The 57,671-nt window shown below is 52.6% G+C and carries 47 protein-coding genes (1 of these 47 running past the window's edge); 21 read left to right on the top strand and 26 right to left on the bottom strand.

Going from position 1 to position 57,671, the window contains the following annotated elements:
* The 4 genes from NDI52_RS20495 to NDI52_RS20480 all read right to left on the bottom strand — a co-directional run.
* Nucleotides 1-134, bottom strand: partial view of a winged helix-turn-helix domain-containing protein gene (locus NDI52_RS20495; RefSeq protein WP_190770169.1) — the 5' portion only. It extends 106 nt beyond the left edge of the window; 134 of the gene's 240 nt are visible here — the first part of the coding sequence; it begins with the start codon at nucleotides 132-134; its stop codon lies off the left edge, out of view.
* Between the two features lie 506 nt (nucleotides 135-640).
* Entirely contained in the window at nucleotides 641-3,124 is a 2,484-nt protein-coding gene (locus NDI52_RS20490) for a CPBP family intramembrane metalloprotease domain-containing protein (RefSeq protein WP_190770170.1), read from the bottom strand.
* Nucleotides 3,125-3,530: 406 nt separating this feature from the next.
* Nucleotides 3,531-4,049, bottom strand: coding sequence for a photosystem I reaction center subunit XI (locus NDI52_RS20485; protein ID WP_190770171.1), 519 nt, complete (start codon nucleotides 4,047-4,049; stop codon nucleotides 3,531-3,533).
* A gap of 367 nt (nucleotides 4,050-4,416) precedes the next feature.
* Complete coding sequence (locus tag NDI52_RS20480) at nucleotides 4,417-5,610, bottom strand: MFS transporter (RefSeq protein WP_190770172.1); 1,194 nt, start codon at nucleotides 5,608-5,610, stop codon at nucleotides 4,417-4,419.
* Between the two features lie 240 nt (nucleotides 5,611-5,850).
* On the opposite strand from NDI52_RS20480, the gene NDI52_RS20475 reads away from it, so the two are divergent.
* Together NDI52_RS20475 and obgE are read left to right on the top strand one after the other, a co-directional pair.
* Nucleotides 5,851-6,576, top strand: a complete 726-nt coding sequence (locus NDI52_RS20475) for a hypothetical protein (RefSeq protein WP_190770173.1) — start codon at nucleotides 5,851-5,853, stop codon at nucleotides 6,574-6,576.
* 145 nt (nucleotides 6,577-6,721) lie between these two features.
* Nucleotides 6,722-7,789: a GTPase ObgE gene (gene obgE / locus NDI52_RS20470; RefSeq protein WP_190770174.1), complete on the top strand. Its 1,068-nt coding sequence runs from the start codon at nucleotides 6,722-6,724 to the stop codon at nucleotides 7,787-7,789.
* A gap of 442 nt (nucleotides 7,790-8,231) precedes the next feature.
* Here the strand turns inward: obgE and NDI52_RS20465 are convergent, their stop codons facing one another.
* On the bottom strand, nucleotides 8,232-8,879 hold the full coding sequence (locus tag NDI52_RS20465; protein WP_190770175.1) for a hypothetical protein: 648 nt from the start codon (nucleotides 8,877-8,879) through the stop codon (nucleotides 8,232-8,234).
* Nucleotides 8,880-9,241: 362 nt separating this feature from the next.
* Here NDI52_RS20465 and NDI52_RS20460 point away from each other — a divergent pair, with 362 nt between their 5' ends.
* From NDI52_RS20460 to NDI52_RS20435, 6 genes are all read left to right on the top strand, one after another.
* A complete protein-coding gene (locus NDI52_RS20460) occupies nucleotides 9,242-9,604 on the top strand; it encodes a hypothetical protein (RefSeq protein ID WP_190770176.1) in 363 nt (120 codons plus the stop codon).
* A gap of 784 nt (nucleotides 9,605-10,388) precedes the next feature.
* The gene (locus tag NDI52_RS20455; protein ID WP_190770177.1) at nucleotides 10,389-11,177 is read left to right on the top strand and encodes an HpsJ family protein; all 789 of its coding nucleotides are present in this window, start codon (nucleotides 10,389-10,391) and stop codon (nucleotides 11,175-11,177) included.
* Nucleotides 11,178-11,851: 674 nt separating this feature from the next.
* Nucleotides 11,852-12,595: a DUF502 domain-containing protein gene (locus NDI52_RS20450; protein WP_190770178.1), complete on the top strand. Its 744-nt coding sequence runs from the start codon at nucleotides 11,852-11,854 to the stop codon at nucleotides 12,593-12,595.
* 159 nt (nucleotides 12,596-12,754) lie between these two features.
* Complete coding sequence (gene nusB / locus NDI52_RS20445) at nucleotides 12,755-13,384, top strand: transcription antitermination factor NusB (protein ID WP_190770179.1); 630 nt, start codon at nucleotides 12,755-12,757, stop codon at nucleotides 13,382-13,384.
* Nucleotides 13,385-13,483: 99 nt separating this feature from the next.
* Nucleotides 13,484-15,013: a signal recognition particle-docking protein FtsY gene (gene ftsY / locus NDI52_RS20440; protein ID WP_190770180.1), complete on the top strand. Its 1,530-nt coding sequence runs from the start codon at nucleotides 13,484-13,486 to the stop codon at nucleotides 15,011-15,013.
* Nucleotides 15,006-15,812 carry a 16S rRNA (uracil(1498)-N(3))-methyltransferase gene (locus NDI52_RS20435; RefSeq protein WP_347280040.1) on the top strand — a complete coding sequence of 269 codons (807 nt, stop codon included), beginning with the start codon at nucleotides 15,006-15,008 and terminating at the stop codon, nucleotides 15,810-15,812. Before ftsY ends, NDI52_RS20435 begins: the two co-directional genes overlap by 8 nt.
* Here the strand turns inward: NDI52_RS20435 and NDI52_RS20430 are convergent.
* Nucleotides 15,802-17,124 carry a Rieske 2Fe-2S domain-containing protein gene (locus NDI52_RS20430; protein ID WP_190770181.1) on the bottom strand — a complete coding sequence of 441 codons (1,323 nt, stop codon included), beginning with the start codon at nucleotides 17,122-17,124 and terminating at the stop codon, nucleotides 15,802-15,804. The genes NDI52_RS20435 and NDI52_RS20430 overlap by 11 nt on opposite strands.
* Before the next feature lie 85 nt (nucleotides 17,125-17,209).
* Nucleotides 17,210-17,587, bottom strand: coding sequence for a hypothetical protein (locus NDI52_RS20425; RefSeq protein WP_190770182.1), 378 nt, complete (start codon nucleotides 17,585-17,587; stop codon nucleotides 17,210-17,212).
* Nucleotides 17,588-18,039: 452 nt separating this feature from the next.
* Between NDI52_RS20425 and uvrB the strand changes: the two genes are divergently transcribed.
* On the top strand, nucleotides 18,040-20,094 hold the full coding sequence (gene uvrB / locus NDI52_RS20420) for an excinuclease ABC subunit UvrB (protein WP_190770183.1): 2,055 nt from the start codon (nucleotides 18,040-18,042) through the stop codon (nucleotides 20,092-20,094).
* A gap of 112 nt (nucleotides 20,095-20,206) precedes the next feature.
* Here uvrB and NDI52_RS20415 read toward each other — a convergent pair whose 3' ends face one another.
* Both NDI52_RS20415 and NDI52_RS20410 read right to left on the bottom strand, forming a co-directional pair.
* On the bottom strand, nucleotides 20,207-20,803 hold the full coding sequence (locus NDI52_RS20415; RefSeq protein WP_190770184.1) for a DUF3177 family protein: 597 nt from the start codon (nucleotides 20,801-20,803) through the stop codon (nucleotides 20,207-20,209).
* A 318-nt stretch (nucleotides 20,804-21,121) separates the two neighbouring features.
* On the bottom strand, nucleotides 21,122-22,489 hold the full coding sequence (locus NDI52_RS20410) for a gluconeogenesis factor YvcK family protein (RefSeq protein WP_199307835.1): 1,368 nt from the start codon (nucleotides 22,487-22,489) through the stop codon (nucleotides 21,122-21,124).
* 265 nt (nucleotides 22,490-22,754) lie between these two features.
* Between NDI52_RS20410 and NDI52_RS20405 the strand changes: the two genes are divergently transcribed.
* Nucleotides 22,755-23,594, top strand: coding sequence for an ABC transporter ATP-binding protein (locus NDI52_RS20405; protein WP_190770185.1), 840 nt, complete (start codon nucleotides 22,755-22,757; stop codon nucleotides 23,592-23,594).
* Between the two features lie 194 nt (nucleotides 23,595-23,788).
* Nucleotides 23,789-25,111 carry an MlaD family protein gene (locus tag NDI52_RS20400; RefSeq protein WP_190770186.1) on the top strand — a complete coding sequence of 441 codons (1,323 nt, stop codon included), beginning with the start codon at nucleotides 23,789-23,791 and terminating at the stop codon, nucleotides 25,109-25,111.
* A gap of 71 nt (nucleotides 25,112-25,182) precedes the next feature.
* Here NDI52_RS20400 and purQ read toward each other — a convergent pair whose 3' ends face one another.
* Together purQ and purS are read right to left on the bottom strand one after the other, a co-directional pair.
* Nucleotides 25,183-25,884 carry a phosphoribosylformylglycinamidine synthase subunit PurQ gene (gene purQ, locus NDI52_RS20395; RefSeq protein ID WP_190770187.1) on the bottom strand — a complete coding sequence of 234 codons (702 nt, stop codon included), beginning with the start codon at nucleotides 25,882-25,884 and terminating at the stop codon, nucleotides 25,183-25,185.
* Nucleotides 25,885-25,887: 3 nt separating this feature from the next.
* Nucleotides 25,888-26,145 (bottom strand): phosphoribosylformylglycinamidine synthase subunit PurS, encoded by a 258-nt coding sequence (gene purS / locus NDI52_RS20390; RefSeq protein ID WP_190770188.1) that lies wholly within the window; start codon nucleotides 26,143-26,145, stop codon nucleotides 25,888-25,890.
* Nucleotides 26,146-26,706: 561 nt separating this feature from the next.
* Between purS and NDI52_RS20385 the strand changes: the two genes are divergently transcribed.
* Nucleotides 26,707-27,099 carry a transcriptional repressor gene (locus NDI52_RS20385; RefSeq protein ID WP_190770189.1) on the top strand — a complete coding sequence of 131 codons (393 nt, stop codon included), beginning with the start codon at nucleotides 26,707-26,709 and terminating at the stop codon, nucleotides 27,097-27,099.
* A 298-nt stretch (nucleotides 27,100-27,397) separates the two neighbouring features.
* Nucleotides 27,398-28,069: a hypothetical protein gene (locus NDI52_RS20380; protein ID WP_190770190.1), complete on the top strand. Its 672-nt coding sequence runs from the start codon at nucleotides 27,398-27,400 to the stop codon at nucleotides 28,067-28,069.
* 389 nt (nucleotides 28,070-28,458) lie between these two features.
* Here the strand turns inward: NDI52_RS20380 and NDI52_RS20375 are convergent, their stop codons facing one another.
* Nucleotides 28,459-28,941, bottom strand: coding sequence for a MarR family transcriptional regulator (locus tag NDI52_RS20375; RefSeq protein WP_242035801.1), 483 nt, complete (start codon nucleotides 28,939-28,941; stop codon nucleotides 28,459-28,461).
* A 258-nt stretch (nucleotides 28,942-29,199) separates the two neighbouring features.
* Here NDI52_RS20375 and NDI52_RS20370 point away from each other — a divergent pair, with 258 nt between their 5' ends.
* Together NDI52_RS20370 and NDI52_RS20365 are read left to right on the top strand one after the other, a co-directional pair.
* Entirely contained in the window at nucleotides 29,200-29,598 is a 399-nt protein-coding gene (locus tag NDI52_RS20370) for a VOC family protein (RefSeq protein ID WP_348256510.1), read from the top strand.
* A 206-nt stretch (nucleotides 29,599-29,804) separates the two neighbouring features.
* The gene (locus tag NDI52_RS20365) at nucleotides 29,805-31,490 is read left to right on the top strand and encodes an NAD-binding protein (protein ID WP_190770192.1); all 1,686 of its coding nucleotides are present in this window, start codon (nucleotides 29,805-29,807) and stop codon (nucleotides 31,488-31,490) included.
* Between the two features lie 77 nt (nucleotides 31,491-31,567).
* On the opposite strand, the gene NDI52_RS20360 is transcribed toward NDI52_RS20365, so the two are convergent.
* Entirely contained in the window at nucleotides 31,568-33,514 is a 1,947-nt protein-coding gene (locus tag NDI52_RS20360) for a S9 family peptidase (protein WP_190770193.1), read from the bottom strand.
* Between the two features lie 531 nt (nucleotides 33,515-34,045).
* On the opposite strand from NDI52_RS20360, the gene NDI52_RS20355 reads away from it, so the two are divergent.
* Nucleotides 34,046-36,073 carry an AarF/ABC1/UbiB kinase family protein gene (locus NDI52_RS20355; protein WP_190770194.1) on the top strand — a complete coding sequence of 676 codons (2,028 nt, stop codon included), beginning with the start codon at nucleotides 34,046-34,048 and terminating at the stop codon, nucleotides 36,071-36,073.
* Between the two features lie 210 nt (nucleotides 36,074-36,283).
* On the opposite strand, the gene NDI52_RS20350 is transcribed toward NDI52_RS20355, so the two are convergent.
* From NDI52_RS20350 to NDI52_RS20300, 11 genes are all read right to left on the bottom strand, one after another.
* The gene (locus NDI52_RS20350) at nucleotides 36,284-37,456 is read right to left on the bottom strand and encodes an MFS transporter (RefSeq protein ID WP_190770195.1); all 1,173 of its coding nucleotides are present in this window, start codon (nucleotides 37,454-37,456) and stop codon (nucleotides 36,284-36,286) included.
* A 314-nt stretch (nucleotides 37,457-37,770) separates the two neighbouring features.
* The gene (locus NDI52_RS20345) at nucleotides 37,771-39,927 is read right to left on the bottom strand and encodes a chromosome segregation ATPase (protein WP_190770196.1); all 2,157 of its coding nucleotides are present in this window, start codon (nucleotides 39,925-39,927) and stop codon (nucleotides 37,771-37,773) included.
* 570 nt (nucleotides 39,928-40,497) lie between these two features.
* A complete protein-coding gene (locus tag NDI52_RS20340) occupies nucleotides 40,498-41,667 on the bottom strand; it encodes an NDP-sugar synthase (protein ID WP_190770197.1) in 1,170 nt (389 codons plus the stop codon).
* A 459-nt stretch (nucleotides 41,668-42,126) separates the two neighbouring features.
* The gene (locus NDI52_RS20335) at nucleotides 42,127-42,984 is read right to left on the bottom strand and encodes a segregation/condensation protein A (RefSeq protein ID WP_190770198.1); all 858 of its coding nucleotides are present in this window, start codon (nucleotides 42,982-42,984) and stop codon (nucleotides 42,127-42,129) included.
* A gap of 412 nt (nucleotides 42,985-43,396) precedes the next feature.
* Entirely contained in the window at nucleotides 43,397-43,750 is a 354-nt protein-coding gene (locus NDI52_RS20330) for a LapA family protein (RefSeq protein WP_190770199.1), read from the bottom strand.
* Between the two features lie 56 nt (nucleotides 43,751-43,806).
* Nucleotides 43,807-45,006 carry a hypothetical protein gene (locus NDI52_RS20325; protein WP_190770200.1) on the bottom strand — a complete coding sequence of 400 codons (1,200 nt, stop codon included), beginning with the start codon at nucleotides 45,004-45,006 and terminating at the stop codon, nucleotides 43,807-43,809.
* Between the two features lie 341 nt (nucleotides 45,007-45,347).
* Nucleotides 45,348-45,518, bottom strand: a complete 171-nt coding sequence (locus NDI52_RS20320; protein ID WP_190770201.1) for a DUF5989 family protein — start codon at nucleotides 45,516-45,518, stop codon at nucleotides 45,348-45,350.
* 2 nt (nucleotides 45,519-45,520) lie between these two features.
* Nucleotides 45,521-45,931, bottom strand: a complete 411-nt coding sequence (locus NDI52_RS20315) for an SxtJ family membrane protein (RefSeq protein WP_190770202.1) — start codon at nucleotides 45,929-45,931, stop codon at nucleotides 45,521-45,523.
* Between the two features lie 4 nt (nucleotides 45,932-45,935).
* Entirely contained in the window at nucleotides 45,936-47,801 is a 1,866-nt protein-coding gene (locus NDI52_RS20310) for a carbamoyltransferase (RefSeq protein WP_190770203.1), read from the bottom strand.
* 387 nt (nucleotides 47,802-48,188) lie between these two features.
* Nucleotides 48,189-51,086, bottom strand: a complete 2,898-nt coding sequence (gene ileS / locus NDI52_RS20305) for an isoleucine--tRNA ligase (protein WP_190770204.1) — start codon at nucleotides 51,084-51,086, stop codon at nucleotides 48,189-48,191.
* A gap of 130 nt (nucleotides 51,087-51,216) precedes the next feature.
* A complete protein-coding gene (locus NDI52_RS20300; protein ID WP_242035800.1) occupies nucleotides 51,217-51,522 on the bottom strand; it encodes a hypothetical protein in 306 nt (101 codons plus the stop codon).
* Between the two features lie 114 nt (nucleotides 51,523-51,636).
* Here NDI52_RS20300 and NDI52_RS20295 point away from each other — a divergent pair, with 114 nt between their 5' ends.
* A complete protein-coding gene (locus tag NDI52_RS20295) occupies nucleotides 51,637-51,969 on the top strand; it encodes a Mo-dependent nitrogenase C-terminal domain-containing protein (RefSeq protein WP_190770205.1) in 333 nt (110 codons plus the stop codon).
* 78 nt (nucleotides 51,970-52,047) lie between these two features.
* Nucleotides 52,048-52,584, top strand: a complete 537-nt coding sequence (locus NDI52_RS20290; protein WP_190770206.1) for a phosphate-starvation-inducible PsiE family protein — start codon at nucleotides 52,048-52,050, stop codon at nucleotides 52,582-52,584.
* 76 nt (nucleotides 52,585-52,660) lie between these two features.
* Here the strand turns inward: NDI52_RS20290 and NDI52_RS20285 are convergent, their stop codons facing one another.
* Nucleotides 52,661-53,473 (bottom strand): DUF1838 domain-containing protein, encoded by an 813-nt coding sequence (locus tag NDI52_RS20285; protein WP_190770207.1) that lies wholly within the window; start codon nucleotides 53,471-53,473, stop codon nucleotides 52,661-52,663.
* 227 nt (nucleotides 53,474-53,700) lie between these two features.
* Nucleotides 53,701-54,783 carry a bifunctional diaminohydroxyphosphoribosylaminopyrimidine deaminase/5-amino-6-(5-phosphoribosylamino)uracil reductase RibD gene (ribD, locus tag NDI52_RS20280; RefSeq protein WP_190770208.1) on the bottom strand — a complete coding sequence of 361 codons (1,083 nt, stop codon included), beginning with the start codon at nucleotides 54,781-54,783 and terminating at the stop codon, nucleotides 53,701-53,703.
* A gap of 262 nt (nucleotides 54,784-55,045) precedes the next feature.
* Between ribD and NDI52_RS20275 the strand changes: the two genes are divergently transcribed.
* The 3 genes from NDI52_RS20275 to NDI52_RS20265 all read left to right on the top strand — a co-directional run bounded on the left by NDI52_RS20275 (nucleotide 55,046) and on the right by NDI52_RS20265 (nucleotide 57,396).
* Entirely contained in the window at nucleotides 55,046-56,140 is a 1,095-nt protein-coding gene (locus NDI52_RS20275; RefSeq protein WP_190770209.1) for a hypothetical protein, read from the top strand.
* Between the two features lie 631 nt (nucleotides 56,141-56,771).
* The gene (locus NDI52_RS20270) at nucleotides 56,772-56,948 is read left to right on the top strand and encodes a hypothetical protein (protein ID WP_190770210.1); all 177 of its coding nucleotides are present in this window, start codon (nucleotides 56,772-56,774) and stop codon (nucleotides 56,946-56,948) included.
* A 265-nt stretch (nucleotides 56,949-57,213) separates the two neighbouring features.
* The gene (locus NDI52_RS20265) at nucleotides 57,214-57,396 is read left to right on the top strand and encodes a hypothetical protein (RefSeq protein ID WP_190770211.1); all 183 of its coding nucleotides are present in this window, start codon (nucleotides 57,214-57,216) and stop codon (nucleotides 57,394-57,396) included.
* Nucleotides 57,397-57,671 lie beyond the last annotated feature (275 nt).

Raw genomic sequence — 57,671 nt, 5'->3', positions numbered from 1 at the left:
CTAAGTTGCGTGTGTTGGGCGATCGCCTCTACGGTCATTGGGTGCTCTGTATTACAACAATCCAACACCTTGAGTGCCGACTGATAGGGCTGTGCTAAGTAAGGACGGATTTGATATTGCACGTCGCGCGACAAACTAGAGTGAAACCAGAGTAAAAACGAGCTCGCAGACCCTATCTTGCTCAAACTTGAGTGGTGCATAAGGAGCTAAAACAATAGAGGCTTCTTAAAAACTGCTTCATTGTTACCCAAGGTGGGCCAATTAGACCCAAGGTATTACACGGAGGGACTCAATATATCTATCCAAAGGCGGACAGAGGCATGAGCAAAGCACCTATACCCAAAAGAGAGCGGGACGAAATCCACCACTCTCTTTAGAGGACAAGCTACCTCAGATCTTGATTAACCTGAGTTCGGGTTAAGGGCGTTTTCGAGTGCCGCGCGTTGCGCGGCACTCGAAAATGCTCATTTTGGCGTGCGCTTTGCGCACGCCAAAATGAGCACTGCAGCTTATCCCGAACTGAGGTTTGATTACGGCTATGCAGCCAGTTGGCGCAGGACCTACGTATTCTTAGTGTGTAGTTTGCGTCGTACACCACACACAACAAAATATAGCGAGCTTGCGTAAGCTCTATAGTCCATCAGTGCGCCGTTTTTTTAGGCTGAAGTTGCTGGTAGCCACCCAATAGTAGAATCCACACAGCCACTACCGCCCAGTGAAATAGAACCAGCCCCATCAGCGAACCTGTAAACCCATAAAGTGCTGTACAAGCAATTCCTAGCAGTGTACACAGCAGTAGAAATGGTTTGCTGAAAAATAAGGGATACCCGGCATGGTAAAACATACGGGCATTCAAAGGATGGTAAATCACATAGACAAACAAAGCCAGGTTTGCCCATAACCACCAGGCCAGGTAAGACATCCCTTCCGTTGGGTGAGGCAGGATGAGAATTCGTCCAAACTCTTCAACCAGAGCGGGAAGAAAGAAAATGCGCACCAGTAATATCGCTGTTTGGGGAGGGGTGAGCCCAGCATAGGTAGGCGTCAGGAACCCGGTGTGAATGCCGATCGGAATGGCGATCGCCGCATACACTCCCAATATCAGCAAGAACACCGCCCATTCATGGAACCGGAAGGGCGCCAGTACTGCCCCTAGCAGACGATTCAGCAATTTTGAGAAGACGGGCAATTGCCCCAATGCCATCGTTGGAGCCACCGGTTCAATACTGGGGTCAAGCCCACCTACCTGATCGGTGCGGAGGAACCAGAGTTGTGCCCCTGCATTTAACAGAATTCGACTGACTTCATCATGGGCCTGGCGAGGGAGAATGGAGCGCCAGCTTAGCAGCGCGTTTCTGAGCGTTGACTGACGGCCCAAATCGCCAGATCCACTAATCCCGGCTAAAAACTCCGCATTCTTCTCCCAGTCTGGGCGCACGACCCCTCGAGGCACCAACAAATCATTCAGCACCTTTCCTAGCTCCACGACGCGTTGAAACCGACGTGTTTCCGGATCCTGAGGATGATTCTTAATCCAGTTGAGAACATCGGGCCGCTTGAGGATCTCTTGCTGAAGCCGAGATAACGCGATATAAAGCGCCTGGCTAGAATCCTGCACACAGGATGTGGCTGGGGTTACAGCAGCCAGCCCAGTGCCGTCTCCGGTTCGGTAACGGGCTGCTATAACCTGGGTTTGCAGCATCAGTTCCCGCAAAATTGACACAGGTACTTCCTGATCGCCAAACTTAAACGGACGAGCCAGAGCATCCAACTTAATCACGATGTCAGACACCGGGCGGCTCCCCATCCAACCTCGCTGCAAGTCGCCCATATAGGCTGTCCAATCCAAACTGCCAGATACAATGCCATTTGTGTTATTGGCATAGATCTGCTGGTAGGTCATATCAAATTGCAATTCTTGGGTCAGCGGCTCCCGCACAACCTGGGCGATGCCATAGGAATAGTGCCCAGTAACGGTCCATCCCATCACAGGATCGCCATTTTCGCCACCGATGCCACCAAACAAGTGAATGAGGAGAGCCTGGTCTCCTTCCTTCCAGTCAGCGATCGCCTTCTCTGCTTCCCGATGCACCGGGTCCAGCAATACAGTATGCAGGGAGCCCTTGCGCTCAGCCATATCCCCCCAGTTGTGCTGGCTGATGTAGGTACGGCCCCGCCGCTTGCCCAGCAGCACTTCACCAGGGGCCAATTGGACGAGCGATCGCGGTTTAATTGCCTGTACGGTAAACATTCCTCCCGCATCAAAAGCCCCATAGATGTACCAACCGGCCCGGCCTGCCGAAGAACTGGCTAATTGATGGGGGGTTGAGAAAAATCGCCCACCTGCATCAGGGGGTTGCTGTGGAATCCGAATCACATCCTCAGGCCCATCGAACTGTTGCGTTTGAGGATTGTAGTGTCGTACTCGGTAGAGCTCACTCTCACACAACCGTTGCTTGACCGGACACGTTGCCGGGCGCACATTAGGCTGCTCCGTTTCGGGAGCTACAATACTGACCAATCCATACATCCGTCCCGTCACCTGTACGGGTTCGCGTTCCGTCCGAAGGACGGGTTCTCCCGCAGTGTTGGTCGTCAGCTTGACGGTGCCCAGGCTGGCTTCGAGATCATTATTGGGGCGAGCACCTGCCAGCGATTCCAACGGCCCAACCCGCCTCCATCCATCCAGACGAGTAGGAATTAGATTTCCCATTCCTTCAAATTGGCGAGCGCGATCGCTGAGGCGGACGTTGGTGGTGACGATGGGAGGGTAGTTCTGGGCAAAGGAAGAATCCCCCCATTCCAGTTTCACGGTCTTCCCAATCAGATCTTGTGAGTCTGGCGGAGCCTGATGCACTTCAAACCAAACCCAATCTGTAGCCCCTCTGGCCCGAAGTTCGGGCAAAATGAGGCGACCCACCCAGGGTTTTATTGGACGGTAGAATTCTGTTTTTGCTCCAGTGGGAGGGCGAAGCGGATAGTGATCGGGGCGGTTGAAACCTGCTTCCTGGCTCAAGGCATAGCTGGATCTCTCTGTAGCGTTGATCGGGTGGGCAAATAGCAGGATGGCGATCGCCACCCCCAGTCCCAACCCTACCCATCCCCAGACTGAGCGACGTTTCATCACCAAGAGCTTCCAGTAAATACAGGCTGGACTTCATGCTATCCCACCCACTTACCATCCACCCTCTAAAGTCCGTTAAATGTAACCATTGACGGTTGCCTTTATAGACGAAGTATACTGATCTCCCAGGTTCATAGAGGCTTGCACAAGTCTACCCTGTTGAGTGCATTTTTACTGTATGTGATGTGCACCGCAAACCACACACGATAAAAATTGTGTAAGTTAGGAGGTTTCTGCATAAGAATTTACCCAGAATGTTGGTGCTTTGCCCGCGAAGCGGGCAAAGCACCAACATTCTGGGGGTAATTTCATTACTGGAAATCTCCTTATGCTTCAGCGCAAGATATCTAAAAAAGTGCAGGAACCCAATAGGGCTCCTGCATCAAGGAGATTGATATCTTTAGATTTAGAAGGAGAGCAAGCCCCGAATGGCTTCAAAGTTCGACAGGATCAGGTAAGCAAAAACGGCACTTCCTGCGGCCCCAATAAAGAAGCCTCCTGCATACTCATTCCAGCCTTCCCCTGTATTCAATGATTCAGGAGGACGAGGGGTGGTAATCGTGCGGGTTGGATGGGGAGGATTGCTGGCCCCATACAGAGAAATGGCGAGAGTAGAAATAACAATTAAGCCGATCGCCGATAGCAAACCCGCTAAATCTGCACTGTCAGTATCCCGCAGAGGGCCAAGCCAAGCGAAGGGACCAACGAGCCAGAAACCATGCGCTAAGCCAACTTCTAAACCTCTTCGCAAGGCAGATATTCCCTCACGATAGGCTGGCAAGTTATTAATATAAACTCGTGTGAAATGAGAAAAGTTAATCGGTGTTGCTAAATTACCGACCTCAGGTGTAGCGGCAGAGTGAACGACCTCACGATTTCGGATGTCATTCGGATTGTCATTGTTACGAGTAACAGCTTGTACCATACTAACCTTACCCAACATTATTGAGGTTGTGAGCATGATACGGGAGCCGTACTACAGCAAGCCTCACCCCAAAGGCACATCAGAAAAGCCAAACAGCTCATGCATTAGTATTGGATGAGGCATTTCTCCAACAGTGCGAATGCTTATCTAGAAGTGAGTTTGCACAAAGTCTGAAGCTACCAGAAAACTTTTTAAAGAGTTTCTTTTTCTACTTATATCAAACCGGGGGCATCCCACTTTTGTAAGTGAAGCGGGCTTCGCCCGCTTCACTTACAAAAGTGGGTTTCCAAATGCCTACTGGCCACAGAAATTACTTTGACAATTCTCATGGAAGTGTAGAGCACTGCACACTTCCATGAGAATTCTTTTAACGCAAGTGAACGCCTTGCAACCCTCGTTGGCGTTGCCGCATCAGCCATAGCACGGACGCCATCGCCACCACCAGCGCTGGAATAGCAGCATAGTTCAACGTTACCCAACCAAAGCGATCTAGCAGTTCACCTGAAAGGTACGTGCAAAACGCCACAAAGGTGTACATCAAGAAGTCATGAGTGGCCTGAGTTTTAGCCTTCTCTGCGGGGGTGTAGGTTTCCGTAAGCAACGTCGTTGCACTGACATACATAAAGTTCCAACCGACGCCAAGCAAGGTCAGCGCTAAATGGAAATGGCTAGTGCTATCACCCATCAAATTGGTGCCAACACAAAGCAGATTCAATACGGCCCCCAGCAACAGCATCGTTAAGACGCCAAAGCGAGTAATCAAAAACCCTGTGAAAAACGACGGCGCAAACATTCCCAAAACATGCCATTGAATCACAGAGGCAGCAGAAGGAAAGGGATGCTGCATCGCCACCATGGCTAATGGGGTAGCGGTCATTAAAAACGCCATTACACCGTAACCTGCCATGCTTCCCACTACGGCCACACCAAAAGCGGGTTGTTGCATAATTTCTGTCAGCGATCGCCCCCGCTTCTGCCGCTCCGCTACCGGCAACGGCGGAATCTTCACCCCCAGCAACACCAGCACTGTGGGAATTTGCAACGCTACAACTACCAGCAACGTACCCGCAAACATGGCGTTCGAAAACCATTCGCTGGAGGCGATCGCCATCCCAGGCCCCAATAGGGCTGCCAGTACACCCCCGGCAACCACAAATGAGATCGCCTGAGGGCGGAAAGACTCATCGGCGGCATCGGCAGCCGCAAAACGGTAATACCCGGAAAAGCCGCTAAAAATACCAATGGAAAACAGCCCCAGGCTGAAGAGGGGAAAACTATTGATGAGAATGGCGTAGGCGGCGATCGCCCCTCCCACCATGGCAAACCCCGAGCCAACCATGAAGCCCAAACGACGACCCACCTGCCGCATCAGCATGGAAGCCGGAATGGTCGCTAGCATCACGGCCACTTGCATTAAGGCAATGGGCAAGGTTACCAGCACCTTATTATCAGTCATCTCATTGGCGGCCAGTGCTGCAACCGTAATCAGGACGGTCATCGTGGTCATGGCTAATGCCTGACAGAGCACTAGTAGGGCAACATTTCGCTTTGCCGGGTTCACAGTTCTCCTCCAAACGGAATCTCTGCACTGTATCGACCTGGGCTGTGCCTGGCTTCCCCCGCCTGGGTGACAGCCTATCACTTTGATAACGGGCCATGGGGCTATTTCCCAAATTCTGGCCCTTATGGCTGTATTTCGACGTTAATCGACATTTTTAAGATTCGTAGCATCCACCGGGCCCAACCGGGGACTCGTGATAAGGTGCTCCGATAACATTGTCATTCCAGGAATGAGCCTCCCATGCCTGATTTTCGCAATCAATCAATCCTTGGAACGCTAATTGCTGTGGGGATCGCGATCGCCCATCCCCTCACCGTCATTCAATCTGCCCAGGCTCAAGCCCCGGCACCTGCACCCAACCCATCTGCATCACCTTCTCCCGCAGCGGCTCCTCCCGCAGCGGCTCCTCCCGCAGCGGCTCCGGCCCAAGCCCCGGCACCCACGCCAACTCCCGCCCCAGCAGCGACTCCTGCTCCCCGAGCCGACCTTCCCCTTGTAGAACGTACAACCTACGTGGGCACCTGCCGCAGCAGTGGGAGCACGGCACTACCCGTTTATTCCAGCTCCACGCTGGGTCAGACCGTCGCGACGCTTCAACCCTACACCCGAATTGTGCTGACGGGAGTTCTGGGAAATGGCACCGCCCAAATTTCAAACCCTTCCTTGGGATGGGTGCGATCGGCAACTCTATTAACCGACTGCGACGCTGGTGAGGAAACAGGTGGACGAGGTGCTTGTTATCAAGTGGCTCCTGCTGTATTAGCAGTACGGACTGCCCCCTACGGTAATCTCATTGCTTCGCTGGCCCAAAATCAACGGGTCTATGCCACGGCTCCCCCAAACCGTCAAACCACGTCTGATGGCCGTATCTGGTTGCAAGTCTTTTATAACCAAACCTCCAATCTAGGTTGGATGGCTCAGACCGGAACCGGGGGATTGGGAGCTAATTTGGTGAGCTGCCCCTAACAGTGCTTGAAAAGCTGGTTTTCGTGGATTTTACCCACGAAAATCAGCTCTATCATTCTGTCTTCTGCCTTCCGCCTTTCCCCACACCTTCTGCCCAATAATCGCCTACCATCAGATCAGGAAGTTTGTTGGATGGCGATCGCCCATGCAGTTTATTGATCAGGCAGAAATTCAAGTTCAGGCTGGGGATGGCGGCGATGGAATGGTGGCCTTCCGGCGTGAAAAATATGTACCTGCTGGAGGGCCAGCGGGAGGAAACGGTGGGCATGGTGGCTCGGTGTATCTGGTCGCCGTTGAGAATTTGCAGACCCTATTAGATTTCCGTTACGCCCGCCTCTTCAAGGCTGATAATGGCAAACGGGGCGGCCCCAAAAATATGACGGGGCATTCGGGGGGCGATCGCATCATTGAAGTACCGGTAGGCACCGTCGTTTACGATGCTGAAACAGACGAAGTGATCGGTGATCTGGTAGCTAACGGCCAGGTTCTGGAAGTGGCTAAGGGCGGAAAAGGTGGACTGGGTAACCGTCACTTCCTCAGCAACCATAACCGCGCTCCAGAGAAAGCGTTACCGGGTCTACCGGGCGAAATGCGCATGCTTCGTCTGGAACTGAAACTATTAGCGGAAGTGGGCATCATTGGTCTGCCCAATGCTGGAAAATCGACGCTAATTTCATCCCTTTCGGCGGCCCGTCCTAAAATTGCTGACTACCCCTTCACCACCCTGGTGCCTAACCTGGGAGTGGTTCGTAAACCCACCGGAGATGGCACGGTTTTTGCCGATATTCCTGGTCTCATCGAAGGAGCCCATGAAGGTCTTGGCTTGGGCCACGATTTCCTACGGCATATCGAGCGGACGCGCGTGCTGTTGCACCTGATCGATGCCACCCAGGAAGACCCCATCGCCGCCTATGAAACAATTCAGAATGAACTGGAGGCTTACGGTCGAGGGTTAAGCGATCGCCCCCAAATTCTTGCCCTGAATAAAATCGACGCCCTGGCATCCGAGCCCGAGCAGGTAGAGGCGATCGCGGCTGAACTCCGCCAGCGCACCGATGTTCCCATCTTCACCATCTCTGCTGTTGCTCGTATCAACCTGGATACCCTCATGCAGGAAATCTGGGACACCCTGGACCGGATCGCACCTCCGCCAGTGCCTGCTGAGGAACCCGACGCCCTCACACCTGCCGCCGACCTGGAGCTTTCCTTGTAAAAAAGCTGTGGATCTGGATTGATGAAGTACATCAGATAGTGTGTAGTGACACTACCCGATGTACTTCATAAATTTGAATACCGATACAACAGTGGTCACAGAGCTTGCATAACCTTACGCCATTTGGTTAAGACAGTTTTTTGAAAAGCCTCCGGGTTCTGAACGCCCAGCGCTATCGCAATTCGCAAGTGCGTTAAGTACACCACCGTTCTTAATCAACGTGCACAGCGCTATATACCAAAGCAAGCCCGTTGCTGGGAGCTATGAAGATGGGATGTGGAACTGCGGTTCCACATCCCATCTTCATAGCTCCCAGCAATACCCAAGAAAGAAGGGCAGCGTATTACGCCACCCCCTTCGATTGGTCTGAATGTCCTAATATTGGCTAGAACTGCCAGGTGAACAGCGATCAACTATCAGTGCAACGATCCGGCAGATTGAGCTATTGCCCCATAAAAGGCTGAGAGGGCTGATCAGAAGACGGAGAAGGTTGCACAGAAGGTTGTCCCAACGGATCTCCAATGGAGGGCTGCCTAGAAGGTTGCTCGGTTAGAGGGCGGAAGCTGGGTAAAACGTTGCGGGGGCGATCGCCTGCCGCAATACAGCTCTCCATAGCCACATCTGTGGAGAAATCAATCTCTTCCCGAAGCCCCACAACACAGTTCGCAAAGCGTCTGGGCAACAAGCTCCGACGGCAATTATCGAGCACATTAACTGCGGCACTCGTGCCATCAATACCGCGAATGTCATTGAAGCACCGAGCCATTTCATCAGGACGGCGCACACGGCGGCACGCATCCAGCACCGCCGTTGCGGTTAAGGATTCGTTGTCGATACCTGCCACACAATCGGCAAGGTTCTCAGGGTTGAGGGCAACACCACAGGCCTGGGCCGCTTCTTCGGGTGTAATGCCTTCGCCAATCAGCCCTGCCGCGCACTCACGGTAGTCCCGTCGGGGAGGATCCAGGTCATAGCCAAAATCATAAAAAATTGCACGCGCTGGAGGTACCACTAGAACCGTCAAAGTGGCAGCAGCGAGGGCATAGGACGCATATTTGCTGAGGGGCGATCGCCCACCCACTGGTTTCATAGACAATCTCCAAAGGGGACTGAACAAAAACTACGGCAAAAATGAGGGCACCGCATCACCCAACCTGCCATTTACTTCAGCATCTTATCGCAACACCCTGAATAGTTTTTTGAACTATTTCTCACGTTCACCGTTATAGCTGTACTCACATCTTGGACCTTCTCTAAAACCAAAACCCAGAACTGCTGTTTTTTCGTCGCTTTGCAACGAAAAAACAGCAGTTCTGGGTTAGAGTTTGTGTGAACAAAACCGATGGCTACGCTACTATGGCTGGAGGACAGTCATATTAAGAGGGCGACACCTGACCATTGACCAGGGCTTTTCCCTCAAACCTATGTCATCGTTGACTGAGAGCCGATGAGATGAACATTCGCGCAGAACTCAATCGCCAGCGCGTCAAGCATATTGTCAGTAGCTATCAACTAGATGGCGACGAATCCGTTTCTTTTGGATCTGCTTTAGACGAGTTGCTTAGCCGCTATCCTCACGGTCTCATTGAATTGGCTCTAGTGGAAACCCTACTGGATGTTTGGATTACGGTGCCCCTGGTGCGAGGAATGTCATTCCTCAAGCAGGTACAGCAAAAGCTCCGGGTTTGGGAAGAGCAGCCCATTTGCAGTACTTTAACTCCCGCCCAGTTCAGCCAGATTACAGGTTTAGACCCTTCGCCTATTTTCGGTTCTGGTGAACTCCCTCCTTCCTGCCCAATTCAAGCACCCTCTTAACCATAAATTTGAGATAAACCCAAGGGCCCATTTTGGCATGCGTAGAACGCATGCCAAAATGTTTTTTTTCAAGAGGTGCAATCAGTTTGGGTTAGAAGCTATTTTGGCAGCAGTACAGAGTACCACTCTCAAAAACAACTATTGGTGTGAAACGCCTCCTAAGCTGGTGGTCTGTCAATGTTCAAGCGTGGGGTAACCCCCAATTGAACATGAAATTTGAGGAGTTTTTGAGGGGTCTGCGCCCCCTCAAAAACTCCTTGACAGAGTACTAGGCACTCTAACTTGTACCGAACTAACATAACTGGACTTACACACAATAGGAATGCACTGAATATAAGGAGATTGCGTAAGTCCTAACCTCAGTTCGGGATAAGCTGCAGTGCTTATTTTGGCGTGCGCTTTGCGCACGCCAAAATAAGCGTTTTCGAGTGCCGCGCGTTGCGCGGCACTCGAAAACGCCCTTAACCCGAACTCAGCTGTCCTAATCAAATCTGAGTCGGTCTATTTCATAGAAGATTAATTCTAGAAGCTCTAATATGCAGGGCTTCTAGAACTAACCTTGATTTACCTTTGGCAGCAGGGCACTAGCAAGAGTGCACCCCACGTTTGCAAATCTGAAAACTAAAAAAGTGGGATGCACCCATCACCAAATCCGGTTATTTAACCGGATGTCCTATAACGCTGAGTGAATGCGTTATGCAAACTTCCATGCCGAAGACAGCTTCCATGGTGTTTAATGGCCTTTGGGTTTTCTTATAGCCCCTTATCGCTAACGGATACTTTCATGACATTGACCAACTCTCCTGGCAATCGCCCCATCGCCGCTTTAGCCGCCCTGGCCATGCGAGTAGCAGGGATCATCATCATTCTTTCGGTTCTGCTAGATTTCCTCATCTCACCCTGGCCCTACCAGTTGGGCGAGCGAGCGTGGCAACTAGCATTCGCGACCCAACTCGTGGATCGGGGATTGGTGCCGCTCGTAGGTTTGGCCTTAGTATTTGCCGGCTATTGGCTGGAGACGTCATTAAAAGACACAAAATCGGGCCGTTCACTCTGGCAAACTGTGCGGTTTTGGGCCGCTGCTTTGGCCTGTGTGCTGGGGGCCATATATCTCGTCATGTTTCCCCTGCACCTGAATAATGTGCGGTTGAACAACATTGATTTACAACAGCGCCTGACCCAAGAAGCACAACAAGCCGACACGCAACTTCAGCAACGTATTTCCCTGGCGGTACAGCAGCAGCGGGCGCAAATTGGCCAGCTGGTCAGTGCCAGTGATGAGCAATTACAGCAGGCCGTTCAGCAAAAATTGATTAGTGAGCAGGATGCCTCTCTGATTCGAGGTTTCAAAGAGAAGCCTGAAACTCTAGACCCTTACCTTCAGGAACAAGCTCAGAAGCAGCTTACCCAGGAGCAAGCGCGGATTAAAGAGCAACAAACAAAGGCAGCAGATACAGCCCGTTCAGAATCCTTAAAGTCTGGCTTACGGGTTGGTCTCAACAGTTTGCTCCTTGCCATTGGTTACATCATCATTGGGTGGGTAGGTTTACGCCTGCTGCGACAGGAATTTTAGTGTCTACTCAGCAGAGTTTTGGTTCCAGAAAGGAGGGGCGCAAAACGCCCCTCTTTGCTTTTTCCAGGAGGAGCACACAAGGCAATGCTGTGCAGCCTAGAGCCCATTTTCAAAAACAGGTCCATATTTCAATTACGTGATTGCCAGGGGTGAGAGGGGTGCTTAGCGTCCCCACCCCTGGCAATCACACGCCCAAAACAGCAGCAATTCTCATTTTGAAAGCCAGCCCAAAAACTGCCCACCTTTAGTGAGCAGTTTTTGGGCTTCAAAGCCAAGAGTGCGTGCCCGACGGGCACGCACTCTTAGCTTTGAAGCCCATACTGAGAATTGCTGCCAGAACAGCTTCAAAGGAGGAGAGGACCCCAAATGTTAGTTATGATACAGGTAATGTCTTTCGTGGTCTTGAAGGAAGACGGTTGAGAGCGTATGGGGCTCTACCCTTAAATCCCTTGCAACATTTCTTTACACGCTTTAAAACTATATACAGCTTCTCTTTTTAAGGAATCACACTTTCCTCCTTTGAGAGAATAGCTCCCCCTTTCGTGAAATCAGATCCCGTCTTTGTGAGATCACAGCCTCATCAATATCCTTTGCGATCCCCTTCACGGTTTTCGCTCGTCCCTATACTCTATCCATAAGGCAAACACCCATCATCTAGAGGGAGATCTGTTAGCTTGTCCGTACTGCAACGCCTAAAGCAAGATTTGAAGAACGACCTGATTGCTGGGCTTCTGGTCGTGATTCCTCTCGCCACTACCATTTGGCTAACCATCACTATTGCCACCTGGGTTTTTAACTTTTTGACCCGGATCCCCAAACAAATTAACCCATTCAACGAAATGCCTCCATTTATGGGGGATTTTTTGAACTTGGTGGTTGGGCTGACGGTTCCCCTCGGCTTTATTCTGCTGATTGGCTTAATGGCTCGCAACATCGTAGGGCAGTGGTTCCTGGATGTCGGTGAAAAGGTACTGCAAGCCATCCCCCTGGCGGGAGCCGTATATAAAACTCTGAAGCAACTACTAGAAACCCTACTGCGGGATTCCAGTGGTCGGTTCCGTCGAGTGGTATTGGTTGAGTACCCTCGCAAAGGCTTATGGGCTTTGGGCTTTGTCACTGGGAGCACCGCACCTGGGATTCTGCCTCACTCCTCCGGCTCGATGCTGAATCTCTTTATCCCAACAACACCCAACCCAACGACAGGTTGGTACGCCATTGTGCCCGAGGACGAAGTGTTGAATCTCTCAATGTCGGTGGAAGATGCCTTCAAAGTCATTGTGTCGGGTGGCATTGTAGGGCCCAACCTCTCGGCGGCATTACCCCCCGGTTTACCAGAAGGCCGTCGGCTAGAATCAGTATTGGAGCCATCGGTGGTTGATTTACGGCAAAATTATGCCCGTCTGCCTGAGGAAGGCTAGGGATTCTGGTTCAATAAAGATTGCTGTCTTCTCAACCAGTGAAGCCAGGATACCCATTCGTCGGTATTTTGTAGAAAGCTTAGGAGCATAGAGCTTCTAAGCTTTAAGTGTCTACTGGTTACCGAACTATCACCCTATTGTTGTTTCTAAATTTAGACTATGCAAGCTCGTCGTATTGCCCGTGAATTGGCTCTTTTGAGCTTGAGCCAGTTGCCCACCAATCCCGATAAGTTACAGGCTCAGGAGTTGCCCCATATTCTTCTAGCCGCTATCCGTACCCTGACAAGTGAAGTGCAGGATGCCCTCGAAACTGCTGGAGGCGAATTGGAACGGGCAAGCGATCGCCTCCTCAGCAGTGAAATTAACGCCGCTGACTTACAAAGTGCGCGTGAAATGGTTAAAGAGGCCGTCGAACAAGCCAAAAATTCTGTCAATCGTCTGGGTATCGCCGTTGATCTGCCCGAGTTCATTCAACTGGCTAACCAGCAGGAAGTCCGAGACTATGCGCTCGATCTCCTCACGACAGTTCGGCAAGAGCGGGAGACGATCGACACCATCCTCGCCAACGATATGGTGAACTGGCAGATGCACCGCCTGCCTCGCATTGACCAGGACATTCTCCGTATCTCTGTAGCAGAGCAGAAATTCATGGGCGTTCCCGACCGTGTGGCGATTAATGAAGCTATTGAACTGGCGAAACGCTATAGCGGCGAAGAAGGCCATCGTTTTATTAACGGGGTCCTACGGCGAGTCAGCGACAGCAGCAGCAGTCGGCCATCCGTCACTTAAGCTTGCTACTACCCTGCTACCATGAAGGTTGATTTTGCATCATGTCCAATAAGTGCAAAATCAACCCTAACGCTATGTCCGTGGCTGTATTGAGGTGCTATGTCGTCGTTTAATTGGTTTAATCGGCAATTTACCGACTCCACTCCCGCCCCTGAGGAGGCAGCCTCTCAGCCATCCGAGGCTCCCCAGACCGATGCCCCAGCGGAAGTATCGCCGGAAGACTATTTGAAGTGGGCCAAAGCGGCTTACAAGAATATCCAGAAACGGCAACAGGAGGAAGTAGCCCCCGAAGCTACGACGTCCACAGAAGCAGAAGCTCCGGCTGCTGAGCCAGTCGCGGCAGAGGTGGCTACTGATGTCGCTTCTGAAACCGAGCCAGTAGAGGCACCCAGTACTGCTGAAGTTACTCCGGTGGTCGAGCCTGTAGCTGCGGTTGAAGCAACTCCCGTAGAGGCAATAGCTCCAGAACCGGCTCCTGTTCCTGTAGAACCTGTCCTTCCCCTGTGGGCTAGAGCTGAGGCCGAGCGTCAGGAACGCCTGGAGCGTCTGAAAGCTGAAGCCATTGAGGAACCCATTGCTGAACCCGTCGCGGCTCAAGCCACTACCGACGTTGCCGAAGCCGAACTCGACGAGAACTTCTTGTGGTCGGCACGGGTGCTAGCAGCCCAGGGACGCCGCGCCGATGAAGTAGACCTGGAAGAAATTACCTGGCTGAAGCGCCTGCGTCAGGGGTTGGACAAGACCCGTCGTAACTTGCTCAACCAGCTACGGGCTATTGTGGGTCAGGGGCCGCTGAATCAAGATGCGGTGATGGAGATCGAGGCGCTGCTATTGCAGGCCGATGTGGGCGTTGAAGCCACCGACTACATCATTGAAGCATTGCAGGCGCGTTTGCGTGAGGATGCGCTGCCTCCGGAGGATGCGATCGCCTACCTCAAACAAATCCTGCGGGATATGCTCGACAATCCCGGTGGCAAACCGGCCAACCCCACCTTCGCTCCCGAGAAAGAAACTCTCAACATCTGGCTGATGACCGGGGTAAATGGTGCGGGCAAAACCACTACCATTGGCAAAATTGCCCACATTGCGCAGAAGTCCGGCTACAAAACCCTGATTGGGGCAGCCGACACCTTCCGAGCTGCGGCTGTAGAACAGGTGAAGATTTGGGGCCAGCGCAGCAACGTGGAAGTCATTGCTAACCCCGGCAAGAACACCGACCCGGCAGCGGTGGTGTTTGATGCCATCAGTGCCGCCCAATCTCGCGATGTCGAGCTGTTGCTAATTGACACCGCAGGCCGGCTGCAAAACAAGAAAAACCTGATGGATGAACTATCCAAGGTACGCCGCATCATCGACAAGAAAGCCCCCGGTGCCCATGTGGAATCCCTGTTGGTACTGGATGCGACCCTTGGCCAGAACGGTTTGCGGCAGGCAGAAGTCTTTTCAGAAGCAGCCAATCTAAGCGGCGTCATTCTGACCAAGCTAGATGGCACAGCCAAGGGTGGCGTAGCCCTGGCAGTTGTGAAGCAACTGGGCTTACCTATTCGCTTCATCGGAGCCGGGGAAGGCATTGAGGACTTGCGCCCCTTCTCCAGCTATGAGTTTGTGGAAGCGCTGTTGAGTGGCTAAAGGTAACAACGCAGGGGCTAATCCTCAGGATTGGAGCCGCTTGCAACGGGTGGCGATCGCTCCCTCTCAAATCCACTCGACTGAACTTCACCTGAACGACAAGCAGATCCACTACCTGCAACGGGTTCTGCGATTACAGGTAGGCGATCGCTTTGTTGCCATGGATGGCCTTGGCCACTGGTGGGTAGCTCAACTGGAGACAGTGAGCGATCGCGCAACCCTTCTAGAATCCTTACCCGTTGCGAATGAGTTACCGATTCCCATAACCCTGCTCGTGGCGATGCCCAAAGGCAGCGGGATGGATGATATTGTTCGGCAATGCACTGAGTTGGGTGTGCATACCATTGTGCCGGTGGTGAGCGATCGCACTCTTCTCCAACCTAGCCCCCAGAAGCTAGACCGCTGGCGACGCATTGCCTGCGAAGCCGCCGAACAATCCGAGCGGCAAATCATCCCGGCTATTGACAAACCTCTTGCTTGGGCCGAAGCCCTGTCCCTGGGCAATCCTGAGCAAGACGCTCGCTATCTCTGTGCGGCCCGGGGAAATTCTCCCTTGTTATTGAACGCATTGACTCAACAACTTGCCGACAGTCCCAAGCCCACTTCGATTGTGCTGGCCACTGGGCCAGAGGGTGGGTTTACAGCAGGTGAAGAGGAGTTGGCGATCGCTCACCAATTCCAGCTCATTTCTTTAGGACGGCGTATTTTGAGGGCGGTGACGGCACCGGGGTGTGCGATCGCTGTTGCGGCAAGTGTTCTGGAATCGACTATGGGTTCAAAACAAGGCTTCAGCGTTTAGCGTGGACATAGTCTACATAGTGGAATTTGGGTTCCAGCCAGTACTTTAGAGCTGCATAAACGCCCAATCCAAAGAGAGCCGTTAAAACTAAAGGCACACTAATTCTCAGGCGCAATTCATCAGGCATCACAGCCGCTACTGACAAGACAATAAAGAAATAAGCCAGTAATCCTGCCTGTAAACGATGCACGTTTTTCAAGGCCTGACGACAACTTCCGCAAATCATCGTGTGTTGATGGTAGCGATCAAGGAGATGTTGGCGATCGCGAGTTTCTAACGAAATCGCCACATCTGCTCCTTCCCAGGGCAATTGCCCCTGACCATATTGATCGAGCCACCGACGAAATTCAATCACCATTCGATCGGCACTGGTGGGCAGCTTGTAAGCCGTTTTCCAGCTTTCCGTGTGAGATCGTTGTTGCAAATCTCGTTCTTGATAGTGCAGCAAAACCATATCCCCATCCAGCACCAAGTTGCGCACAGAGACATGGTTCCACCAGCGGGGCACCCAATCGTGTAGGCGCTTGGCGAAGTTACGGGGAAACTGGGCTACAATTCTGGACTTGCCCGGAGAAACGGGGATGCAGTAAGTAACTAATCCAACCTGGCGATCGCCACCCAGGTTAATGGCATATTCCAGATGGCAGGGCGGTGTGAAGGTGATGTGAGTTTCAAAACGACCCTCGGTTTTTGCTTCTATGCAATCCTGGGCGGATTTGACAATCTTGATAGGGACTGGACTGGCCTTATCCCGGTTGCCCTGTACGCCATGATGGGCGAATGGGACATGGGAGGGATCAGAAACGTTTTCAACTAACGTTTGCCAGTCATATTCCAGGTCACGCACCATGGATGACCAGACAAAGCCGCGATCGGCATCCACCTGGGGCGAAAGGGGCAAAGGGTGGGAGGGGGCGATCGCCGCCGATTCGGCATCGGGCCAAACCCATAGCAAACCATTAGCCTCCTGCGTAGGCAGAGTCGTTGCACAATAATGTTCGCGGTTCTTCGCAATCAAATCAGGGTCGTCTGCCTGAGGAATATGGGTGCAAACGCCTTCAGCATCGAAGAGCCAGCCATGATAGCTACACATGAGCTGCCCCGTCTTCTCATCCACGCGTCCTTCACTCAGGGGCGCTAAACGATGCGGGCACTGGTCGAGAAAAACACAGTAGTTTTTTGAGAAGTGGGGTTTCCATACAACCAGCCTGCGCCCCAGCAAAACGACCGATGTTGGACAGTCAGGGTCGAAGTCTTCAATCGGTGAAATGGGGTACCAGTGTTGAAAAAAATTGAATGTTGAATCTGTCATTTAAACCTCTTGCGTACTTATCTACCGCAAGCGCAAGAACTGAATGGATCGATTATTGACGATCTCTGTAAAACTCTGAGTAGACTTACCCTTGAATCAGCTGATCGAACAGGCGGGCGAATAGTTCGTAGCTCAGTACGAGGAGTGGAAAAGCCAGACCAGCCAAACCAAACCAGGCTACGAGCCGCCATCCCAAAACGAGTAGGTTACGTATTGTTTTATTGGGGCGTTGGCGATCGCGCGCTATCCACATCGGCGACAGTGCCAGTAGAAATGCCCCCATCACCCCAAAAATAATGCTCAGAAGAAACCATCCCTGATACCGAGTGCCGGGCTGAATGATACCCGCTCCCGGGAAAAGGGCAAATGTGAAAAACTCCAGTCCGAGCCAGACACCCAGGCCCATGAGGAAATCACGCCGAAAGGTTTCGCTAAGTGCAAACAGGCTAGGAGACTTAGTCATAGGATTCTTCCTGATGCAAAGAGTGGCGTGTTGGGGATTGGAGCCCTGCTCCAGGGTAACCGTGATTAGAATACCACTTGTCTAAAATAATTCCTTCAGGACTTACGTCAGCCCAGCAATTCTCAGTATGGGCATCAAAGCCAAGAGTTCACGCCCGTAGGGCGTGAACTCTTGGCTTTGATGCCCGAGAACCGCGCGCCAAAGGCGCGCGGTTCTCGGGCCTGATTTCAAAATGAGAATTGCTGACGTCAGCCCGCTAGAGGCTGTTTTTTTGATCCTTCCCGGACAAAAAGCACCCCTTTGAGTAACCGTTCAATTCAAGAATTCTGTCGGACATACAGCGGCCTAAAACCGCTCTAAAGACTGGAAAACCGCCATTCCCCAATTCTCGTAAGATCCGTCATTATAGATAGACAGTCTGCGTTTCCCCTATCTCTAACGCTTCACAATTTATGGACTTCAATATTCAGGCACCTTTTGCCCCGACTGGAGACCAACCGAAGGCGATCGCGCAACTTGTTCAAAGCCTGAAAAGCGGCAACTGCTACCAAACCCTACTGGGGGCAACGGGCACAGGTAAGACACACACCATGGCCAGGGTGATTGAGCAGATCGGGAAGCCGACCCTGGTGCTGGCCCACAACAAAACCTTGGCCGCACAATTGTGTAACGAGCTACGCGAGTTCTTCCCCGATAATGCCGTTGAGTATTTCATCAGTTATTACGACTATTACCAGCCGGAAGCTTATATTCCGGTAACCGATACCTATATTGCAAAGACCGCATCGATTAATGAAGAGATCGATATGTTGCGGCACTCGGCTACGCGATCGCTCTTTGAACGAAAAGATGTGATTGTGGTGGCCTCCATCAGTTGCATCTACGGTTTGGGGATTCCGTCAGAATACCTGAAGGCGTCGATTCCCCTACGGGTGGGCGAAGAGATGAACCAGCGGCAGGTGCTGAGGGATCTGGCTTCCATTCAATACGAGCGCAACGACTTGGAGTCAGGGCGTGGGCGCTTCCGGGTCAAGGGGGATGTCCTGGAAATTGGTCCGGCTTACGAGGACCGCATTATTCGAGTGGAGTTCTTTGGCGATGAGATCGACGCCATCCGCTACATCGACCCTATCACAGGGGCAACGCTGCAAAGTATGGATGCGGTGAACATCTATCCGGCCAAGCACTTTGTCACCCCCGAGGAGCGATTGGAATCCGCGCTCATCGCCATCGAAGCGGAGTTGAAAGAACGCCTCGCAGAACTCGAAAGCGAGAATAAACTGCTGGAAGCCCAGCGCCTGGAGCAGCGCACCCGCTACGACCTGGAAATGATCCGGGAGATCGGCTACTGCAATGGCGTTGAAAACTATGCACGCCATCTGGCTGGACGGGTTGCTGGGACGCCGCCCGAGTGTTTGATCGATTACTTTCCGAAGGATTGGTTGTTGGTAATTGACGAGTCCCACGTCACTATCCCGCAATTGCGGGGGATGTATAACGGCGATCGCGCCCGCAAAATGACGCTGATTGACCACGGTTTCCGCCTGCCCAGTGCGGCTGACAACCGTCCCCTGAAATCCGAGGAATTCTGGGAGAAGGTCAGCCAGTGTGTCTTCGTCTCCGCAACGCCTGGAGAATGGGAACTGGAAACCTGTGGCGGGGAGTTTGAAGAAACCGAAGCAGGCCATCGGGTCTACAAAACCGGTACGGGCAATGTGGTGGAACAAGTCATCCGGCCTACTGGAGTACTCGACCCCGAGATTTTTGTGCGGCCTACAGAGGGGCAGATCGATGATCTGCTGGGTGAAATTCAGGAGCGCGTGCAGCGCCAGGAACGGACTCTGGTCACTACCCTGACCAAACGCATGGCCGAAGACCTGACAGAGTATTTGCAGGAACGGGCCATTCGAGTTCGCTACTTGCACTCTGAAATTAACTCCATTGAGCGAATCGAGATTCTGCAAGACCTGCGAAATGGTGAGTTTGATGCGCTGATTGGGGTCAACCTGCTACGGGAAGGATTAGACTTGCCGGAGGTTTCCCTGGTGGCCATCCTGGATGCCGACAAGGAAGGGTACTTACGGGCGGAGCGATCGCTCATCCAGACCATCGGGCGGGCTGCACGACATATCAATGGCCAGGCTGTTCTCTATGCCGACACTCTGACTAAGAGCATGGAGCGGGCCATCTTCGAAACGGAGCGCCGCCGCGCGATCCAGCAAGCTTACAACGAGGAACACGGCATCACGCCCCAACCCATCATCAAAAAGCCCAAGAGCAACGCCATTCTGCAATTCCTGGAGGTTTCCCGCCGGGTCAACGCCCATCAGTTGGAGGAAATCCTCGAACAATCTGATGAGCTATCCCTGGAGGACATTCCCAATCTCATCAGCCGTCTGGAAGGTGAGATGAAGCAGGCGGCGAAAAATCTGGAGTTTGAGGAAGCGGCTAAATTGCGCGATCGCATTAAGCAATTGCGCGATCGCCTGGTTGGTCGCCACTCCTAAACAAATCAAAAAGGACGGGTGCTTTGCACCCGTCCTTTTTGATTTAGGACTTACGCATTTGTATTGCGCGAGGCAGAACACAAATGCGTGAGTCCTAGGATGATTGGCTTGATTATTGGTCAGCCATAGCCGATCGCCCCTGGCGGCCCAACCGCACGACCACAAAATAGGCCAGATATAGCGTGTAAATGATCAACCCCAGGATAGCAAAGAACGCCAGGAAACCAGGCGTATAGCCATTGTGAAACGTATCTTTGAAAACCAGTGGAGCCTCCCGCCATACCTGGCAGAATGGTGACTGGTAAGCCGTGGTGGAAAACCCACACTGTAAAAACGGAATGAGCGCCAGAGTTCCCAAACCACAATAAATCGTCGTGGCCCAACGCCAGGAGGTAAACGTCAGGTTGAGAGGCGAAGGCGGCTGATCTGCAATTTCCTCGTTGATGTCATTCCAAAACCAGAGGCTGATAGGAATCAGAAGCCGTGCCAGGAAGCTCGTCAGAAACGCAATGGGAATGTTGCCAATCAATAAGTACAATGTAATCGCCAGCAAGCTGGAAACTCGCCAGTAAATGATTAGCAAACGCTGCATCGCATCCATGTGCTTGACTGTTGCCCATATCAATAGCACCAGCGGCAGAATTACGGTAAACAGCACCGCCAAGCGAAAATCCATCCAGACGAGCGATCGCAACAGTTCTTGAGACATAACCCTTCCAACGGCACGGTGAAATAGCAAAGCCAACCAACCATGGTAACAACACTCTGGTCAAATAGGCAGCGCTCAGGATTTTTTCAGCAATTCTCATTTTGAAATCAGGCCCGAAAACCGCGCCCCTTTGGCGCGCGGTTTTCGGGCATCAAAGCCAAGAGTTCACGCCCGTAGGGCGTGAACTCTTGGCTTTAAGGATTTATCAGGACTTACGCATTTGTGTTGTGGGTAAGGTGCTTCGTACCCTACCCACAACACAAATGCGTAAGTCCTGCTTATTTCTTGTGTCCCTGGGGCACGAAAAATAAATTGGCCTTAGAGTCCCTGAATACGGCTATACCAACGCAGCAACACCCGCGCCAGCCGTTCACTATCATGTCGCACCGCCCCCTTGGCATCGTCGTCGTGCATCACATTGGCAAGAATTGCCCGCCGGCCCAAACGCATTACCTCTTCCCGATCAAAATACACCGGGTGAGAAGCTTCCTGAGCATATTTAATCAACGAGGTAGCCGAGGGCATGTGTCGTTGCACTAACACCACGTCAAACAGCTTGCACCCCGCTACGGTATCCAGGGCACGAATATGGTCAGAGACCGTATACCCCTGGGTTTCTCCGGGTTGGGTCATGATATTGCAGACATAGACGCAGGGCACTTCAGCGCGGGCAATCGCCGCTACAATTTCCGGCACCAGCAAATTCGGAATGATACTCGTATACAAACTGCCAGGGCCAATGATGATCAGGTCGGCCCTCTCAATCGCAGCAATCACCCGAGGCAATGCAGGGGGAGCCGCGGGAGTACAACCAATGCGGGCAATCTGGCCCATAGCCTCGGTGATGTTCGATTCCCCCTCAATGCGGCGACCATCGGTCAGTTCCGCCCAAAGGCGCATGTCGCTCAGGGTGGAAGGCAGCACCTGACCACGGACAGCCAAAACTTTCGAGATGGCAGCGATCGCCTGCTCTAAATCCCCGGTCAACTCTGTCATGACGGTCAAGAACAGGTTGCCAAAGCTGTGGCCACTCAGCCCGTTGCCGGCCTTAAAGCGATATTGAAATAACTCCGTCAGCAGCTTTTCTTCATCGGCCAGGGCCGCCAGGCAATTGCGAATATCGCCTGGGGGCAGCACTCCAATTTCTCGACGTAAACGACCGGAGGAGCCGCCATCATCAGCCACAGTGACAATGGCTGTAATGTTTGCACTAAAAGGCTTTAATCCCCGCAGCAAGGTGGAGAGCCCGGTGCCTCCCCCAAGGGTCACAATCCGTGGCCCCCGGTTCAACCGTCGATGGTTCATCAGGCGATCGATCAGTTCCTCGTCCCCTTCGGGCATCAGCACATCTGTCAGAGTGCTGAGGCTCCGGGTATAGCCCCATAGCACGAGCAATAGGCCAATAATCGCCACCAGCGGCCCACTGACATAGTTAGGAATTAGCTGGGTGACCAGGCTCAGGGTATCGCTGATGAACTGGCCCAAACGAAAAATAGGAGCCTGTCTCGCCCATATGGCCATTCCCAAACCAAACATCAGTGCACCTGCCGCACTAATGAACAGCCAGCGCTTTAAGGACAGCCCTGGCGATAACCACTTAAACCAGTTAAAGCGGCGGTTAGGGGAACTTCGCATGGGTTTCGGTCGGCGTGTCCGAAAAGCCTGTTTGAGAAATCCGTTCGACATGGTGAAGCCGCAGGGCGAAAGGGTAAAGAGCAAGGGGACAATAGGAACTGGATAACCCGAATCCTGAAAGACACATTAGAGTGGTAGCTAGCCCTGATGCAGGGTTTCTCAAATCTATGCACCTGTTGCAAAGGATACCAGGCCACTTAGGAGGACAGCGGGAGAACCTGTCCTAAAACTGTCTCCAAAGTTAACACTTGACCGTTACTTTGAAGCCAGAATGGCTGTTTATAGACAACGCTTAAAGGGCTGATGAAGAGGACACATGGGGCTCAATCCAGACACAACCGCTCATACAGAACCCAGGGGAAAGGCAACGACCGACACTGAGCCCCTGATCCGGCTCAAAGGAATTCGCAAATCTTTTGGCGAGAGCGTAGTGTTAGATGGCGTCGATCTCACCATTGGCCGGGGAGAAGCGCTGGCCATCATTGGCCCTTCTGGTACTGGAAAATCGACCATTTTGCGCATTATTGCAGGGTTGCTCGCCCCAGACGACGGGGAGATCTACGTTCAGGGCCAAAAACGTGAGGGTCTGGTTGAAGATGCAAAAGACCCTGTTGGCATCGGTATGGTGTTTCAACAGGCCGCTCTCTTTGATTCACTAAATGTGTATGAAAATGTAGGGTTTTCTCTGTTTCAACACTCCCGTCTATCCGCTGAAGAGATTCGGAAGATGGTAGACCAAAAGCTGGAGATGGTGGGGTTGCCAGGGATTGGCGATCGCTTCCCCGCCCAGCTCTCCGGTGGGATGCGGAAGCGGGTCAGTTTTGCCCGCGCCATTATGGAAGATCCCAATGACCCGGCCAGTCACCCGGAAGTTTTGCTCTATGACGAACCCACGGCAGGTCTCGATCCCATTGCCTCCACTGTGATCGAAGACCTGATTCGTAATCTACAATGCAACGCCGGGGGTTGCAGCACCTATGTCATGGTGACCCATCAGGACAGCACGATTCGTCGCACGGCCGATCGCATCATCTTCTTATACAGAGGAAGGGTGCATTGGGAGGGAACTGTTGACGACATTGATACGACAGATCACCCCATGGTGCGGCAGTTTTTCAGTGGTCTAGTGGAAGGGCCGATTCAAGTAGCCCATTAATGGGCAGTTATAGAAAAACATTTGGTTTTGATTTGCCCCCCTAAAATAAGCTGAGTGTAGGGCCATCATCCTGCACCATAAATTCGTCAGTCGCGCATCTATCCTGAGATATTTGCGGAATCGGGTGAGGCGATCGGTAGAACAAGCTGGTTTAATGGGGGCGGACGGTGCCTGCAATGCTAAGAGGATAAGGGATGCGATCGCGCACACTTCGGGAAGGGTCAGTTGGATTATTGGTACTGGTAGGACTGGCAGTCTTTGGGTTGCTGGTCGTCTGGCTACGGGGCTTACGTTTGGGCGCTCGTAGCTATGTCTTTAGCGTCGAATTTCGGGACGCTGGCGGCATGCAGGTTGGATCTGCCGTGCGTTATCGCGGTGTCGTCGTCGGCCGAGTTCGTGCCGTAGGGGCCGACTCCCAGGCGGCCGTTGTGGAGGTAGAAATTCGTCCAGCCACTCTACAAATTCCTGACGACTCGATTATTTTGACGAATCAGACGGGATTAATTGGTGAGGCCACCATCGATATCCTGCCTCCACCCACCGCCCCTGTGGAGGTTGCCACCAATCCCCTGGCTCGCGACTGTCCGGGAAGCAGCATTATCTGTAATGGCGATCGCATTGAGGGCCAGGTAGGCGCCACCTTCAATGAATTGATTGCCGCCACCATTAAACTGGCCGATCTGTTTGCGGATGAAGAACTCTTTACCAACCTCAAAGATTTAACCCGCAATAGCTCCAATGCGGCGGCAGAGGTGGCTCAACTAGCGGATCAGGTCACAGTTATTGCCTCCTCCGTTCAGCAGGAAGTCGGCCCTCTGCTACGGACGGTAGGCGATACCACGAACCGCATTGGTTTAGCGGCTGACCAGGCCGGTACTTCGGCTGCAGAGTTGAACCGTCTGCTTGTCTCCAATCGAACGGCCATTGTGGGCAGCCTGGATAACCTCAATCGCACGACCGTCGATATTGGGTACATCGTCAATCGCCTGACCCCCCTGGTGGAAGATGATACCGGAGTCGTACAAAACCTCCAGATACTTTCGGCTAATGCTGCCCAGGCCTCGGCCAATGCCGCTGAAGCCTCTGCCAGCCTGCGTAATCTGACGGGTGCCCTGGCTACGGGTGAGAATATGCTGCTCCTCCAGGAAACCCTGGACTCAGCCCGCGCCACCTTCCAGAATGTGCAGAAAATTACCGCCGACCTCGACGAGCTAACCGGCGACCCTGAAGTGCGGGACAGCCTTCGCGAACTCATTCAAGGCTTAGGCAATCTAGTGTCCTCAGCAGAAGAGCTACAACACCAGGCCGTGATCGCCCAGACCCTTGCCCCTGCTGAGCAAGCTCTTCTCACAGCCCAGGCTACAACCTCTGCTGCGTCTACGGCTCCTGAGGCTTCTGCGCCAACTCCCGTTCCCGCTGCCAGTCCATCATCTCCATCCCCAGCCCTCCCGGCTCCGCAGCTCCAGGAAAAGGAAGCAGCAAAACGGTCAATTGTTCTTGGGCGTTTGTCGCGATAAATCACGCTGCCATTTCAATCAAAAAGAGCAGGAGTGTAACTCCTGCTCTTTTTGATTGAAATCGGCTCAAGCTATGAAACCAAAACCTTTGCGGCGTTCAACAATCCTTCAAACAGGGCCAACCCATCGGTGTTGCCCAGCATCGCATCGGAAGCACGTTCGGGGTGAGGCATAAGGCCCAACACATTGCCCTGACGGTTGCAAATGCCCGCAATGTTGTTAACGGAGCCGTTGGGGTTCACATCCGGGGTTGTGTCACCCGTGGGCGTGCTGTAACGGAAAACAACCTGACCATTATCTTCCAGTTCCGCCAGAGTATCAGTGTCGGCATAGTAGCAGCCTTCCCCATGAGCAATGGGGATCGTAACCACCTGTTTAGGTTGATAGGACTGCGTCCAGGGCAGATCAGTACGCTCAATACGGAGGGAGGGGCGATCGCAAATAAAGTGCAAATCCCGATTACGCACCAGGGCACCCGGCAGCAACCCCGCCTCAGTCAATACCTGGAAACCATTACAAATCCCCAGCACCAGGCCGCCTCGCTGGGCATGCTCTACCGTAGCCTGGAGGGCGGGGGAGAAGCGGGCGATCGCCCCACACCGCAAATAATCGCCGTAACTAAAGCCTCCGGGCAGGATAATCACATCCAGATCTCCTAGGTCGCGCTCTTCGTGCCAGATCATGCGAGTGGGTTGCCCCAACACATCGCGGGTGACCATAGCTACGTCGCGATCGCAATTCGACCCCGGAAATACCACAACGCCAAATTTCATTGCTTACCCTGCACTTAGTTCAAAGCGGTAATTTTCGATCACGGGATTGGCCAACAACTGATCGCAAATTTGATCAAGTTGGGTTTTGGCAGCTGCTTCATCCGCTGCCGTCAGCTTCACCTCAACGTACTTACCAATGCGCACTTGCTCGACATTGTCGTAGCCCATGTGCTGCAACCCGGACTGCACCGCCGTTCCCGCCGGGTCTAACACGGAGGGACGCAGGGTGACATAAATTTTCGCCTGATAGGTCTGACTCACAATTCCAAAAACTCGCTGCAACGGATCCCATTCTACTAGGGTCTGTTTTATAAGTTGTTTTTTATGCGCGAAGCACACGAAGAAACAACCCTTTCAGCGATTGAAACATACCTACTGCTACATACCAGGCTATCGCATGGATATTAGATATGCCGAGTTTTACCCGGCATATCTAATATCCATGCGGTGCATTTAGCAAGCTTGCGTTAGTCCTATCGCCTGCGAAGGGTGGTTCGGACAGGTGTTGATCCTGTTAGCCACCCGGGCCGGAATCAACAATTCTCAGTATGAGGCATCAAAGCTGAGAGTTGGCGCCCTACGGGCGCGAACTCTCAGCTTTGATGCCCGAAAACCGCGTGCCAAGGGCGCGCGGTTTTCGGGCCTGATTCCAAAATGAGAATTGCTGGGCCAGAATACACCTGCCCTAAGCAGCTAAGGGCTTGCTATATGATGGAGGCAGGCCACCCAATGCTATTTTTGTTCGGTCGAGTAGGGGCGTTCTAGAATCAACCATGCATCAATTGAGACCTGCCCCCACTGACGACCTCGTGAATGGACCCCATGAGCGATCGCCGCACCCGTAGCCAAAAACTTATCCTCGACCTCCTCAAGTCACTGGACAGATCGGTATCTGCCCAGGACATTTATATGGAGCTACGGCAACAGGGCCACAGCATTGGGCTGGCAACAGTTTATCGGGCTCTGGAACTGTTGAAGCGAGACGGCTCCTTGCAGGTACGAACCCTCGCCACCGGAGAATCTCTTTACAGTACGCTGAAGGAAGATCGCCACCACCTCACCTGCGTACAGTGCGGCAGCTCTATTCCTATCAGTGAATGCCCAGTCCATGATTTGGAGGAGAAGCTGCACGACTCCTATCACTTCAAGATTTACTATCACATGCTGGAATTCTTCGGCCTGTGCACCCAGTGTCAGTTAGCCAATGATGTCTGAATTCCGCCACCTAGAGGGTATGGCAGTTCAACCCTGTCCGACGAGATGCGGCACCAGAAATTCTCAGTATGGGCATCAAAGCCAAGAGTTCACGCCCGTAGGGCGTGAACTCTTGGCTTTGATGCCCGAAAACCGCGCGCCTTTAGCGCGCGGTTTTCGGGCCTGATTTCAAAATGAGAATTGCTGATGCGGCACAGGCTTCAGGCCAATTGAAAATTAACCCTGTAGAATTGAACGCTTGGAGCCTCTTTGGAGCTGACCTTCTAGAGGAAACCGTTTCAACTCGCCTTCCATTCCTATGACGCTGGATTCCCCACCTCCCGACAACACTCCGTCTACCCCTGAAAGTCGCCCTTCCTGGCGACAGTGGTGGACACCGTGGTTAATGCCCGTGGCGATCGCTGGGGCCTTAGGGGCTGGCTGGGTCATAGCCGAATTTGCCTCTGGCCCAGAACAACCGACTCAACCGACATCTGGGGATGTGTCGTTACCCGTGACGACAGAATTACCCCCAACGCAACCGGCTAATTTGTTGGAAGCTCCTGACAAATCTAGCCAGGTGGTACTGCCCAAGGGTTGGGAGCCTGCTTCGAATCTGAATCCTCAAGCTCAAATTCAGGCAGAAAACTCAGCACAGCAAATCTACTTGATTGTGCGGGCACAGCCTAAAGCGGAGCTGGGTGCCCTGACAAAAGAGCAATTTTCAGAGCGATCGCGCCAACTCCTCACGGAGCAGCTCACCCAGGTGGAGCAGAAGGGGCCAAGCGATCGCATCACAAAAGTGGGTAGCTATCCGGCCCTTCAATACGAAATTCGCGGTTCTCTCAACAGCATTGGTGTGGTCTACTTACATACCATTGTGGAAACGCCCGAGTACTTCACTCAAATTCTCACCTGGACAGCTCCGGCCAACTTTCAGAAGAACGAAGCCGAGATGCAAAATCTAATTCAAGGGGTCGAGCTCAAATAGCAATGCCTTCGCCATTTTTCTCACGCGTTGCGTACGCAAAATCAAGGGCTTGAGAAAAATGGCAGCAATTCTCAGGATCGGCATCAAAGTCAAGAGTTCACGCCCTACGGGCGTGAACTCTTGACTTTGATGCCCGACAACCGCGCGCTAAAGACGCGCGGTTGTCGGGCCTGATTTCAAAATCAGAATTGATGGAAAAATGGCGAGCATGTTGGAATAAGCCGCCTCATATTTTGCACCCAAACTCGAGGGCATACCACATACCTAACATGGGCGGATTTGAGCTACCGCGTACTAGTGCGCTGAGGCGTAAATGTATCACCTATTTTTTGTGTGGGGTGCGAAGCACCCCACACAAAAAATAGGTGACGAACTTAGGCCATGGCCTACTAGCTTCTAAAGGCGTCTCCCAAACGGTTCAACAAGACTCGTAGATCGTCTAACTCGGATACGCCAATGGGGGCCAGGTGCTGCTTCATGTCTGCGATATGGGCGGGAAACGCTGCTTGAAAGAGAACGTCTCCCTGGGAGGTAAGCTTGACGATGGTGCTGCGGCGATCGCTCGATGACACCTCCCGCACAATCAAGCCCTTCCGTTCCAGGCGATCGATCACGCCAGTTAGCGTCCCTTTCGTAATCAGGGTTTTTTCGCCAATCTCCCCCATACTCATCCCCGACGTGTTGCCTAGGGTTGCAATCACATCAAACTGAGCCGGGGTCAGGTCAAACCGCCGCACAAACCCTTCTGAATAGCCGGAAAATGCCTGATAAGTCCGCACTAATTCCCGTATCGTGGCCATAAAGGGTTCTTGGGCAGCGGCCTGAGCAGAGTAAGACGACGGTTCGGCCATGAGACGAGAAGCCAAGTGCATGAGTCATCCGTTCATTCTATCTGCAACGATGAGGTGTATCACCCCCCATGCGAGCTCTATTGCTTTGCTGGCAATTATTTCTGGCGATTTAGAACTAATTCGGACAATGCTTGCCACAGAAGTCAAACTATCTCACCACAACTCCATCCACTCGCCATTCACAAGGTTTCAAGCCCATTCTGGAGAATGGCCGTCCTTCCCAAACCCTGCTTGACGCAGAAGAACAGGGGAACTATTTTCAGGGAAAGGTACTGACCCGTGAGGGAAGCAATGATAGCATCCGATCGCCCATTCCAAATTACAGCCCTCAGCCCTATTCTTTCCGTAGCTGATGTGGAACGGGCGATCGCCTTCTACTGCGATTACCTTGGCTTCACCCAGCGGTTCCTCATGCCCGACACCTCCTACGGTATTGTCGAACTGCAGGGCCATCCTCTGCACCTATCCCGCCCAGAAGACCCCAGCATTCTTGTTCCCGCTCAGAATCAATCCTGTATCTACATCGCGGTCACGGGCATCGAAGCCTTGTGGGCCCAGATTGAAGCTGCCAAGCCACCAACGCGAGTCTTCCCGTTAAGCGACCGCCCCTGGGGCATGAAAGAATTTGGCGTGATTGACCCAGACGGTTGCCTGATTCGCGTTGGCGAGGCAAGTTAATCGGCCTTCAATTGCAGCGACAAAAGTATGTTTTGGTGTAGCCCAGAGAATTGAGCGTTCAAAGAAGTTTTATTACGTCGTGCCCAGGGCTACAGATTGCCGAAGGCACTGCCCAAACAATACTGTTCTGGAGTTCGGGCGCTGCACGCAATCGCCCCGTCACGGACTCCTGACTTTAGTGAACAGGCGTTAGTATTGGACACGGTATGAAACCCCGCATCATTGTCTGTGGTCTTGGCGGTGCCGGGTATAAAGTATTTTCCCTACTGCGGCAACAGGGGGCACGGGTGGTGGGAGTGCATCCGGAGCCGCTGGCCCAGGAGGAGCGCGACGTAATTGTGGGGGATTTACGATCGCCCTCCACCCTCATCGCAGCCGGAGTGCGCGAAGCCCACACCCTCGTAGCCGCCACCAGCGACGACACCCTAAATTTGGGCATTCTGGCTCAGGCGCGGGTGCTCAATCCTAAAATTCGCATCATCAATCGGTTATTCAATGCCAGTTTGGGCGATCGCCTCGACCACATTCTGCCCGACCACGTCAGCATGAGCGTGGCGGCCCTATCTGCGCCGGTGTTTGCGTTCTCGGCTCTGGGAAACCGGGCAATCGGGCAGTTGCAGCTGTTTGGGCAAACCTGGCCCATCCGGGAAGAAGTGATCCACGATGAGCATCCCTGGCTGGGGCGGCCCCTCAGTTCCCTCTGGGAGGATCGGAACCGGATGCTAATTTACTATCTCCCGGCGGATAACTGCCAGGATCTGGTGACTGCGGTGATGGAGGGGCAGACCTTGCAGTGGGGCGATCGCCTCATCCTTGCCAGCAAACCTCAGCTCGATCGTAGCCGCCGTCCATGGCAGGATCAGATGCTGAATGTGCTCAGCTATATCCAGCAATTTCACCCTCATATTCGCCCTACCCTGGTGGTCCTTCTGGCTCTGGCCGTTACCATCTGGATCGCCACGGTTATCTATACCGGAGCCACACTTCATACCAGTTTTGTAGATGCCCTCTACTTCGCCGTCGGCATGATTACGGGAGCCGGAGGCAACGAAGAGGTGGCCGAGCAAGCTCCCCCAAATATCAAAGTCTTTACGGTCATGCTCATGCTGATTGGTACTGCCGTGGTCGGCATCTGCTATGCCCTATTGAACGACCTGGTGCTGGGGGCGCGGCTACAGAACCTCTGGCATGTCATCCCCATTCCCCGACGCGGACATTGCATAGTCTGCGGGCTGGGTAATGTAGGCATGCAGACGGTGCGGCATCTGAAGGACAGTGGTTGTGATGTGGTGGTGATCGAACCAGACCCAAATAATCGCTTCTTGGGAACGGCGCGATCGCTCCGGGTTCCCGTCCTCGTAGGGGATGCCAGCCTCGCCTCTACATTGCAGGAGGCCAACATCCAGCAGGCCCGAGCGCTACTCGCGTTGACCAGCCAGGACATCGTAAACCTGGAAATTGCCCTGACCGCTAAAGGGCTTGCTCCTGAACTGAGCGTTACCGTTCGTAACCGCGACCCTCAGTTTGCATCCCTGGCCCAGCAGGTTTTTGACTTTGAGGCTGTGTTGAGTCCTGCCGATTTATCTGCCCCTTCCTTTGCCGCCGCTGCTCTGGGGGGCAAGGTGCTGGGGAATGGAGTCGCAGGGCATAGTCTGTGGATCTCTTTGGCCACATGCATGACGGCTACCCACCCGTTTTTAGGACGCCAGGTGCAGGATATTGCCACTGAGACGGATTGTGTCCCTCTCTATTTGGAAACAACCCACGGCACTATTCACGGTTGGGAGCTGTTGAAGACGACGCTTACCCTGGACGATGTTCTCTACATCACCCTGCCTGCCAGTCGTCTGGAAATGCTTTGGCAATCGCGCACACTGGATTATCAGCGTTAGCTCACAGGCTCACAGCCCCACCCCTGCGAATAGGGCGATCGCTATATGGTGCGGTACATTCACCGCACCACTTAACCCTAGAGGTTGGCGATCGCCACTTTTTCCATTTCATCGGCTAACGCAAACCCAAACACCTGGGCGTAGAAATACAGCTCCCCATCCAGGGTACGCTTGATATTTTCAGACTTACGGAACCCATGTTGCTCCCCTTCGTAAAGCACATAGGCAACCGGCAAGCCCTTTTCCTTCAGCGCGTTCACCATCATTTCTGCCTGATTAGGCGGAACGATCTTGTCCTCATCGCCCTGGAAGAAGATCACCGGGCAGGAGAGCTTATCAATATGGTGAATCGGCGATCGCGCCTCATACACCTCCTTCGCCTCAGGGTAAGGACCAATCAAGCCATCCAGATAGCGCGACTCAAATTTGTGGGTATCCCGGGCCAGAGCTTCCAGGTCACTGACTCCGTAGTAGCTGGCTCCCGCTTTGAACACGTCCCGGAAGGCCAGAGCTGCGAGGGTAGTGTAGCCCCCGGCACTACCACCATCAATACAGAGGCGATCGCCATCCACCCGTTTATGTTTAGCCAGGTAACGTGCCCCATTGACGCAATCATCCACATCCACAATGCCCCAGTTGCCCTTGAGGCGATCGCGGTACTCCCGCCCGTAACCGGTGCTGCCGCCATAGTTCACATCCAGCACGGCAATGCCACGACTGGTCCAATACTGAATACCGGGGTTAAAGGTGGCAGACGTCGCCGCTGTAGGGCCACCATGGCTCTTTACCAGAAGCGGCGGCAACTCGCCCTCGGGAGCCGCAAAGTCGGCATTCTGGGGGGGATAGAAGAAGCCATAGGCGGTGAGGCCATTCTCGGTGGGAAACTCAATGGGTTCGGGCACAGAGATGTAGGCCGGGTCAACGGTCAGGTCGCTGGAGCGGCGCAACGCTTCGCATTCCCCGGTGGCGAGATTGAGACGGGCGATCGCCCCCGGTTGGGTTGGGGTGCCTCCGCCAAACACCACAAACCCATTCCCCACCTGCACACCGCCCACACTGGCATAGGGGGTTGGGATTTCCTCAAGTTCGAGGGTTTTGAGATTCAGGCGGGCCAGATGGGAGAGGCCATTCTCGCTGTAGGTGCAAATCAGCGACTCGACCGACTCGAAGCCATAGGTGGACATGCCAAACACCCACAGGGGTAGACCAAACTCCGCGGCTTTGGGACAGAGGGGCTCAATCACTCCAGTGCGGTTCCAGCGATACAGGTTCCACCAGCCCGTGCGATCGCTCACAAAATGCAGCACCCCATCCGGCGACCAACTGGGCTGAAAGATTGACTCCGAAACACTTCCTGCCACCATAATGGCTGTCCCCAGGGTGCCATCAGGCAGCAGTTCTGCTTCCCATAACTCCGTGCCATCCCACGGCATATTGGGGTGGTCCCAGGCAATCCAGCAGAGGCGGCTACCGTCGGGGCTGATGCGCGGGTAGGCGTAGAAGTCGCTGCCAGATACCAGCACGGTGCCGGGGTTGTCTTCGGCATCGCCAGGGTGAATAGCGATCGCTACAATTTCATTGCTGGGCTCGTGGCCGCCTTCGGTATGATTTTCGCGCACGCAGATCAGGCGATCGCGCGTGACATCTACCACAGCATCGGCATAGCGATAGGATTCTTGGGGGGTAATAGGTTGTGGCTCACCACCAACAGCTTGCCGATAGATCCGCTGATCAGCAAAGTTCGAGAAGTAAACGACGCCATCAGCCACCAGATACGACCCGCCACCATACTCATGCACCCGTGTCCGCACATTTAATGGCGCAGGAGTCAGGTCTGTGCGAGAGCCATCTGCTGCCAACTGCACGACGACACTCCGCCCCCCTTCTGTGGGTCGGCCTTCACTCCAATAAATATCTTGACCATCCAGGCACACGTCCCCCAGACGCACCGAGCCGGCCACAATCAGGTCAGAGGTAATGGGCGATTTCCAGGAACCATAGGGCGCAATTTGAGGAGACACCATAGTATTTTTTGGAGTAGGTAGAATAAGACCCCTTGATTCTAGAGCAGGGAGTCACGAATCCCGTCCATCAATGTTGGGATTTTAGAGCCGGTATAAAAAGACTGTTTCCGGGCTCAGAGGCCACAAAAAATCAGCCGTTTCAAACCAATACAGCTGCCAATCTGGGGAGGTACAAAAGAAGAAGATGGAATCAAGTTTCACATCCTTCTCTCATACCTCAGGAGAGGAGAGAGGGATCTATAAAAGTAGCGCTATAAGCCATAAGTATTTCGGAAATTTCGCCTAAAAGTTACGGGTATTGAGACTCAAAATCGGCATGTTGAGGAATCCCAAACGCAGGACGAAGTGCCATGCTGAAGGAATTGTGGGAAGGAAACCTGCGCGTGCCGTTGGTTATTCGCGGGTGACTCCTGAGAGTCCTGTTACAATGCTTTACATAAGGTTGTGGCTATAGGGCTTACCCCTTCAGCGTTGCAATCGCTGGTGCTCCCCCGGAGACGACTGATCAATCCTTTTAGGAAACGTGCAGACATGACCCTAACCTCTAACAGTTCGAGCTTGATGGACATCGTCAAGGAGAGTGATGCGGTTGAGGCTCACCTGAAATTTGCCCACACCACTCGTGACGCTGCGCTGCGCTACGACCCGGTGGCGATCGCCGCCCGGTATCGCTCCCACCCCCTCCAGGTATGGGGCCGAGTTGTAGGGATCTTTGGGCCATTTCTGCTGTTTGCCCTTCAGTTGTGGGGCGATCGCACGACGGGGCAGTTAAAACGCAACGAACAGAAACGCGCGCGTCGTTTACGGGAAATGCTGACCCGTTTGGGGCCAGCCTTCATCAAAGTGGGACAAGCGCTCTCCACACGGCCTGACCTGGTTCCTCCGGTCTACCTGGAAGAATTGACCAAACTTCAAGACCAACTTCCACCGTTTCCAAACGAAGTCGCCTATCAGTTCATCGAAGAAGAATTAGGCGATTGTCCCCAATACATCTTTGCAGAGTTGTCGCCAGATCCTCTGGCAGCGGCTTCGCTGGGCCAGGTGTATCGCGGCAAGCTGAAAACGGGGGAAGACGTTGCGGTAAAAGTTCAACGTCCTGGTCTGGCCCAACGTATTACCCTCGATCTCTACATCTTGCGAGCAATGGCCGTTTTTGCCGCTCGCCGCTTCAAACGCATCCGCAGTGACCTGGTTGGCATTATGGATGAATTCGGCGCTCGAATCTTCGAGGAGATGGACTATACCCACGAGGGATACAACGCTGAGCGCTTTGCCCAACTCTACGGCCATCTGCCAGAAATCTATGTGCCCCGCATCTATTGGGAGTACACCAATCGCCGGGTACTGACAATGGAATGGATTGAAGGGGTAAAACTCACCGATCCCAAAGCAGTGCGATCTATGGGTGTGGATGCCGCTCACTTGATTGAAGTGGGCGTACAGTGCTCCCTCCGACAATTGCTAGAGCATGGCTTCTTCCATGCAGATCCTCACCCGGGTAACCTGCTGGCCACCCCCGATGGCAAACTGGCCTATCTGGACTTTGGCATGATGAGCGAAATCAAGCCGCCTCAGCGCTATGGCCTGATTGAAGCCGTCGTGCACATGGTTAACCGTGACTTTGAGGGTCTGGCAAAGGATTACGTTAAGCTGGATTTCCTCACCCCGGACACTGACCTGACTCCCATCATTCCAGCCCTCGGCAGTGTTTTCAGCAATGCCCTGGGAGCCAGCGTCGCGGAGATGAACTTCAAGAGCATCACCGACCAACTTTCGGAACTGATGTACGAGTATCCGTTCCGGGTTCCGGCCTACTATGCGCTGATTATCCGATCGCTGGTCACCCTCGAAGGGATTGCCATCAACGTTGATCCGAATTTCAAAGTCCTCAGCAAGGCTTATCCTTATATCGCAAAGCGGCTTCTAACGGACCCATCCCTTGAACTGCGCACATCCCTTCAGGACCTCCTGTTCAAAGATGGGACTTTCCGCTGGAACCGCCTGGAAAATCTGCTGCGGAACGCTAAGGATAGCCAGGATTATGACCTGAATGGAGCAATTGATCAGGCAGTCAACTTTCTGTTCTCGGAGCGGGGCGACTTCATTCGTGAATATCTGGTTGATGAGATTGTGAAAGGAGTCGATGGCTTCGGGCAAACAGCTCTAGATCGAATCCGGTCAACGGTGCGCGATCGCCTCGGCTTCAACCGCTCTCACAATGGCAATGGCAACACTGCCCCCACTACCCCAGAAAAGCAGTCCAGCCGCAAAGAGTTTGAGCAACTGCTCCGCATTCTCAACCTGCTGCGGGAGACGCCGGGCTTCGACCCCCGCCAGGTGTTACCCGTAATCCCCAACCTGCTGCTGCGCCCTGAGACTCAGCGCATGGGCCAACAGATTGCCAGCGGCCTCGCCCAACGGGCAGCTGCCCGCTTCATTCGGGAGTTTCTGTTGCGAGATGAAACCTCTGCTCAATCGGCTGCCAGGATTGAGGTACGAGATGTCACACCACCAAAACCCGTGGAGCGTCCTTTAGCGTTGCCTGCCGCCCGCTCGTAATTTTCTCCCTTTCAAAAAGAATGTGCGCGTTGCTGAGCAGCGCGCACATTCTTTTTGGAACTCAATGTAAGCCCGGGTCAGGTTATGTAACCTCAGTTCGGGATAAGCTGAAGTGCTCATTTTGGCGTGCACTATGTGCACGCCAAAATGAGCTTTTTCGAGTGCCGCGCGTTGCCCGGCACTCGAAAACGCCCTTAACCCGAACTCAGGTTATGTAGGTTTAGCGAATTGGCGGAAAGCGTAGCCGCTGACGAGACACCCAGTGCACCCCAATAGCAAAAACAGGCGGCTGAGAGGTATGACCTGTACGAGGGGTTCGACTCCGGCTCCACCCAGGGTCATGCCACCGTCAAACCCGGCTAAAAACACGCTGTAAACTCGGCCACGAGCCGCGCCTGGAGCAGAGAGGGAAACCATAGCCGAAAGTACGGGAAACATAGCCCCAAAGCCCAAACCATAGAGAATCGACCAGGAGGCGAGGAATTGGGGGGCGATCGCCAACCCCACTAAAGCCGTACTTGAGCTGAGAATGGCCAGAGTGGTAATCCAGCGTTGAGAGATGCGATCGCCCCAACGCCCTAATGCAAACCGCACCCCCACGGCCACTAGAGCATTCAGGCTGTAGAACAGGGCAGAGTTGGGCACAAAAAGCGGCAAAAAGGTGACAACGCCGCCATGCAGGAAGGAAGTGATGAAAAAGACCAGGGTGGCATCCCGCACCGGGAAACGGAGCACCACGTCCCAGGGAAATGGATGGGGCGGCTCAGCCGATTGAGCCGACCGCACAGCCCACAACCAGGGTAGGGGTAAGGTGAGGAAAAATCCCAGCAGGGTCAAGCCGCCCATAAACCCCACCACTCCCACAAAGCCCATCTGGGCAAATGCCCATGAGCCTAGCAGTGGCCCCAGGGAAAAGCCAATCGTGTTCGACATGGCCAGGTAACCCAGCATGGCGGTGCGGCGATCGCGTCCTACCAGATCCACCAGCATTGTCTGGGAAGCCGTCGCAAAAGCCGCCTGACTAATGCCATGGGCAACTCGCACTCCCATTAACCAGGTTGGATCAGACGACCACAGGTAGAGAGGCAAAATTCCTAGCATGATGCCCAAACCTACCCAGAGAACTGCTTTACGGCCCCAGTGATCGAGTAACCAACCGATCCCCGGGCGGAAAAACAGAAGCCCTGCTGCCATCGCACCAACGACCAGCCCTACCGGAGCATTAGCCCAACGCTGACTCAGATACAGCGGCAACACAGGAAATAGCACGGTTACCTGGGTAAAGAACACCAGCATGCCCGCGCAAATACAGAATAAAGGGAGGCGATCGCGCTCCAACACCCCTTCCGTCACACGAGCAGAGGAGCAAACAGAAAATTTCATCAGAACAACCTATGGGTGCAGAACCCGTCTGATATCCATTCCCTATGAAGCTGCGCCCGCTCTGCGTCCTGACCTGTTAGAACTCAGCTTCATATTGAGATATGAGTTGTTGCGCGGCTCTCAGACAGAATTCTCCGCCATTCTCCAGGAACTCCCGCTCTCAATACTTCGCCCAACAGGGGCAGTTTCAGGCAGAGCTTTGCAAGCCTTTGCAGGTTGGCATGGGAAACAGGCGTGGTGTTAGGAGTGAAATACACCACACCCAACACCATGCCTGCTTCCTATTCAAAAACACGCTCTAAACCCGAGCTGGTTTACTCCTTAGATGACTGATTCGTTCTAGCTGTGGGAGAGGGATCGGGTGGGGCAGGTTCCAGATCCAGGGAGTCTTGGGGAACTTGCATTTGTCGCCACGTCTCAAGTTGCTGCTGCGCGGCAGACGATACAGGAGTACCCGACGGCAACCGTTCCAGCAGGGCGATCGCCCCCTCCAGGTTATAACCTGCAAGAGCCTGAGCGCTTTGCAAGACTCCCTGGCTCCAGATTCCAATCATCCGATCGGCTTCAGCTCGGGTTGACGTACTAGCAGGAATTTGGGAGGCTGCACGAATGGCCGACAGATACGCATCAGGGGTACCACTGGCCGCCAAGCGATAGGCTTCCTGGAGGCTAGCTTGTGCGTTGAGTTGAGCGCGCCAGTTGCGAACATCCTGCTGGGCATCGTCGTAGAGCACCCGCCCCCGTCCGATCTGATTTGCAACCGCCACCGCCTGGGATAAATCCCCAGAGGCAGCCAGTTGCCGGGCACGATCGAGAAGAGGTTGATCCTGGCTGCGCTGAACTTGAGCCGTCCAGGTCTGAATCCGCTCCTGAGCCTGACCATGGAGCGCTCGCCCCCGACCAATCTGTTGAGCAATACTAATGGCTCCTGAGAGATCACCAACAGCGGCGAGCGCATCGGCCTGCTGCAAAACGGGCTGATCTTCAGTGGTTTCGATGCGACTCGTCCAGTCACGAATTAAATCCCGTGCTTCCTCGCCTTTCGGATTGCCTCTGGGTACCTGACGAGCCGCAGCGATCGCCGCCTGCAAATCTGGAACAGTCCCCAAGTCCGCCAATTGACGGGCCTGATTGAGCTGAGCCACATCTCGGCTTTCCGCTTGCCAGCGGCTAATCAACGCCTGGGCGCGTTCATAGAGGGGGCGATCGCGACGAATTCGCTGGGCCTGGGTAATGGCTGCCTCCAGATCCTCTACACCCCCAGCCCAGGACTGAGCCTGAGCCTGGGCCAGCGTGCTGAAATCTTGAATTTCGGGTTTGAGGGTGGGAATATCGGGAATTTGCCCCACAATGCGCATAGCTTCATCAAAATCCCGCCGTCCTAGAGCGTTTTCCGCCAATTCGAGCATATCCTTGCCCAAGTCAGCAATTACCCGTTGAGCCATAGGATACGCAGGACTGCTGCTCTTGATTTCCTTGGCCATCTCAATCGCTTTCAGGAGGTTCTCCAACCCACCTCGCCGGGCCATCCGGCGAATCTTGGCCAGCCGTTGTCCATCCTCACGGAACGTAGTAATCAGATCGCCTAATTCTTCGTACTTGGTAGTTTGCCAGTAGCGGTTATCAACATCCAGCAGTTTCACCGCCAGTTCAAAAGCCAACCGGGGATCTTGCTCCAGCAGAGCATTTTCTGCATCTTTGAAGATCTTTTCCGCTTGCGCCCAAATCGTGCGCCACTTCTGAATACGCTCGGCTACCTCCCCCTGAGCTGCGTTACCAGCAGGAATTCGATTGGCTGTGGCGATCGCCCCATCCAAATCTCCCCGATGGAACTGCTCCTCGGCTAGACCGAGAATATCGCTAGCCCATTCCTCAATGGAGCGATTGACTTCAGCTCGCATGGGGTGGTCGGGTGGCAGGCTATTCACTAAGGTAATAGCTTCAAGTAAATCATCCACCGTCTGCTTATTCGCCGCCAGTTGGGCGCAATACATCCGCAGCGAGGCAGAGGCCGTAGGCCAAAAAATAGACGGACAGTTAGGTAACGCCGGAATTTTGAACAGAATCGCGGCTGCCAATCCTCCAACTGCCGAAATGGATAGGGTAGAAGCGATCACCCAAAATTGCCAGGAAGCCAGCCAACTCACCGCACGAGAGGAACGAAGGGGCGCTGGAAGCGCTACCTCCTTGGCAACAGGCGCGACTGGAGGTGTCCGGCGAGGCGGCGGTGGGGGCGGCGCAGGCCGACGAGGGCCCTTTTCCCCCACAACCACGCGGCTAACGGGTGGTTCTACCGGAGGCGGCACAGCAGGAACGGGGGCCGGAGCGATCACCCTAGGTCGTGGCAAGGGGGGCGGAGCAGGAGCTCGCCAGGGTTGTACGGGAGTCTGCCGCTTGCTAGAGGCGCTCTGGTCTGATTGCGTAGCATCTGGCCTTCTACGGCGCTGCGGAAGACGCGGGTCCCTTGTCATGCGATCGCCTCACTCACACACTACATTGAATCCTGATTGAATCCCGCCAAAGGTCGTTCTTATGAGTCCGCTCTTGGCTAGATCATTATAGGCATCACTTCTATATTTGGTGTAAATTCCCCTGGGGGCAGCTACAGACAGTGATTTTTCAACCCTTAGAGAGATTGTGGGCTTGGCATCTACGCTCTTTCAAAGGGGCCAGTTTTAGACATATCCAGGGTTTTCGCAAGCTAAGCATGCAAAAGCGCTATCGAGACAGTCCTCAATAAACTGTCTAATTTGAGGGCTGAATATCCGGCACCTTTAAAAACTCTTTGAGAAAGTCGAGACATACGTAACTTGAACTCAGAGTAACCGCAGCTCCGGATAAGCTGAAGTGCCCATCTTGGCGTGCACTTTATGCATACCAAAATGAGTGTTTACGAGTGTTGCGCGTTGCGCAGCACTCGTAAACACCTTCAACACACCGTTAGAGCAGCACTATTGATTATGCAAAGCTGGGGCGAAGGATCCTTCGCCCCATAAACCATGCTATTCAGGTCAGTCCTCTCTGGAGAGCAACCTGATCCCTTAGGTTGGAACTTCGGAGTTGAGCAAGTCAGCGATCGCTTGCCGCTCTGCTGTAGGTTCCAGTGGCAGTTCGCTGCGGGTATCAGTAATCAACCAGTCTAGAGCCGCGGCCGTTAGGTCAATGGCGGCTCCGGTTTTATCAACGCAGTGCCGACCAAACACAAGCTTGTCGACCAGGCGCACCCCAGGGCCGAGGCGGGAGTAGTCGAAGATCACACTGTTTTCGACCACAGCACCACTACATACATAGCAGTTAGGGCCGATCATACTGGGACCAATGATGGTAGCCCCATCCTCAATACAGGTCATACCACCGATATACACTGGGCCTTTGATGTCCACTTTGTCCCAATTTACCGCTACGTTGATCCCCGTGTAGACGCCAGGAGCAACTTCATGGCCAGGAATAGAAACATTTTTGACCTCTCCGGTCAATACACTACGGATGGCTTGCCAGTAGTCGGGCACTTTTCCAATATCGATCCATTGGAAATCCATCGAAATGCCGTAGAACGGAGCCCCAGATTCTACCAGTTTCGGGAAGAGCTGACTTCCAATGTCATATTCCACGCCGGAAGGAATATAGTTAAAGATCTCTGGCTCAAAAATGTAAATACCCGTGTTGATGGTGTTGCTCAGGGCTTCATCAACAGCAGGTTTTTCCTGAAATGCTTTGATACGGCCTTCTTCATCGGTAACGACAACCCCATAACTGGAAACTTCCTCATGGGGCACTTCTTTCATAATGATGGTGGCGATCGACCCCTTCTCCCGGTGCCACTGCACCGCTTTAGTCAGATCCAGGTCGATCAGTGCGTCCCCGCACAGTACGACGAAGGTGCCATCAAAAAATGGTGAAAAATCTTGAATCTTGCGCATACCACCAGCGGAGCCCACTGCCTCGCCGACCAGATCGCCATCCACAATACGGCCTTCAAAGGAGTACGCAATCTGAACTCCAAAACGTTGCCCATCACGAAAATAGCTCTCGATTTCGTAGGCGAGGTGGCTGACGTTCACCATAATCTCCGTGAACCCATGCTGCCGCAGTAGCTCTAGCAGAAACTCCATAACGGGTTTCTGGAGAATGGGCATCATGGGCTTGGGGATGGTGTAGGTAATTGGACGAACCCGCGTCCCCTTACCGGCAGCGAGAATCATTGCTTTCATAGCGGTGCTCTACCCCTGGGTAGCGTTTCGATGATCAGAATAACCTGTAACAGTGTGTCACACTGTATCGGGTTATGGTTCTACACCGAACAATCCTTGGTCAAACTCTCAAGGTCGCCTCAAGATTACCGGGATTGTCGTGAAGATAACTTAAGGGTAGATGCCATTGGGCCAATTTCCAACACAGCCTAACCCCCAACCGGATATTCGACAACCAGCCATTCCCATTCGGTAGTGCTCTAGACGTATGAATGGGTGTGGTGAAAGGGCCTCGAAGCGCCCCTTTCACCACACTCATTCACAGGTTTAAAACATGCTCCTCAGGTTACGTTAACCTCAATTCGGGTTAAGGGCATTTTCGAGTGCCGCGCTTCGCGCGGCACTCGAAAATGCCTATTATTGCGTGCGCGACGCGCACGCAATAATAGGCGGTTTGGCTTATCCCGAACTGACGTTACATCAATCTGGCAGGACAAAGGAGGGTGGATTGGTCAAGGCATCGGCAGGTAGATTTTCCAGGCTGCGTACCCGCAGGTCTTTGTAAAATTCGTCCTGGCCCAGTTCTACCTTAGATTGGGCGGAGAGAAAGAGAAGTGCCCAGAAGACAGCGACGCGATCGCTCTGAGCACTATGATGAGCCGACGTTTGTTGAATCTCTTTGGCCAAATCTGATTCCACCCAGAGCCCCAGCAGGCTCTCAAACTCCATCCAGTCCTCTCCCTGGCAAATTTCGTCCCACTCGGCTTGAAGGAAGCGCTCCAGGGCAGCCGCAATTTCCGAAAGGTTTTCCTGGTGGGCCAGTTGGGCGATCGTGCGGACGGCCTGGTTGCGAGATTGGGGCCGGGGACGGCGGGTTTTAATCCGGGGGGTATGTTCGGCTACCGTCGTCGCCATCACCTCTAGTTGGGCAATTAGCTCTTGCAGTGTTACCCGACGGTTTTGCTGAGGTCGAGCTGTTGCCCGACGGCGAATCTGTCGCTCCAGGCTGAGGGGCAGCGGAGCCTCTGCCAGGGCACCATCCCCCAGGAAGTCTTCTAACTGTTCGGTGTTTTCTTCCTCGCCCTGTTTGGCTTCCTGGCGAGCCAGGCTATCCGCTTTCAGCAGCACCAGCATGGAGGCATAGAGAAAAGCTTGTCCCGATTCTGATAGGTCGGCTTCATAGGCAGCACGACTACCACCGGGGTTCTGGTAAGGCTTTAGCTGGCTGAGAAAGCGATCGATTACCTCAATCACCTTTACATCCCAGGGGTCGATGTCTCCCTGCTCGGCCAGGTCAATCAGGAGGGCGATCGCATTTTGTGCCAGGGAAAGCGCCATAGCTACCTGCTGTTGAATACTCCTGAAAGGGCTTCATTTTTCACACCCATTCTTGTCTGGGCATTTGAAAAATAAACGCTTCCAACACTTTCTCACCGTCGACTGTCAATCCGAACAAAGTAAACAGCCATCGCCAGAATCAATCCCAGCAGTCCCAGCGGTACCCAAAGACTCCAGTAGTTCAGCGGGTCAATCTCCATTGTGATTCATAAAACATTAGTTCGAACAGTTTTTCTCAAATCATGAGATCGCCTGCATGAATCGTTATGCAACGTATGTCTCAAAAACGGATTCATGCAGGAGGTCTACTGATTTTTGAGTCGCGGCACGGCACAAAATTAGTGGTTTCAGAAAAACGATGGGAGGTGATTTTGGATGGAGCGCTCATTCCATCCAAAATCACAGGGTATTTTTACACCACCTCAGTAACCTCAACATCCTGGGGTTTTGACGCGGGCAGCAGACGTTGCTGCTCCTCCAGCTCGACTTTGTAGCGCTCGACATCCTGTTCCAGCTCTTGAATGCGAACATCCCGCTGGGATACCTGAGGTTGAACGGCCAGACGTGCAGTCAGCCCGGTCCAGACGCTAAAGATCCAAGCCAGAACTGCTCCAATACCCGCTGCGATCAGCAATTCGACCGACAGCGGAGCCGACAGCTCAACTCCAGGCACAACATGGATCGTCGAGGATGCCGTGTTTTCAATACCAAACAACACCAGGGCCAGGCAGATCACAAAAATGACCACAAAATTAATTTGTCGCATGGCAGAACCTCAAATCCTGTAGACAAGCAAACTGCTATACAGATTACTGCGATACGTTACGATCGACCAGATGGGGCTGCTTCATTCCTCATCCAGCGCGATCGCGTGTCTTGAACTAGACGGCGTGCGAGAATTTCGTTGCCATTGGGTGACACATGACAGAAATCGATATAGATATACTCGTCCCGCGATAATAAATCCGTATAATCCACAATCCAATCGTAATTTCGTTCTCGAATCAACTGCTGCAAAATGGGATAAACCGCTTGATATTGCTTGCCAAATTGATCATCCAGGTCATCATTAATGTGATCTAACTTAGGCTGGCCCATGTAAGCGACGGGTTGCAGCACAGCCAGAAACTGGATTCCGCGAGTTTGGGCCAGAGCGTGGGCAATTTCCCAGTTTGACAGCAAGGTTTCTGCGACCTGCCGAGCACGCTCCGGGTCATTGTCACAGATCATCGAATCATCTTTCCGTTTAGTCGGTCGAGCATCATTAATCGAATCGACGATGTCGACTCCTAAATCTTGAATTCCACCCAAAAATAATGCGTTGAGATAGTCTTTGAAATCTTCAGCTTCAGAGCGGCTACTTTTCTTCTGGCGTAGACGACTTCTAAAAACAGCCGTTCGCCCATGCTCGTTAACTTTCAACTCAGCGCGACAGCTATATTGCACATCGTTAACGCCCTCATAAAAAATGACAGCATCCATGGGTTCTTTAGTAGACAAAAGGTTTACAAAAGATGCCAAAGATTGCCGACTAATGTATCCCGTTTCCCCCTTATTGACTGTAGGCAAATCAGAGAATTTCTGATAAAAGGCTGGGAGAGTTTCATTATCTGTTGCTCCGGTTCCCCAGACCGTTGAGCCTCCAAAAATATAAACCTTGGGTTTAGAGGTTTGAGCAGAAGCAGGCAGGGGTTGGTGCACCCGATTGCCCTGAGCATCAATGGTGATCGTTTTTCCCTCAAACGGCTCTCGCGTCCAGCCGACGGATGGTTCGTATACAACAGGAATTCGCAGGGTTTCACGAAAGTGACGATACATCTCATCTCGCCTTCCCTGATAGTTAGGAAGTTCTGCCAGGTTCTGGTCCTCAACCACCTCCTCCACGCCCCCTTCCCAGCCCATAATATCAATCACCTGAGCACCTACTAATTGCACGAGGTTCGCCAGAAAATTGAGAGTAAACAGGAGGCCAGCGGTAACGCCCAGGTTAATTAGAATTAGCTTCAGAAGCGGGGATTTCATGGATAGAACACTAACAATAAATAGGAACCCAGATTATATTTTAAGGCTGGTTACCAGCACTATTTTTTGACTATAACAGGGCATAGGTAGGCTCGCCAATCTAAAGCATTGACGTTGGATGTACAAAGCACATTACACCCAACATCAATACGCAAGCCCCGTATAAGGCTCAGAAAAACAGCTTTTTCAACAACCTTAGAAACATCAAAAGCTTGAGGAGTGATTTTAATGAGCATAGCATCGGGCTAGCTTTTCGAGCCCTTTAGACGCTATGCAAGATATTACTTTTGCGTGCCTAAAGCCCACGCAAAAGTAACCCTTAACGAGACTTTTCAGGGTGTTTAGAAGATGGCATAGATGAAGGGGGCGATCGCACTTCCTTGAGTAAACACAATCACTAACCCAATAAGAATTAGGGTGAAGATCAGGGGAGCCAACCAATATTTTTGGCGTTCTTTCAAGAACTGCCAGAGGTCTGCCAAAAACTCCGTAATCTCTATTAAAAATCCCATAGTTAGAATGGTTTCTCCATTGATGAGCGAGAACGTTGAGTGCTGGTTTTGCGAAAGGTGGATTGTACACTTCGACGCTGGTGCAAAGGGTCATATTGGAGAAGCGATCGCATCACCACCCCCATAGGCGTCACAACGGCGTAATAAACCAGGCTCAAGACGATCGCATTGTTAATCCAGGCGAAAGCCTGACCAAAGCGCATCCAGCCATAGTAAAAAGACCGCAAAATTTGTGGACAGACCAAGCCACAGAATATAGACACAGACCCCAGAACCAGGGGCCACAGGACGAGCCCACTGCCTCGTAGTAGGGGAATGACGACCCCTAACAACCCAATCACCATCAGGCCAAAGACCAGGCCAAACTCGCGTAACACCGCACGGGTAGGATAGGGAATTGGCTCAAAGATCATGGCTCTAATCTAACTCGAAGGTTTGCAGATAGCGGGCGCGCTGCTGCTGCCGTGACTCTGGCGATTCAGCCCCCTGCCATTCAGGTTGCTCGCGCTTGCTGAGTAAACAGTTTTCAAGCACCAGATAGTCCATTTCAGTGTTCATGAAACAGTGGTAGGCTTCGCCCGGGGTGCAGACAATCGGTTCCCCCCGCACATTGAAGCTAGTATTGACCACCAGGCCGCATCCCGTACGTTGCTCAAAGGCACGGATCAGTGCATGGTAGCGCGGATTGGTGTCGGCATGAACGGTTTGGATGCGGGCTGAATAGTCTACATGGGTCACGGACGGAATCTCGGAGCGGGGCACTCGTAACTTTTCGATGCCAAATAAGGCCTGTTGCTCTGGCGTCATCGGATGCCGTTGTTCTGCCCGAACTGGGGCCACCAGAAGCATATAAGGACTGCGCCCCTCCATCTCGAAGTAATCGGAGACCCGTTCCGCCAGCACCGATGGAGCAAAGGGCCGGAAGGATTCCCGATACTTGATTTTGAGGTTCATAGTGGACTGCATGTTGCGGTTGCGGGGATCGCCGATGATGGAGCGATTCCCCAACGCCCGTGGCCCAAATTCCATCCGTCCCTGAAACCAACCGACGACCTGGCCATCCTCCAAAATTTCTGCCAGTTTGAGAAAAAGCTGTTCATCCGGTAGGGTATCGTATACAGCACCCACCGCCTCCAGATAAGCCTTCACATCTTGATGGGAAAAGCGAGGGCCGAGATAAGCTCCAGCCATGCGATCGCCCTCCGCTACCCGCTGGTTCCCCAGATACTCATGCCACACCGATAGAGCCGCTCCCAGGGCACTTCCGGCATCACCAGCTGCGGGCTGAATCCACAAATCCTTAAAACCGCACTCCCGCAGGATGCGACCATTGGCAACACAGTTCAATGCCACCCCGCCAGAAAGACAGAGATACTCGCTATCGACCTCCTGCTTGACAGTTCTTGCCAGCCGTAGCACGACCTCCTCGGTTACCTGCTGGATGGAGGCCGCAATGTCCATATCCTGCTGAGTCAAGTCACTCTCTGGAGAGCGAGGAGGACGACCAAACAAACGGCTAAACCGCTCGTTGGTCATAGTCAGGCCGGTGGCAAAGTTGAAGTAATCCAGATTGAGGCGATAGGTACCGTCGTCTTTCAGATCCAGCAGATGGTCGTAAATTAACTGGGTATACTTGGGTTCGCCGTAGGGAGCCAGCCCCATCAGCTTGTACTCACCGGAGTTGACCTTGAATCCAGTGAAGTAGGTGAACGCCGAGTAGAGCAGCCCCAGAGAATGGGGAAAGTCGATCTGCCATTGGGGAATCAGTTGATGATCCAACCCCTTCCAAACAGAGGTGGTGGCCCACTCTCCCACACCATCCAGACACAGCACAGCCGCCTTCTGGAAGGGACTGGGGAAGAAGGCTCCGGCTGCATGGGCCTGGTGATGCTCAGTAAACAATAACTTGGGCACTTGCTGGGGCTTTACTTCTCCCAGAGAAGCGAGTTCCCGCTTCAGAGTCGTCTTGAGAAATAGCTTCTCCTTAATCCATACAGGCATCGCGGCCGTGAAGGAGCGGTAGCCTCGGGGAGCCAGAGCAATGTAAGTTTCCAGCAATCGCTCAAATTTGAGCAGGGGTTTGTCGTAGAAGACGATGTAGTCGAGATCGCGAAGGGTCAGATTGCGCTCAAACAGACAGTAACGGATGGCGTTGCTGGGAAAGCGAGCATCGTGCTTTTTGCGAGAAAATCTTTCTTCCTGAGCAGCTGCAATGATCTGACCGTCGATAACCAGCGCAGCCGCACTGTCGTGGTAATAGGCAGAGAGACCAAGGATTTTCATAAGCTGAGGGGAGAGGGGCGATCGCACATCGGTTCTACATCCCCGTCTACTATGCCAGCAGACGGAGCATTTAGAGGAAAAATCTACCTGAGGGTATATCTGTTAATACCAGAAAAATGTCATCGATTGCATTTCTAGCCTAACCATATTCAACAAACCTGAGTTCTGGTTAAAACCTCCGATATGTGGTGATGCGACGCAACTCATTCCACTACTGCACATCAGGGGGTTTAACCCGATTTGATATGAGGTCGTAAAAACTGGGTGAAATGGGATTGTGAAAATTCGTGCTCGCGTTCATGGGTGTTGCAGCCTTTAAGCATGAAAATTCCCCTCAACGCACCTTAGAGGTGGGCTGAGGGAAATTTCATGGCTATTTCAGGCTTCCTAGAAGCGCCCCATGAGAGCTGCTACACAACGCTCACAGATGATGGGATGTTCGGGAGAGTCTCCCACATGGGTGGAGTAGTTCCAGCAGCGATCGCACTTCTCTCCGTCAGCATCCACGACCGCGATCCCCAGAGCATCAGTCTGGGCGCTGTACTTGTGCTCCGCCAGGGTATTGGGAGTATCCAGCAGTTCGACCTGGGAGGAAATGAGCAAGTAACGCAGTTCATCCACACCGTTGCCGGTCAGGCTGCTATCGGGGTTGAGGGCTTGCATTTGCTGGCGCAGGGCTTCGTCGGCTACGTAGAGCAGCACTTTGGCTTCTAGGGATGCGCCGATCGCCTTATCGATCCGAGCCTTTTCCATGACTTTATTGACCTCATCCCGCACGACGCGGAGTTTCTCCCAAGTTTGAGCCAGAGTGGGCTGTTTCCAGCTTTCCTCCACCTTCACCCAACCCGCTGCAAATACCGATTCGTAGGGGGTTTTGTAGGGAAGATACTGCCAGATGTCTTCGGCTAGGTGGGAGAGCACGGGGGCGATCGCCTTTGCCAGGTTCTCCAACGCTACGGCAAGGACAGTCTGACAACTGCGCCGCCGTACCGAATCAGAAGCACTGATGTAGAGCCGATCCTTGGCAATATCCAAATAAAAGTTGGACAGGTCTACCACACAGAAGTTCTGCACCGTCTGGAAGAACTGGAAGAACTGGTAAGACTCAAAAGCATCGGTAATCTGCCCAAACACTTCTGTGATCCGGTGCAGCATATACCGATCCAACTCAGGCAACTGGTCGTAGGGCACCGCTTGAGTTGCCGGATCAAAGTCGTGCAAGTTACCCAGCAAGAACCGTGCCGTGTTACGGATCTTGCGATACACATCCGACAGTTGCTTAAGGATATTTTTACCGATGGGCACGTCAGAAGAATAGTCTACAGACGATACCCATAACCGCAGCACATCAGCCCCGTAGGCGGGTTCCTGCTGCTGATTTTTACCACCGTTAATGATGACTTGGGGATCAACTACGTTCCCCAGAGACTTGCTCATTTTGCGGCCCTGCTCATCCAGAGCAAAGCCATGGGTCAGCACCTGACGGTAGGGCGCATGTCCACTGACAGCCACGCTAGTGAGCAAACTAGATTGGAACCAACCCCGGTGCTGGTCAGACCCTTCCAGGTACATTTCCACCGGATATTTCAATTCATTCCGGGCCTTCGCGACAGAAGCCCAGGAGGAACCCGAGTCGAACCATACGTCCATGGTGTCGGTACCCCGGCGGTAGCGATCGGCATCCTTCCGGTAGGCTTCCGGCAGTAGTTCCGCAACTGACAGTTCCCACCAGGCATCAGAACTCTTCTCCGCAAAAATGGCTTGGACGTGGTTGATAATTTCCTCATTCAAAAACGGCTCGTTCGTCTCGATGTCGTAGAACACTGGGATGGGAACCCCCCAACTCCGCTGTCGGGAGATACACCAGTCTGCCCGCTCCGACACCATTGCCGTAATCCGGTTCTCGCCTGTTTCGGGAATCCAGCGCACCTCCTGAATCGCCTTCAGCGCTTCCTCCCGGAACCCTTCTACCGAGGCAAACCACTGCTCCGTAGCTCGATAAATGACAGGTTTCTTTGTCCGCCAGTCATAGGGATAGCGGTGGGCATAGGTTTCTTCCTTCAGCAGCGCTTTCTTCTCAGTCAGGGCTGCGATGATCGCTTCGTTGGCATCCTTCAGCACGTTCAGCCCAGCAAATGGCCCCGCTTCAGCCGTGAAGTTGCCGTAATCATCCACAGGCGACAGAACGGGCAAGCCGTACCTTTGGCCCACGATGAAGTCATCCATACCATGGCCTGGAGCCGTATGCACCAGGCCTGTACCGGATTCAGTAGTGATGTAGTCACCGCCAACAACCACTGGGCTTTCCCGCTCAAACAAGGGATGCAGGTAGGTGGAATATTCCAAGGCTTTTCCGGGCAGTTCAGTTTTCACTGTCAGTTCTTTGCCCAGGGTTTTCGAGAGTTGCTCCACCAAATCCTTGGCTACGATCAGATAGCGGCAGTGCCACTCGGCATCAACAGTATCTTGCTCATGACCTGCGACTTCCACCACTGCATAGGTCAGAGCGCCGTTGAGCGCCACCGCCTGGTTCGCAGGGATCGTCCAGGGGGTCGTCGTCCAGATAGCAATACCCAAATTTTCGAGATAAGGCTGGAGAGCCGCTGCCGATTCCGACAGGCTAACCATGGGGAAAGCTACATAGATACTGCGAGAGGTGTGCCCGTCAGGATATTCCAGCTCCGCCTCCGCGAGGGCTGTTTGGGAACTGGGGCTCCAGTACACAGGTTTGAGACCGCGATAGATATAGCCTTTCAGGTACATCTGCCCAAACACACCAATCTGTGCCGCCTCATATTCGGGCTTCAAGGTCATGTAAGGGTTATCCCAATCACCCCAAACGCCATAACGCTTGAAGCCTTCGCGCTGCAAATCGACCTGCTCATACGCATAGGCTTTTGCCCGCTTCCGTAACTCCAGCGGCGTTAGAGCCTTGCGCTCCTCGGGCTTCATTGCCTGGAGCACCTTTAGTTCGATGGGCAGCCCGTGGCAATCCCATCCCGGCACGTAGCGAACCTTGCGCCCTTGCAGCAACTGATATTTATTAATGATGTCCTTCAGGATCTTGTTCATGGCGTGGCCCATGTGCAGCGCCCCGTTTGCGTAGGGAGGGCCGTCGTGGAGAATGAACAGATCACCAGGATTGTTTTCAGAAAGCTGCTGGTAAATCTGGTTATCTTTCCAAAACTGCTGAATTTCTGGTTCGCGCTTGGTGGCATTGGCCCGCATATCGAACTGGGTCTTGGGAAGATTAACCGAGTCTTTGTAGCTTCCTGTGGCTGTCACGTTTAGGTACCCGCTGATACAAGAGGATGTTTATGGATATTAGGGAATTGTATCGAACCCCGTTACGGATTGGGGTTTTCTGAACGTGATCTGTTAGTTTTCGTGCATCACGCATACGAGAAACCGCTTCTCATTTGCGATAGAGGCGACAGACAAGGGAGGCAGCGGGTTCTTGGCTAAAGGGAATTTGGGTGCCGTCCTGCCGGGTAAGAAAGCGATCGCGGCAGTTATACACCTCCACGGGCCGTGTGACGCTATCTACCTTCACGACTGCGCGATACTCCCAATAATTCTTCGCGCTGCGTTGGATGTCGACAATGCAAATTTCGTGACCTGCGATCGCCCGACAGCTAGCCGCTTGCGCCGGAAGTATCGGCAGCAGAAGCACGAACAGAAGCAGAACCAGGGCACGAGTCATCGCAATAGGGGCCGTCATAAAGCCAAGCATTAAGGAAAATTATAAAACATAAATAGAATTTATATCCTATTTGACTTCTCATTTAGCGAGGTTATAGCTAATCTGAAAACAAGTCACTCTTGAGGTGTCGGGATGTCGAACCGGACTTGTGTAATTGTGTTAAAGGCTATCCTTCTGCCGTTTCGTCTACTGGGTCACTACTTTGCCGTTCAAGGGCTTTTGCCCCTACGTCGGTGGCTCGATCAGATGGAGATTCGAGATGCGGCGATCGCCCACACAATTTGCCAACTCATTCCAGCACAATGCCCCTTTGAACGGGATATCTACCTCTTTGGCCGAAAGGTCGGTCATATTCCGCCGTTGTGTAAGCTCAATCCCTTTTATGAAGAAGTGACGGGCTTGCGGTTCCGAGCCCTCTGCTATTTAGCCGATGAATGCGGCGAGGATGTAGGCTGCTACGTTTAGTGCCTTTTAACCGTTGTTTTTTAGATGCGTTCCACCCATCTAAAAAACAACACTCTAAAAACATGTTTATGGGGGTCAATGCCAATGGATAAGCCAACGTCTTCCTTGCCCTGGTATCGATGGTTGAGTAGCGATCACATGATCCAAGCTCTGGAAACAGTTCAAGATTTTATTGTGATTGGTCTGTGCGTTGGGTTATTTAGTTTCATGGTAATGCAATTGCGGGAAATGGTGTTATCCCTGCTGCCACCGTTAGATATTCCCCTCGTCACATCCGATATCCTCTTCCTGTTAATTCTGGTTGAATTATTTCGTCTACTCATCATCTACTTAAAGGAACATCGGGTATCCATTGGTGTAGCAGTAGAAGTCTCCATTGTTTCCGTTTTACGAGAAATCATCGTTCGCGGAGTATTGGAGATACCCTGGATTCAAGTGATGGCGACCTGTGTTTTTCTATTGGCATTAGGCGCGTTGTTAATCATTCGCGTCTGGTTGCCGCCGACATTCGAGGGTATTGATCCTGAAAATTTCGTTTCCGAGCGTTATCGCTCGCGTAGAGCGGCAGATGAGCAGATGGCTGCACCCGTAGTTGAAACAACGTTGAGAAATTAAGGACTCAAGCCTATGTTTAAGGGTGGGGTGCTTCGCATCCCACCCTCAAACATAAATTAATTTCCGCCGCTTAGGACTACTCCTCCGGTTGTGGTAACGGAAATCTTTCTCTAGCTAAGTAGGCATCAAAATACTTTTGAAAATGTAGCCACGATGTACTATCTTCTCCCTCCAAATACGATTGAGGAGCCTGCTTGTAGAGCGGTACACGAGTATTAATTTCATCCCTTAGGATTTGTGGCAATTTGTCTAAGCCATTTACTTTGCCACCATAGGCACTGTAGATGAGTTGACCGGGGCGATCGCCCATTTTCATCCAGGGAACCCAGGGGCCAATTCGATCCCAATAAAGCTGTAGTTTAGAAACTGTGAGAATTTCAGGATTTAAGAGTTCGTCAGTTGGAACCGTTATTTTAAATAATTCAACGGCCTGATATGTTGGATTTGGGCTATAGTCTGCAAATTTTGGATCCGTCGCAAGAGGGTTGGGATAAGTAGAAAATATATCAAAAACAAAGGTTGTACTATCCTCATAGACTTGAGCAGGAAACTTGCCTTTGAAATAACCTTGTACAGGATTGTTAGCCACATGCATAACAGTCAGCAATTCTCCTGTCCAGGGGTTCTCCCACTGCTGCAAAACTTCCCCTGTTTCTGGATGCAGGTAGTACGTCAATTCTCTAGAGGTAAAATCCCAAGCCCCTTCTTCTGCGGGGATACAGCGACTGACACTCACACCCACCATCTTAAAAAGACGAATTTTCTTCTCACCTGGGATCAAAGCATGAATAGCACCCGTCCAGGCTAAAAAGTTTGACTGGTTTGGATCGAGGGATGAGCGCGTCTTAACCCAATGCTGGGCATCAAAATCTCGGTTTTCAATAACCATACACAAACTCCTCGATAGTTACTGGCTAAACAAAGTCGGGTAGAACTTTGAATAGCAAAAAGGTGAATGAAAATTACCTTCCCAAAGTTCTAACTGGATGCCAGTCAGCTTACTTTGATTTCTACCCAGAGAATTTATATATAAGTGAATACTTGTAACAAATGCTGCTGCCCTTGAAGTATGAGAGTATTCCACGAATGGGGATGAGCCTGTCGCTGTAATGATGGTTAAGCTATATACCCTTGCACCAACAAATCAGGACCGATCGCCTCCCATGTCACCCGCTCTAGTTGCAATGCATCCGTCATTTGAGTCAAACCGAGATCACCAATCGGGGATGGAGCCGTAACACCACCAATCAGTTTAGGAGCAATGAACGCCAGGATTTTCTGCACAGTGCCGTCAGCGATCGCCCGTGCGGCCAACGTTCCCCCACATTCCCAGAGAACGGAGAGACAACCGCGATCGTTGAGGTGGGCCATCGCCGCCGCAGGAGTCAGCTCTGACACCTCAATCACCTCCACTCCCCGCTGCCGCAGCACATCCTGAAAGGATGGATTGGCACCCGTTTCTGTAAAAACTAGCGTGGGAACTTCTACTGTGTCCCACAGTTTCGCATCGTCCGGCAAATCCAACTGACGACTCATCACAACGCGCAGAGGATTGTGACCAACCCCGTGACTGGTCAGCAGCGGGTTATCTCGCCGTACTGTGTTGCCACCCACAATGACCGCATCGCATCCAGCCCGCAGGTCGTGTACCCGCGCACGGGAATCGGGGGTCGTGACCCAGGCGCTATGGCCTGTGGTAGCAGCAATTTTGCCATCCAACGTCATCGCATATTTCAAAATCCCCAGAGGTCGCTGGTGCTGGATGCGATACACAAAGGCCTCGTTGAGTTCCTGGCAGGCAGCCTCTTCAACACCTACAACCACTTCAATGCCAGCGTCTCGCAATCGTGCGATGCCACCTCCAGCGACTTTAGGGTTGGGGTCTACCATGCCTACTACGACTCGGGCAACTCCAGCTTTTACCAGGGCTTCTGAGCAAGGAGGGGTGCGACCGTAATGGTTACAGGGTTCCAGGTTGACGTAGACCGTAGCGTTTTGAGCGCGATCGCCCGCCTCCCGCAACGCAAACACCTCCGCATGAGGCTCTCCAGCTTTGGGATGGTAACCTTCGCCCACAATCTCGCCATTCTGCACGACAACGGCACCTACCATCGGATTGGGCGCGGTTTTACCACGGGCAGCGCGGGCTAGTTCCAGGCAGCGACGCATCATGGCCTGGTCAAAATCAGTGTTTGACATTCTCTAATAGGTCTTCAATTGGCGCTTCATGGAATGATAGAACACCCAGGAGTTATACCCATTCAATATAAAGATGCTCCTAATGATCTACACCTTCTCGGCAACAAATATTTTGGTGAATAGAAATTTTCAGGAATGGCTTGTGATGCGGAGCGATCGCCCCCCTTCCTTAACCACCTCCAAGCCTCATGCAGAAGATGAATCATTGTTTACATTCAACTCAGTACAACGATCAAAATCATAGGCTTGGAACAAGAATTCCTTGTCTGCAAATCGGTACACCCAGTACAACCTGATGACCTCACACACACCTCAGTTCCACTCCTCCACCCCACGCCTCATCGCTGCGATCGCTCTCACCTTCCTCCTCTGGCTCACGTTCATCCCGATCGCTCACGCCAACTCCCCCGCTCCCCCTATCCTCAACTGGTTTGAATTTGAGGGGTTGCCTGGAATGGAGGCTGTACAGGTCATCGGCTGCGAGACTGAAGAATGCCAGAAACCAGCGTTAGTCGCTCAGTATGGCTCCTGCACTCTGTCGGGCTGCTTGGCTGAAGAACCCATCCTGCCCGATGATCTGAGGTGCCATGAAACAGTCTGTTTAGCGTCAATTGGGTTTTCACCAACGACAAAGGAGTTACCGCCTCAATTTCGGGTGCTGGTGCAGTCAGGCGATCGCCTCTACTCCAGCCAAGTCATCGCTGAGCGGGCCTTTGGTGCAGGGGGCGATCGCTACTGGCAAGGGCGTATTGAGGAAGCAACGCTCGTTCTACAAAAGTCTCCCTCTTCCCCTCGCAGGGGGCAAGAGATTGTATTTACAAAGGGGTTGCTAATTACCCTGGCAACGGAGGCCCTGGTGTTAGCGCTGGCTCTATGGCGACTGAAGTTTGACCGCGTGATGTGGGCACGTACCTTCGTCAGCTTTGGGTTAATGCATAGCGTTTCTTATCCGGTGGTGTGGGGGTTAACCTCGGCCCTGCTGCCATTTCAGTATCGGCCCACACAGGTGGGGGGATGGGTTTGTATAGCGATCGCCCTCCTCTACGCTTTATGCATCTACCCCTTACGTCGCGCTAAATCCTGGCAACTCATTCTCCTGAGCGTCGTGTTATTGCCAGTAGCCTTTTTCCTGGGCCTGTTGGTGACGTTTGCTTTCAGTTACGGGAACTTTGATATTTCGCTGGCTGGTTTGCCTTATGCGATCGCGCTGGTCATTTCAGAAGTTCTCGTCACGGTTTACGAAGCCGGATTTTTAGCGATGTTAAGCCGAGAAAAACTCTCACTTCGCACGGCCGGGGTGATCAGTTTGCTGATGAATGCCGCCAGCCTCGCCATGGGCATCTGGTTCTTTCGATAACATCTGAAAACTGGATATCTGCTTACTAATTGTGAGGTACGAGAGGATGTGAGATGCCCTGTATCCTCTCGTATCTTGCCGTATCGGAAAAGATGATCAGTAACATTGGAATTTACCTGACCTTTCCAGAACTTGTTTCCGTCACTCAACTCATTTCTACAGATTGAGTGTTAAATCATGGTGTGATCGCTCCACCTGCACACCATTGTTCCACTGCTCAGAACTCTCGGATTAATGGCAAGTATTCATGATCAATCCGGTAGTTCTAACCCGTTACATGAGCCTTTTCAGAACTACGCTCATTGAAGTCCAGACCTTTTCTGTAACGACAGCCTTGAAAAATCCCACTACTGTAGTACTCAAGGTTCAAGAGAGCAGATTTCAACGATGAATTGACAGTTTTTGAGAACCCAAGAAAGACTTGAAACGTGGATGTTTTGAATACAAACGCTGCACGGAGAGTTGATGTTCCGCAAAGATATATTCACATATTTGCTCGCTTCGATTCTTAAGTTCCAGCTAACCGCTTAAACAGCGGTGGTGGAGTTTGAGCCTTTGATACAGACTGAAGCATGATTCTCAATCGCTTCATCTGAATCACTTATCTTGTCACCTTTTGGAGGTTACTACTATGTTTGGTTTTGCTGCCAGTTCTAAAGAATCCTTTTACACTGAACCGCAGGTTTATTATCGGAGCGATCGCCAGGGCCGTACCTGGTGGGATATTCGCAACCCAGTAACGGGTCACATTACCCGAGTTGCGACAGAAGAAGAAGCCCGTATTCGCATTGAAAAAAGTGCATTCTAAGGCTCCATCATTGTTGCCGTATCGCAACCCAGCACTTAAAGATTAAGTTTCAAACTATGGGTGAAGCGCCATCTCACAGTAGTTTGGATACATTGCCCAGGTTATTTTGAAAGTCTCAATACAATTGTCATGAGCTATGCCATAAAGTTCCTGAATTTTACTGCGTGCTTAAGTTCGGCTTAACTCCGTAAAGTTTGGTGGTTTGGCAAATGCGTTGGTAGCAAACTATGAACGTACTCGGTTTTTACTGCTTTTAGAGGTTGTGATGGTGATCAATCAAGTGGTTAACCCCTATCATGACAAAGCCTACGAACCCAGGGTGTATAAACGACGCGACCAGTATGGCAACGTTTGGTGGGATATTCATAACCCTTTAACGGGTAAGACGACCTGTGTGTCGTCCGAAGAGGAAGCTCACCTTTGCCTTGTAAAGGGTACTTATCGCTAAGGATGTCGACTCTCTGACCATGCAAAACTGTGCAACCCCAAACGTGAGTTGCACAGTTTTTTTAACTAGGAGGCTACGGCCTAAGTTCGTTGCCTATTTTTTGTGGTGGGGTGCGAAGCACCCCACCACAAAAAATAGGTTGTACACTTCTGCCCCAGCCTACTAGTGGGTCATTTGACTCGAATATCGCCATTTTTTATAGGCGGCTGTCAAGATAGTAGGGAACCCTTGGGTGCCCTGCTATGACCCGTCGCCAAAAACATCCCCTGCGTGAT

The sequence above is a fragment of the Leptolyngbya sp. PL-A3 genome (assembly GCF_039962325.1).
Lineage (GTDB): Bacteria > Cyanobacteriota > Cyanobacteriia > Elainellales > Elainellaceae > Vacuolonema.
This window is presented reverse-complemented; position numbering and strand designations above follow the sequence as displayed.

Bases quoted from the DNA above. Each gene is read 5' to 3' on its own strand.
- NDI52_RS20355 (WP_190770194.1), top strand. From the start codon at position 34,046: ATGACCCTAACCTCTAACAGTTCGAGCTTGATGGACATCGTCAAGGAG.
- NDI52_RS20415 (WP_190770184.1), bottom strand. From the start codon at position 20,803: ATGTCTCAAGAACTGTTGCGATCGCTCGTCTGGATGGATTTTCGCTTG.
- ribD (WP_190770208.1), bottom strand. From the start codon at position 54,783: ATGTCAAACACTGATTTTGACCAGGCCATGATGCGTCGCTGCCTGGAA.
- NDI52_RS20295 (WP_190770205.1), top strand. From the start codon at position 51,637: ATGTCGAACCGGACTTGTGTAATTGTGTTAAAGGCTATCCTTCTGCCG.
- NDI52_RS20300 (WP_242035800.1), bottom strand. From the start codon at position 51,522: ATGACGGCCCCTATTGCGATGACTCGTGCCCTGGTTCTGCTTCTGTTC.
- NDI52_RS20315 (WP_190770202.1), bottom strand. From the start codon at position 45,931: ATGATCTTTGAGCCAATTCCCTATCCTACCCGTGCGGTGTTACGCGAG.
- NDI52_RS20320 (WP_190770201.1), bottom strand. From the start codon at position 45,518: ATGGGATTTTTAATAGAGATTACGGAGTTTTTGGCAGACCTCTGGCAG.
- NDI52_RS20365 (WP_190770192.1), top strand. From the start codon at position 29,805: ATGAAACCCCGCATCATTGTCTGTGGTCTTGGCGGTGCCGGGTATAAA.
- NDI52_RS20400 (WP_190770186.1), top strand. From the start codon at position 23,789: ATGCGATCGCGCACACTTCGGGAAGGGTCAGTTGGATTATTGGTACTG.
- NDI52_RS20310 (WP_190770203.1), bottom strand. From the start codon at position 47,801: ATGAAAATCCTTGGTCTCTCTGCCTATTACCACGACAGTGCGGCTGCG.
- NDI52_RS20430 (WP_190770181.1), bottom strand. From the start codon at position 17,124: ATGACAGATTCAACATTCAATTTTTTTCAACACTGGTACCCCATTTCA.
- NDI52_RS20490 (WP_190770170.1), bottom strand. From the start codon at position 3,124: ATGAAACGTCGCTCAGTCTGGGGATGGGTAGGGTTGGGACTGGGGGTG.
- NDI52_RS20460 (WP_190770176.1), top strand. From the start codon at position 9,242: ATGAACATTCGCGCAGAACTCAATCGCCAGCGCGTCAAGCATATTGTC.
- NDI52_RS20285 (WP_190770207.1), bottom strand. From the start codon at position 53,473: ATGGTTATTGAAAACCGAGATTTTGATGCCCAGCATTGGGTTAAGACG.
- NDI52_RS20325 (WP_190770200.1), bottom strand. From the start codon at position 45,006: ATGAAATCCCCGCTTCTGAAGCTAATTCTAATTAACCTGGGCGTTACC.
- nusB (WP_190770179.1), top strand. From the start codon at position 12,755: ATGCAAGCTCGTCGTATTGCCCGTGAATTGGCTCTTTTGAGCTTGAGC.
- NDI52_RS20340 (WP_190770197.1), bottom strand. From the start codon at position 41,667: ATGAAAGCAATGATTCTCGCTGCCGGTAAGGGGACGCGGGTTCGTCCA.
- NDI52_RS20375 (WP_242035801.1), bottom strand. From the start codon at position 28,941: ATGCACTTGGCTTCTCGTCTCATGGCCGAACCGTCGTCTTACTCTGCT.
- NDI52_RS20410 (WP_199307835.1), bottom strand. From the start codon at position 22,489: ATGTCGAACGGATTTCTCAAACAGGCTTTTCGGACACGCCGACCGAAA.
- NDI52_RS20380 (WP_190770190.1), top strand. From the start codon at position 27,398: ATGACGCTGGATTCCCCACCTCCCGACAACACTCCGTCTACCCCTGAA.
- NDI52_RS20360 (WP_190770193.1), bottom strand. From the start codon at position 33,514: ATGGTGTCTCCTCAAATTGCGCCCTATGGTTCCTGGAAATCGCCCATT.
- NDI52_RS20270 (WP_190770210.1), top strand. From the start codon at position 56,772: ATGTTTGGTTTTGCTGCCAGTTCTAAAGAATCCTTTTACACTGAACCG.
- NDI52_RS20330 (WP_190770199.1), bottom strand. From the start codon at position 43,750: ATGCGACAAATTAATTTTGTGGTCATTTTTGTGATCTGCCTGGCCCTG.
- NDI52_RS20405 (WP_190770185.1), top strand. From the start codon at position 22,755: ATGGGGCTCAATCCAGACACAACCGCTCATACAGAACCCAGGGGAAAG.
- NDI52_RS20475 (WP_190770173.1), top strand. From the start codon at position 5,851: ATGCCTGATTTTCGCAATCAATCAATCCTTGGAACGCTAATTGCTGTG.
- NDI52_RS20335 (WP_190770198.1), bottom strand. From the start codon at position 42,984: ATGGCGCTTTCCCTGGCACAAAATGCGATCGCCCTCCTGATTGACCTG.
- NDI52_RS20485 (WP_190770171.1), bottom strand. From the start codon at position 4,049: ATGGTACAAGCTGTTACTCGTAACAATGACAATCCGAATGACATCCGA.
- NDI52_RS20265 (WP_190770211.1), top strand. From the start codon at position 57,214: ATGGTGATCAATCAAGTGGTTAACCCCTATCATGACAAAGCCTACGAA.
- obgE (WP_190770174.1), top strand. From the start codon at position 6,722: ATGCAGTTTATTGATCAGGCAGAAATTCAAGTTCAGGCTGGGGATGGC.
- NDI52_RS20345 (WP_190770196.1), bottom strand. From the start codon at position 39,927: ATGACAAGGGACCCGCGTCTTCCGCAGCGCCGTAGAAGGCCAGATGCT.
- NDI52_RS20455 (WP_190770177.1), top strand. From the start codon at position 10,389: ATGACATTGACCAACTCTCCTGGCAATCGCCCCATCGCCGCTTTAGCC.
- ftsY (WP_190770180.1), top strand. From the start codon at position 13,484: ATGTCGTCGTTTAATTGGTTTAATCGGCAATTTACCGACTCCACTCCC.
- NDI52_RS20465 (WP_190770175.1), bottom strand. From the start codon at position 8,879: ATGAAACCAGTGGGTGGGCGATCGCCCCTCAGCAAATATGCGTCCTAT.
- NDI52_RS20425 (WP_190770182.1), bottom strand. From the start codon at position 17,587: ATGACTAAGTCTCCTAGCCTGTTTGCACTTAGCGAAACCTTTCGGCGT.
- NDI52_RS20350 (WP_190770195.1), bottom strand. From the start codon at position 37,456: ATGAAATTTTCTGTTTGCTCCTCTGCTCGTGTGACGGAAGGGGTGTTG.
- NDI52_RS20385 (WP_190770189.1), top strand. From the start codon at position 26,707: ATGAGCGATCGCCGCACCCGTAGCCAAAAACTTATCCTCGACCTCCTC.
- NDI52_RS20290 (WP_190770206.1), top strand. From the start codon at position 52,048: ATGCCAATGGATAAGCCAACGTCTTCCTTGCCCTGGTATCGATGGTTG.
- uvrB (WP_190770183.1), top strand. From the start codon at position 18,040: ATGGACTTCAATATTCAGGCACCTTTTGCCCCGACTGGAGACCAACCG.
- purQ (WP_190770187.1), bottom strand. From the start codon at position 25,884: ATGAAATTTGGCGTTGTGGTATTTCCGGGGTCGAATTGCGATCGCGAC.